Annotated in this window: 49 protein-coding genes and 2 tRNA genes (2 of these 51 running past the window's edge); 24 read left to right on the top strand and 27 right to left on the bottom strand. The window is 40.8% G+C overall.

The genetic code is table 11. The features are described from left to right. Together IPH84_02685 and IPH84_02680 are read left to right on the top strand one after the other, a co-directional pair. Positions 1–130 carry the 3' end of a glutamate--tRNA ligase gene (locus IPH84_02685; GenBank protein ID MBK7172146.1) on the top strand. 1394 nt of this gene lie to the left of the window's left edge, so 130 of the gene's 1524 nt are visible here — the last part of the coding sequence; its start codon lies beyond the left edge, outside the window; the stop codon is at positions 128–130. 126 nt (positions 131–256) lie between these two features. Beyond that, positions 257–682, top strand: coding sequence for a cytochrome c (locus tag IPH84_02680; protein ID MBK7172145.1), 426 nt, complete (start codon positions 257–259; stop codon positions 680–682). A 184-nt stretch (positions 683–866) separates the two neighbouring features. Here IPH84_02680 and IPH84_02675 read toward each other — a convergent pair whose 3' ends face one another. The 3 genes from IPH84_02675 to IPH84_02665 form a co-directional block, all read right to left on the bottom strand. Continuing rightward, on the bottom strand, positions 867–1997 hold the full coding sequence (locus IPH84_02675; protein MBK7172144.1) for a Fic family protein: 1131 nt from the start codon (positions 1995–1997) through the stop codon (positions 867–869). Positions 1998–2316: 319 nt separating this feature from the next. Next, a tRNA-Gln gene (locus IPH84_02670) sits at positions 2317–2389 on the bottom strand. Between the two features lie 48 nt (positions 2390–2437). Beyond that, positions 2438–4153, bottom strand: a complete 1716-nt coding sequence (locus IPH84_02665) for a glutamine--tRNA ligase/YqeY domain fusion protein (protein ID MBK7172143.1) — start codon at positions 4151–4153, stop codon at positions 2438–2440. Positions 4154–4348: 195 nt separating this feature from the next. Here IPH84_02665 and folB point away from each other — a divergent pair, with 195 nt between their 5' ends. The 5 genes from folB to xdhB all read left to right on the top strand — a co-directional run bounded on the left by folB (position 4349) and on the right by xdhB (position 9040). Continuing rightward, entirely contained in the window at positions 4349–4705 is a 357-nt protein-coding gene (gene folB / locus IPH84_02660) for a dihydroneopterin aldolase (protein MBK7172142.1), read from the top strand. Between the two features lie 81 nt (positions 4706–4786). Then, entirely contained in the window at positions 4787–4975 is a 189-nt protein-coding gene (locus tag IPH84_02655; protein MBK7172141.1) for a cysteine-rich CWC family protein, read from the top strand. Positions 4976–5024: 49 nt separating this feature from the next. Beyond that, positions 5025–5095: transfer RNA gene (locus IPH84_02650), tRNA-Cys, on the top strand. Positions 5096–5262: 167 nt separating this feature from the next. Then, positions 5263–6723, top strand: a complete 1461-nt coding sequence (gene xdhA, locus IPH84_02645) for a xanthine dehydrogenase small subunit (GenBank protein MBK7172140.1) — start codon at positions 5263–5265, stop codon at positions 6721–6723. Further along, a complete protein-coding gene (xdhB, locus tag IPH84_02640; protein MBK7172139.1) occupies positions 6716–9040 on the top strand; it encodes a xanthine dehydrogenase molybdopterin binding subunit in 2325 nt (774 codons plus the stop codon). Before xdhA ends, xdhB begins: the two co-directional genes overlap by 8 nt. Before the next feature lie 54 nt (positions 9041–9094). On the opposite strand, the gene IPH84_02635 is transcribed toward xdhB, so the two are convergent. The 6 genes from IPH84_02635 to IPH84_02610 form a co-directional block, all read right to left on the bottom strand. Next, complete coding sequence (locus IPH84_02635; GenBank protein MBK7172138.1) at positions 9095–10339, bottom strand: 3-ketoacyl-CoA thiolase; 1245 nt, start codon at positions 10337–10339, stop codon at positions 9095–9097. A gap of 38 nt (positions 10340–10377) precedes the next feature. Beyond that, positions 10378–11712 carry a 3-hydroxyacyl-CoA dehydrogenase family protein gene (locus tag IPH84_02630; protein MBK7172137.1) on the bottom strand — a complete coding sequence of 445 codons (1335 nt, stop codon included), beginning with the start codon at positions 11710–11712 and terminating at the stop codon, positions 10378–10380. Positions 11713–11787: 75 nt separating this feature from the next. Next, complete coding sequence (locus IPH84_02625) at positions 11788–12555, bottom strand: enoyl-CoA hydratase/isomerase family protein (protein ID MBK7172136.1); 768 nt, start codon at positions 12553–12555, stop codon at positions 11788–11790. Positions 12556–12708: 153 nt separating this feature from the next. Beyond that, the gene (gene tsaB / locus IPH84_02620; GenBank protein ID MBK7172135.1) at positions 12709–13413 is read right to left on the bottom strand and encodes a tRNA (adenosine(37)-N6)-threonylcarbamoyltransferase complex dimerization subunit type 1 TsaB; all 705 of its coding nucleotides are present in this window, start codon (positions 13411–13413) and stop codon (positions 12709–12711) included. A gap of 114 nt (positions 13414–13527) precedes the next feature. Further along, complete coding sequence (locus tag IPH84_02615; protein ID MBK7172134.1) at positions 13528–14907, bottom strand: efflux RND transporter periplasmic adaptor subunit; 1380 nt, start codon at positions 14905–14907, stop codon at positions 13528–13530. Between the two features lie 51 nt (positions 14908–14958). Further along, a complete protein-coding gene (locus IPH84_02610) occupies positions 14959–16410 on the bottom strand; it encodes a TolC family protein (GenBank protein ID MBK7172133.1) in 1452 nt (483 codons plus the stop codon). Between the two features lie 234 nt (positions 16411–16644). On the opposite strand from IPH84_02610, the gene IPH84_02605 reads away from it, so the two are divergent. From IPH84_02605 to IPH84_02595, 3 genes are all read left to right on the top strand, one after another. Then, positions 16645–18003 carry a M1 family metallopeptidase gene (locus tag IPH84_02605; protein MBK7172132.1) on the top strand — a complete coding sequence of 453 codons (1359 nt, stop codon included), beginning with the start codon at positions 16645–16647 and terminating at the stop codon, positions 18001–18003. Further along, positions 18000–18959, top strand: a complete 960-nt coding sequence (locus IPH84_02600; protein ID MBK7172131.1) for a T9SS type A sorting domain-containing protein — start codon at positions 18000–18002, stop codon at positions 18957–18959. Before IPH84_02605 ends, IPH84_02600 begins: the two co-directional genes overlap by 4 nt. A gap of 78 nt (positions 18960–19037) precedes the next feature. Further along, positions 19038–19706: a DNA alkylation repair protein gene (locus tag IPH84_02595; GenBank protein MBK7172130.1), complete on the top strand. Its 669-nt coding sequence runs from the start codon at positions 19038–19040 to the stop codon at positions 19704–19706. Between the two features lie 17 nt (positions 19707–19723). Here the strand turns inward: IPH84_02595 and IPH84_02590 are convergent, their stop codons facing one another. Next, positions 19724–20431, bottom strand: a complete 708-nt coding sequence (locus IPH84_02590; protein ID MBK7172129.1) for a response regulator transcription factor — start codon at positions 20429–20431, stop codon at positions 19724–19726. A gap of 58 nt (positions 20432–20489) precedes the next feature. Further along, a complete protein-coding gene (locus tag IPH84_02585; GenBank protein MBK7172128.1) occupies positions 20490–22058 on the bottom strand; it encodes a HAMP domain-containing histidine kinase in 1569 nt (522 codons plus the stop codon). A 435-nt stretch (positions 22059–22493) separates the two neighbouring features. On the opposite strand from IPH84_02585, the gene IPH84_02580 reads away from it, so the two are divergent. From IPH84_02580 to IPH84_02545, 8 genes are all read left to right on the top strand, one after another. Next, entirely contained in the window at positions 22494–23855 is a 1362-nt protein-coding gene (locus IPH84_02580) for a glucose-6-phosphate isomerase (protein MBK7172127.1), read from the top strand. Between the two features lie 58 nt (positions 23856–23913). After that, positions 23914–24615 (top strand): cytidylate kinase-like family protein, encoded by a 702-nt coding sequence (locus IPH84_02575; protein ID MBK7172126.1) that lies wholly within the window; start codon positions 23914–23916, stop codon positions 24613–24615. Positions 24616–24729: 114 nt separating this feature from the next. Beyond that, the gene (locus tag IPH84_02570; protein MBK7172125.1) at positions 24730–26460 is read left to right on the top strand and encodes an ABC transporter ATP-binding protein; all 1731 of its coding nucleotides are present in this window, start codon (positions 24730–24732) and stop codon (positions 26458–26460) included. Positions 26461–26534: 74 nt separating this feature from the next. Continuing rightward, a complete protein-coding gene (gene rnr / locus IPH84_02565; protein MBK7172124.1) occupies positions 26535–28661 on the top strand; it encodes a ribonuclease R in 2127 nt (708 codons plus the stop codon). 81 nt (positions 28662–28742) lie between these two features. Next, positions 28743–29249 (top strand): CD225/dispanin family protein, encoded by a 507-nt coding sequence (locus IPH84_02560; protein MBK7172123.1) that lies wholly within the window; start codon positions 28743–28745, stop codon positions 29247–29249. Continuing rightward, positions 29224–29619 carry a DUF2752 domain-containing protein gene (locus tag IPH84_02555; GenBank protein ID MBK7172122.1) on the top strand — a complete coding sequence of 132 codons (396 nt, stop codon included), beginning with the start codon at positions 29224–29226 and terminating at the stop codon, positions 29617–29619. The genes IPH84_02560 and IPH84_02555 overlap by 26 nt, the downstream gene beginning before the upstream one ends. A 10-nt stretch (positions 29620–29629) precedes the next feature. Then, positions 29630–30409, top strand: a complete 780-nt coding sequence (locus IPH84_02550; protein MBK7172121.1) for a YIP1 family protein — start codon at positions 29630–29632, stop codon at positions 30407–30409. A gap of 58 nt (positions 30410–30467) precedes the next feature. After that, positions 30468–31430: a zinc-ribbon domain-containing protein gene (locus IPH84_02545; GenBank protein MBK7172120.1), complete on the top strand. Its 963-nt coding sequence runs from the start codon at positions 30468–30470 to the stop codon at positions 31428–31430. A 132-nt stretch (positions 31431–31562) separates the two neighbouring features. On the opposite strand, the gene IPH84_02540 is transcribed toward IPH84_02545, so the two are convergent. Then, positions 31563–32582: a prenyltransferase gene (locus IPH84_02540; protein ID MBK7172119.1), complete on the bottom strand. Its 1020-nt coding sequence runs from the start codon at positions 32580–32582 to the stop codon at positions 31563–31565. A gap of 123 nt (positions 32583–32705) precedes the next feature. On the opposite strand from IPH84_02540, the gene IPH84_02535 reads away from it, so the two are divergent. Genes IPH84_02535 through IPH84_02525 form a run of 3 tightly spaced genes read left to right on the top strand, consistent with a single transcriptional unit; the run spans position 32706 to position 34821 of the window. Then, positions 32706–33164: a hypothetical protein gene (locus tag IPH84_02535; GenBank protein MBK7172118.1), complete on the top strand. Its 459-nt coding sequence runs from the start codon at positions 32706–32708 to the stop codon at positions 33162–33164. Further along, the gene (locus IPH84_02530; GenBank protein ID MBK7172117.1) at positions 33161–34636 is read left to right on the top strand and encodes a hypothetical protein; all 1476 of its coding nucleotides are present in this window, start codon (positions 33161–33163) and stop codon (positions 34634–34636) included. Before IPH84_02535 ends, IPH84_02530 begins: the two co-directional genes overlap by 4 nt. Further along, positions 34582–34821: a T9SS type A sorting domain-containing protein gene (locus tag IPH84_02525; GenBank protein ID MBK7172116.1), complete on the top strand. Its 240-nt coding sequence runs from the start codon at positions 34582–34584 to the stop codon at positions 34819–34821. The genes IPH84_02530 and IPH84_02525 overlap by 55 nt, the downstream gene beginning before the upstream one ends. Positions 34822–34841: 20 nt before the next feature. On the opposite strand, the gene IPH84_02520 is transcribed toward IPH84_02525, so the two are convergent. Continuing rightward, positions 34842–36329, bottom strand: a complete 1488-nt coding sequence (locus IPH84_02520; protein MBK7172115.1) for a toxin-antitoxin system YwqK family antitoxin — start codon at positions 36327–36329, stop codon at positions 34842–34844. Positions 36330–36420: 91 nt separating this feature from the next. Continuing rightward, the gene (gene nadA, locus IPH84_02515; GenBank protein ID MBK7172114.1) at positions 36421–37350 is read right to left on the bottom strand and encodes a quinolinate synthase NadA; all 930 of its coding nucleotides are present in this window, start codon (positions 37348–37350) and stop codon (positions 36421–36423) included. 545 nt (positions 37351–37895) lie between these two features. On the opposite strand from nadA, the gene rpiB reads away from it, so the two are divergent. From rpiB to IPH84_02500, 3 genes are read left to right on the top strand one after another with little or no spacing between them, the layout of a single operon-like run. Then, positions 37896–38345, top strand: coding sequence for a ribose 5-phosphate isomerase B (rpiB, locus tag IPH84_02510; GenBank protein ID MBK7172113.1), 450 nt, complete (start codon positions 37896–37898; stop codon positions 38343–38345). A gap of 28 nt (positions 38346–38373) precedes the next feature. Then, positions 38374–39768, top strand: coding sequence for an iron-sulfur cluster-binding protein (locus IPH84_02505; protein MBK7172112.1), 1395 nt, complete (start codon positions 38374–38376; stop codon positions 39766–39768). 26 nt (positions 39769–39794) lie between these two features. After that, entirely contained in the window at positions 39795–40607 is an 813-nt protein-coding gene (locus tag IPH84_02500) for a hypothetical protein (protein MBK7172111.1), read from the top strand. A 22-nt stretch (positions 40608–40629) separates the two neighbouring features. Here IPH84_02500 and IPH84_02495 read toward each other — a convergent pair whose 3' ends face one another. From IPH84_02495 to kdpB, 13 genes are all read right to left on the bottom strand, one after another. Then, positions 40630–41847 carry a DEAD/DEAH box helicase gene (locus IPH84_02495; GenBank protein MBK7172110.1) on the bottom strand — a complete coding sequence of 406 codons (1218 nt, stop codon included), beginning with the start codon at positions 41845–41847 and terminating at the stop codon, positions 40630–40632. 260 nt (positions 41848–42107) lie between these two features. Beyond that, positions 42108–42614 carry a glucosaminidase domain-containing protein gene (locus tag IPH84_02490; protein ID MBK7172109.1) on the bottom strand — a complete coding sequence of 169 codons (507 nt, stop codon included), beginning with the start codon at positions 42612–42614 and terminating at the stop codon, positions 42108–42110. 136 nt (positions 42615–42750) lie between these two features. Next, positions 42751–45048 carry a GH92 family glycosyl hydrolase gene (locus tag IPH84_02485; GenBank protein MBK7172108.1) on the bottom strand — a complete coding sequence of 766 codons (2298 nt, stop codon included), beginning with the start codon at positions 45046–45048 and terminating at the stop codon, positions 42751–42753. A gap of 57 nt (positions 45049–45105) precedes the next feature. Continuing rightward, on the bottom strand, positions 45106–46632 hold the full coding sequence (locus IPH84_02480; protein MBK7172107.1) for a PAS domain S-box protein: 1527 nt from the start codon (positions 46630–46632) through the stop codon (positions 45106–45108). After that, on the bottom strand, positions 46629–47150 hold the full coding sequence (locus IPH84_02475; protein MBK7172106.1) for a 4-vinyl reductase: 522 nt from the start codon (positions 47148–47150) through the stop codon (positions 46629–46631). The genes IPH84_02480 and IPH84_02475 overlap by 4 nt, the downstream gene beginning before the upstream one ends. Before the next feature lie 143 nt (positions 47151–47293). Beyond that, the gene (locus IPH84_02470; GenBank protein MBK7172105.1) at positions 47294–48736 is read right to left on the bottom strand and encodes a glycogen-binding domain-containing protein; all 1443 of its coding nucleotides are present in this window, start codon (positions 48734–48736) and stop codon (positions 47294–47296) included. After that, positions 48733–49761, bottom strand: coding sequence for an aspartyl protease family protein (locus IPH84_02465; protein MBK7172104.1), 1029 nt, complete (start codon positions 49759–49761; stop codon positions 48733–48735). The genes IPH84_02470 and IPH84_02465 overlap by 4 nt, the downstream gene beginning before the upstream one ends. Positions 49762–49838: 77 nt before the next feature. Continuing rightward, positions 49839–51692 carry a carboxylesterase family protein gene (locus IPH84_02460; GenBank protein ID MBK7172103.1) on the bottom strand — a complete coding sequence of 618 codons (1854 nt, stop codon included), beginning with the start codon at positions 51690–51692 and terminating at the stop codon, positions 49839–49841. A gap of 180 nt (positions 51693–51872) precedes the next feature. After that, positions 51873–52058, bottom strand: coding sequence for a hypothetical protein (locus IPH84_02455; GenBank protein ID MBK7172102.1), 186 nt, complete (start codon positions 52056–52058; stop codon positions 51873–51875). A gap of 274 nt (positions 52059–52332) precedes the next feature. Further along, on the bottom strand, positions 52333–53019 hold the full coding sequence (locus IPH84_02450; GenBank protein MBK7172101.1) for a response regulator transcription factor: 687 nt from the start codon (positions 53017–53019) through the stop codon (positions 52333–52335). A gap of 9 nt (positions 53020–53028) precedes the next feature. Next, positions 53029–55704 (bottom strand): sensor histidine kinase KdpD, encoded by a 2676-nt coding sequence (locus IPH84_02445; protein MBK7172100.1) that lies wholly within the window; start codon positions 55702–55704, stop codon positions 53029–53031. Next, positions 55704–56273, bottom strand: a complete 570-nt coding sequence (kdpC, locus tag IPH84_02440) for a potassium-transporting ATPase subunit KdpC (protein ID MBK7172099.1) — start codon at positions 56271–56273, stop codon at positions 55704–55706. The genes IPH84_02445 and kdpC overlap by 1 nt, the downstream gene beginning before the upstream one ends. A gap of 9 nt (positions 56274–56282) precedes the next feature. Next, positions 56283–57671, bottom strand: the 3' portion of a protein-coding gene (gene kdpB, locus IPH84_02435) for a potassium-transporting ATPase subunit KdpB (GenBank protein MBK7172098.1). Its footprint extends 690 nt past the window's final position; only the last 1389 of its 2079 coding nucleotides appear in the window; its start codon lies beyond the right edge, outside the window — the gene reads right to left on this strand; it ends in the stop codon at positions 56283–56285.

Genomic DNA, 57671 nt, shown 5'->3' with positions numbered 1-57671 from the left:
TATGAGTCCTTTCAGACTATGTGTGGTGGGTACAAGTGCCGGTCCGGGAATGTTCGAAATGGCTGAATTAATAGGCAAAAAAAGGATTATACAAAGAATCAGGCAAGGAATCAATCTTATTAACATTTGATTTACAGGGAAGTAAAAAAATGTAACTAAAAATTGTTCTACTTAACACATCTAACCTATCTATTTATTTATATATTTGTATATTCTTTACAATTAACCTTTTTAATGAATTAAAAAATTTACAACAATGAAAAGAGTTGGAATTATCTTGAAACTGCTCGTTCTCACTGCGATTGTGATGCTTTTTGTGAAAGTCAATCCAGTATCTGCTCAATCAAAGCCAAAACCATGGCCTGTGCCAGCTGCTGATAAAGCTAAAAAGCCTTCAGTAAAGCTTACTGATGCCACTGTGATTGCAACCGGTAAAGAGCTTTGGATGAAACATTGCAAATCATGTCATGGTTCAAAAGGCTTAGGTGATGGAGCAAAAGCTGCAACCCTTAAGACCCTTGCCGGTGATTTTTCGACAGCTGATTTCCAAAAGTCAACTGATGGTGAACTTTATTACCGTGTAGCCGTTGGACGAGATGAGATGCCAGCATACAATAAGAAAGTACCAGATGCTGATGATATGTGGTCATTGGTTGCCTTTATGAGGACTATGAAAAAATAATACATAATCAATTACTGATACCTTGCGCCCCGAAAACCAGCTTTTCGGGGCGTATTTTTTGCCATCACTGGTATTAACACCTGCCAGGTCTAAACAAACCAAGGCCCTTGCCAATAGAAATAATAAAGCCCGGTAAAAACCGGGCTTACTCAAGTTGTCCGACCAGGGCTTCCTTATGAGTTGTTTATTCAGGGTTGAAAACCTTGAAGTATTCATCGAAAATATAGATTCGGTTACGCCCGTTTCCTGTTATTTCATGCAGAATATTTTGATTCTCAAAGTCCTCAATCAGTTTATAGCTAGAAACCAGGGATAAGCCGGTTAATTCAGCTACCTGTGATGGCCGGATTACGGGGTCAATGAATAACCGCTGTAATAAGAGCTGGGCTTTTGCCATCTTTTTACCAAGTTTGGGTATTCGTATTGTTTCACACTCCTGTTTCAGAGCGATAATATTCTTCAATCCCTCAATCGCTTTTTGCGAAGTCTCAATAATCCCGACTGTAAAAAATTTTAACCAGGATCTAAAATCGTTTCGGGTACGCACTGCCATGAGGTTATCATAATATAAACTTCGATGCCGTTCGAAGAAGTCGGAAAGATACAACACAGGTTTTGTCATTATCCCAGCATTCATAAAATACAGCGTGATCATCAACCTCCCGATTCGTCCATTACCATCTAAAAACGGGTGGATGGTTTCAAACTGGTAGTGCGCTAATGCAATCTTTATGACATGGGGTAAGCCGGTATTTTCACTATGAATGAATTTCTCCAGGTCCCCCATTAGGGGTTCCACTTCCTGCCATACCGGAGGAATAAATGCAGCATCCTTAAGCGTGGCACCACCTATCCAATTCTGACTTGTGCGGAAGAGGCCCGGTAATTTGTGTTTTCCCCGAACCTTCTGAAGCAAGGTCTTATGAGCATTCTTCAATAGCCGGGAAGAAAGGGGTAGCGTTTCCATATTGGTAATTGCCTCGTTCATCGCCTGGATATAGTTATTCACCTCTCGCCAGTCGTTTCTCTTTTCAGGATGGATTTCTTCCTCATTCAGCAAAGCCTCTTCCCTATTGGTCTGTGTGCCTTCGATGCGGCTCGAGACCGTTGCTTCCTTTATAACATGAAGTCGTATGAAATGATCTGCATCCGGCACCAATTCCGAATAAGCCTTGAGTTCCCCTAATTTAAGATTGGCTAATTCTATCAACTGTGTTAATTCTGGTTCATCAAAATGGTAGTTCCTGTTGATAAACTCGGGCATAAAAGCTTTGTATCCAATACTTTGTATATACCTTCCGGGATTAAAGTCCATATCCATATAATTTTCAGTAAAGTTAAATAAAAAAAACGTTATTTAACTTTGAGGCTGCTAAACTTAAATAAAGAAGATCGCTATTTAACTTTCCTATGTTGCCAATACTTTACTAATAATCATTTCTTTTTTGATAAATATCTAATTCCTGCATTGACGAGAGGTACACTTCTCGCCCTGATTCTAAAATGAAAAGAGACGTGCAAAAGCACGTCTCTACAAGTTGTCCGACCAGGGCTTCCCGAAAAAATCGGGATAGACTTCTCGCCCTAGTCATTCGAAAATAATAAAGCCCGGTGAAAAACCGGGCTTATTCAAGTTGTCCGACTAGGGCTCGAACCTAGACTCTTCTGATCCAGAATCAGACGTGTTGCCAGTTACACCATCAGACAATGCGCGGCAAAATTAAGAAGGATTTTTAAGATATTTGCTACTCCGGCTTAATTATTTTCGTTCTTTTCGATTTTAGCCCAGGAATCCTTCAAGGCTACAGTCCGGTTGAAAACCAGTTTCCCTGGAACTGAATCAGAATCGACACAGAAATAACCGACCCTTTCGAACTGGAATCTATCTAAAGGCTTTGCTGTTGCAAGGCTTGGTTCAACATACCCGGTTATCTTTACTAATGAAGCAGGGTTGAGATTTGATTTGAAATCCACACCTTCGGGAACGTCATCGGGGTTCTCAACTGTAAACAGGCGGTCGTAAAGCCTTATTTCTGCTTCAATGGCCTTATCAGCTGATACCCAGTGTATGGTTCCTTTTACCTTTCTGCCATCAGGAGAATTCCCACCCCTGGTAGCAGGGTCATAGGTACAATGAAGCTCGGTTATTTCCCCATTTTCATCTTTAATAACATCGGTACAGGTAATGAAATAGCCATACCTAAGCCTGACCTCAGAACCAGGAGAAAGGCGGAAATACTTCTTAGAAGGGTTCTCCATAAAGTCATCCTTTTCAATATAAAGGTTTTTTGAAAAGGGTACCTTACGACTTCCGGCCGAAGGATCTTCCGGGTTATTGACACCATCCAGTTCTTCAACCTGGTCTTCCGGGTAGTTTGTGATTACAACTTTTAGCGGATTGAGAACTGACATCACTCTCAGGCTATGTTTATTCAGATCTTCACGAACACAGAACTCAAGGAAGGAGACATCAATTACCTGGTCTCGTTTGGCAACACCTATGATGTCAGCAAAATTCCGAAGTGACTCAGGAGTATATCCCCTGCGCCGTAAACCACAGATAGTAGGCATACGGGGGTCATCCCAGCCAAGAACAAATCCATCGTTCACCAATTGCAGCAGCTTCCGTTTGCTCATCACGGTATAGGTAAGATTCAGACGGGCAAATTCAATCTGCTGAGGCCGATAGCTACCTTCTGCTATTTGTTCCAGGTACCATTCATATAGCGGTCTGTGAATTTCAAATTCAAGAGTGCAGATGGAATGAGTAATGCCTTCAAGGTAGTCACTTTGTCCATGAGCATAATCATACATTGGATAAATGCACCACTTATTGCCTGTTCTGTGATGATCGGTATGTATAATCCTGTACATGATAGGATCGCGCATGAGCATATTGGGGTGAGCCATATCCAGTTTGGCTCTCAACACTTTGGAACCATCAGGAAATTCACCATTTTTCATCCTTATAAAAAGATCCAGGTTTTCCTCAACACCTCGGTTTCTGAAGGGGCTTTCTTTACCCGCCTTAGTCACTGTTCCCCTGTATTCACTGATTTCTTCTGCAGAAAGGTCGTCAACATAGGCATGTCCTTCACGAATCATCTTCAGTGCCCATTCATACAATTGATCAAAATAATCTGAAGCATAAAACAAACGGTCATCCCAGTCAAATCCCAGCCAACGGACATCTTCCATAATGCTGTCGACATATTCGGTATCTTCCTTAGTGGGGTTTGTATCATCAAATCTCAGGTTTGCCATTCCTTTATACCTGGAGGCGGTCCCGAAATTCAAACAGATCGATTTAGCGTGACCTATATGCAGATATCCGTTGGGTTCCGGTGGAAAACGGGTATGAACACGGCCATTATTTTTATTATTGCGTATATCTTCATCAATGATCTGGTGAATAAAGTTCGCCGGAGTTTTCACTTCGCCGGCAGCAGGATTGGTATTTTCTTCGTTCATAACAATTTATAATTGCTGGTAAGTAGTCGTTTACAGAGCTGCAAAAGTACGAGGTTCAACAGAATATCTTTGAAAGCAACTCATTTTTTAATATGCAACAAGGCTCATAACGCAATTTAATGCAATAAGATACTGATCAAAGAACACATTTGCATGGATTAAGAAAGTAATTTTGCAATATAAAAACAGATTGAAATGGGTCTGATACAAATAGAGGGCATGGAATTTTTTGCCTATCATGGGTGCTTCAAAGAAGAACGGGTTATTGGAACCCGGTTTCTCGTGGATATTGCTATTGAAGCAGATACAGAGGAGGCAGAAGTAACGGATGATCTTAAGAAAACCGTGAATTACCAATCGGTATACAAGATTATCAAGGCTGAAATGGCTGAAAAGTCACATTTACTGGAGCATGTGGGAAGAAGGATCATTCATTCAATTCATACCCATCATCCGGAAGCCCGACATATCAAGGTTAAAATCATGAAGCTCAATCCTGCTCTTGCAGAAGGAGGTAAAATAAAGCATGTAAGTGTTACCCTTGAAGGATAACTCCCATGGTTTTCTGCCAGGTTACCGGAACAAAGCATCATTGCAAGTGTTTTATCAATGAGATAGAATAAAAAGACCCATATGCCTAATAATCGATCAGAGGAAGAAAAAAAATGCCCTCGTTGTGGTAAGTTGTTCGTCTGTAGTGCCTCCGCCAGGTGTTGGTGCTACGAATTCGATATTCCCGTAGATCAGCTTGAAATTATTGAAAGAGACTACAACTCATGTGTTTGTCCTGATTGCCTGAAAAGCTTTGCAGAAAGGAGTTGACAATTAAGTTTTGAAATCCGGTAATATTTAATAATTTTGCATCCGATTCGGTATCATGGCCGAGTGGCTAGGCAGCGGTCTGCAAAACCGTGTACAGCGGTTCGACTCCGCTTGATACCTCAGGAAACTTCCCCACAAGGGAAGTTTTTTTTATTTCAGGTACTTTTCCAAAAGCATTCCTCTATTCCTTCTGTTATACCACAGCATCCAGATTTGTTGGATTCACAAAAGAAATAACGGTATAATTCTTAGTTTTACATGAAATTTCGATTTCAATCGATACATGTATGCCAGAAGAAAGCCATCAACTCAAATTCCTGCTGGGAAATCAGCCCATTGCACTGGAACTGGATCATCATCCTGAATATCATCCATCCACCACTGTTCTCAATTACCTGCGGTCTTTACCCGGCTTCAAAGGTGTTAAGGAAGGTTGTGCAGAGGGAGATTGCGGTGCATGCACCGTTGTAGTTGCTTCCCTAAATGAAATGGGACGATTGGAATACAATGCCATTAACTCATGTCTTGTTTTCCTTCCATGGCTACATGGTAAACAGCTGATAACGGTCGAACATCTTGCTAAAGGCAGGGAACTTCATCCTGTTCAGCAGAGCATTGTTGATTTATATGGAAGTCAGTGCGGCTTTTGTACCCCGGGAATTGTAATGTCGTTATTTGCCCTGCATAAAAGCAGCCTCACTCCTACCCGTGAAAATGCAATAAGTTCATTAAGTGGTAATCTTTGCCGGTGCACTGGTTACCAGCCTATCCTTGAAGCTGCTATGCTGGCACTTTCATCAGATGGATACGATCAATTCAGTAATGATGAAACTCTTGTTATTGACTATTTAAAGCCTTTACAGGGACAATCTTTGAAATTTCTTCACGGTCAACAGGAATATTTCCGACCGGTTCAATTAACAGAAGCCCTTGATTTCCATTTGCTTCATCCTGAATTCCTAATTTCTTCAGGGGCTACCGACCTGGCCTTAAAACAAAGCAAGAAGCACGAATTTTTGCCTAAGATCCTTGATATTTCTGCTATCCGGGAATTGAAAACCATTGAGGAAAAGAATGACTGCTGGATAATTGGTTCAGGGGTTAGTTTTCAACAACTTAATCAACCCATGGCAGCTGGAATCCCAATGATTCAGGAGGTGTGTAAGGTATTTGCTTCTCAACAGATCCGGAACCTGGCAACATTGGGTGGAAACATCGGTTCAGCCTCCCCTATTGGCGATAGCCTTCCTGTTTTGATAGCCCTTGAAGCGGATGTGGTGTTAATCAGTAAGGAAAAATCCCGACAGGTTTCTATGGAGCAATTTATTCTTGGTTATCGGAAAACAGATTTGTTACCAGGAGAGCTCATTGGTAAAATTATCATCAGAAAGCCTTCTCCTGATTCTAAATTTCGTTATTTCAAGGTATCGAAACGCCGTGAACTGGATATTTCAACTGTAAGCCTGGCAGCCCATTTGAATATCGACAATCAGGATCAAATCGTTCACGTGATACTGGCTTTCGGGGGAATGGCTGAAAAGCCTGTTAGAGCCCGTATAACAGAAGAATGGTTGTTGGGAAAGGCATGGACACCCGAAAACGCCGAAAAAGCTTCTGAGCTGCTTAAAACTGAATTATTCCCTATATCTGATGCACGTTCAGGGAAAGAAGGAAGAAATCTGATGGCAAGTAATCTGCTTTTAAAGCTTTTCATTGAAACCAAAGAAAATGGAGGGGAAAATGAATAAAGTCGCACCCAAATCCCTTTCACATGAAAGTGCAATTTCCCATGTAACTGGAGCAGCTGTATTTATTGATGATATAGCAGAACCTTCGGGCATGCTTTACGGGCAGGTAGTATTCAGTCCGGTTGCAAAAGGAAGGATCATCGACCTTGATATTTCTAAAGCCATACTTTTACCGGGCGTACATAAGATCATTGTTGCTGCTGACATTCCCGGAATTAACCAGATGGGACCAGTAATCCATGATGAGCCTTGCCTTGCATCAGGCAGCCTGGAATGCATTGGGCAAGCCATTTGCCTGATTGCTGCCGTGTCTCCTGAAATCGCAAGAGAAGCAGCAAAGCGCATTGTTGTCAATATTGAAACAGAAGAACCCATTCTGGATATAAAAACAGCGATTGAAAAGGGATCCTTTTTTGGTCCTGAAAGAAAAATTGCACGGGGAAATGCAGAAACATCATTGGCTGCAAGCACTTTTTTCATCGAAGGCGAGCTGGAAACAGGTGCCCAGGAGCATTGGTATCTTGAAACACATGCCTGTTTATGCATTCCGGGTGAAGACCGGGAAATGGTTGTTTACAGTTCCTCCCAGCATCCTTCTGAAACACAAGCAATCGTTGCAGAGGTTTTGGGTATTGGCCGGAATAAGGTAACAGTAGAAGTGAAGCGCATGGGTGGTGCGTTTGGTGGAAAAGAAACACAGGCCAATCACCTGGCTGCATGGACATCCTTACTGGCAGAAGCTACCAATAAACCTGTTAAAATCAGGTTTACCCGTGATGAAGATCAGCGATATACAGGCAAGAGGCATCCATTCCTGGGAAAGTATAAAGCCGGTTATGATGAGAATGGTCTGATAACGGCATTATCTGTTCAATTATACAGTAATGGCGGGTATGCAACTGATCTCAGCTGGGCAATCCTTGAGAGGGCTTTATTTCATATTGATAATGCGTATTTCATCCCTGATCTATTGGTAACAGGGCAGGTATGTAAAACCAATCAACCGTCAAATACTGCATTTCGTGGTTTTGGCGGTCCCCAGGGAATGGCAATAACAGAGCATGTACTGGATTCGATCGCCAGAAAACTTCATCTTGACCCCGCAATTGTGAGGTACAGGAACTTCTATACTTCAGGATCTTCTGCTTTCACCCATTACGGTAAAGAAGTTGAAAATAACAGGTTGCAAATGATGTATGACAGGATTGTCGTATCCTCTGATTATTTCAACAGGCGCAAGGAAATTGAATCCTTTAACCAGGCACATAAATACAAGAAAAGGGGGATAGCTCTTACCCCGGTTAAGTTTGGAATTTCATTTACAACGAGTTTCCTGAATCAGGCGGGAGCTTTGGTCAATATATACCAGGATGGAACTGTGAATATCAATCATGGTGGGACCGAAATGGGTCAGGGGTTGCATACGAAAATCCGCCAAATCGCTGCTTTTGAACTTGGGATATCACCGGAATTTATCCGCATTGAAGCAACAAATACCGGCAAAGTCCCAAATACTTCAGCAACGGCAGCATCATCTGGCAGCGATCTGAATGGAATGGCCGTAAAGCTTGCTTTAGATGAACTTAAGACACGTTTATCACAGCTTGCATCCACCATTTTCTCTGAACAATCCGGGCAGAAAATATCAGTCGATGAATTAAGATATGCCGGGAACAGGGTCACTGTGGAAAGCAATGTTGAACTATCCATCTCCTTCAATGATTTGATCAGTAAAGCCTATTTTTCCCAAATAAGCCTCAGCGCAACCGGCTATTACAAAACACCTGGTATATATTGGGACAAGGATAAAGGAAAGGGAAATCCATTCTATTATTTTGCTTTTGGTATGGCTGTTTCTGAAGTGGAATTGGACATCCTGACCGGTTATGTTCGTTTTCTGCGGACCGATATACTCAATGATGTGGGAAGTACATTGAATGCAGAGATTGACCTCGGACAGGTAAGAGGTGGGTTTATACAAGGGTTGGGATGGATAACGACAGAAGACATCAAATATGATGCAAAGGGGAATTTGTTGAATGCCTCTCCTGACACTTATAAGATCCCTGTAGTTGACGATATTCCCCTAATCTTCAATACAGAGTTGCTGGAATCCATTCCGAACCCGGGAACTATTCATGGTAGCAAGGCAGTGGGTGAACCCCCGTTTATGTTAGCACTTTCTGTTTGGATGGCTATCAGGGATGCTGTTTCAGCAACTTGTAACCACCAAAAGGAAATCATGTTAGGGATTCCATCTACCCATGAAAAAATCCTTCTTTGTATTGAAGAACTGAAAAGTAAACCACCCTTGTAAAAGCCTTGAAGGAATTCTACAAGATTTAGAGAAACTATTATTTCAGGATGTTTCTTATTCGGCTTTTTTATAGACAATAGCAACAACTGTTTTATCGTCACCTCCCATGTTGATGGTCATACCATAGGGCCGGTCGGGGTGAATTGTAACCTGGTTGGCTCCGGCTTTTCCCGTAAGTTGTTCCCAGATGGTAACAGCCATATGTACTCCTGTTGCACCCGTTGGATGACCCCAGCCAATGAGTCCCCCGGTGGTATTTACGGGTATTTTGCCTGTCCTTGAGGTGTGACCAAGGGAAACAAATTCCGCTCCTTTACCATGTTCGGCAAAACCCAGTGCTTCTATACCAAGAATTCCGGCAATGGTAAAACAGTCGTGTAGTTCAACAGTAGCAAGCTGATCTTTGGTAATACCGGCTGATTCAAAAGCCTGGCGGATGGCTTCACGAATGGTTGTGAGAATGGTTGGATCCTGGGGATCCTGGGTAATATCTTCCACAGCATGTCCAATACCCATCACTTCAATTGCATCTTCCTTCCTGATCCCACATTTTCTCAATCCTTCTTCTGAAAGAATAGCAATAGCCGAAGCTCCATCACTCACTTTAGAGCAATCGAAATAGTTCAAATGCTCTGTAAAGGCTTTGGGGTTAGGTTCTGTTAATCCGGCTTTATCAAGGTCCTGGGTAGTGTTATGAAATTCCTGGGCCGTTGGGCACAGACGTGCATTTTCAATGGCATTCCTGTACCAGCGGGCTAATCCTTTCCTGGCATATTCCCTTCCGAATTTTTCATAGTAGGCCCCTGCCCTATCGCTGAATTGTCCGGGGAAGAAATAGGCGTGTCCGTTTTTACGTTTCCGGAACCAGCCAGCACCGGCCAGGATATCGGCTCCATAAATAGCTTTAACTGTATTTTGAACTTCTACTCCAAGGCAAAGCACAGTATCAGCCGTTTCCGCCAGTACTGATTTGATCCCGGAAATAAGGGCCAATCCTCCTGATGCACAAGCACCTTCTACGCTTAGTGAGGGTTTAAACTGCAACCCTTTATCGATCATAGGAAGGAAGGCCCCCAGGTGGGCTTGTTTATTGAATCGTGCCGACATAAAATTCCCCACAACTCCTTCATCTATGTTTGAAGCACCTCCAACCATAGTTAAGGTTGCTTGTCCGGCTTCCTTGATATAATGTTCAAGACCGGGACGTTCAACCCTTGGATTGAACTCTTTTCGGCCGGTACCCAGGGAAATTGTGTTATAACCTGCGGCCAGATATATTTTTCGACGAAGCTTAGTCATGATGGATTCTATTTTTCAAAAGAAAAGCAATAGTTTGGTTATATAAAATTACTGATTGGTCCATAAGCATGGAAGAAACCTGTAAGGAGAACAGTATTCACATCAGTCTCATTATGGGCTACACCGTCGCTGATCAATTTCCGGGCTATCTCCCTGGACTTTTCAGCATATGAGATGGCAATTGCGGCACCCCGGGTATTCATCAGTCTGAGGGCCTTAAAATAGTCACCCAGCAGTCCTTCTTTATCAGGATGCTTTACAAGGTTTTTCCATGGCAGGACATTGGGGGGTAATTCACCCATCCAGTTATCACATTCAGCAGCGAACTCTTTAAGCTCAAGATACTGGAAGTTCTCTTTAGCAATAACCTCGACTGGTTTTCCTTTCACATACCTGAAGAATCCATCTTTTTGGCTGCCATCACTAAATTGCCCGCCTTTGATTCCCTTCATAACCAGTTCATCGAGCAGTTCTGAGTGAAGTTTTTCCCCATGCATATGCGGCTGCATTACCCTGAGGATAAATTGAACCACATCCAGCCCGACATAATCGATAAGCTGAAAAATGCCCATTGGGCGCATAAGGAAATCGCGGGTGATCCTATCCACAACATAAATAGCCTGATGAAGAGGCATTTCTTTGGAAAGGCTTTCGGCTACAGAGATTCCGTATAAAGCATCCCTCATGAAATGGCCATTACCAATAAAACCGGCAATGTCATTGGAAGGAACAATGATTTTCTTAAGGTTTTTCGCATAGGTCATTGCGAATGTCTTCATTTCATCAGAATTCTCAGCAATGGTGATTAATTCAACCAATTTCTGGATAGCAGGAGGATTATAGAAATGAAAACCCAATAATCGTCCTTCAAGGTTAGCATTCCGGTTTAACTCACCGATAGGTACAGAAGAAGTATTGGTAAAAAACCAGGGTTTTGATGGATTATTCTCATTTATCTGCCTGAAAATCTTCTCCTTTAATGTTTGGTTTTCGCTAACTGCTTCAAAAACCAGCGTTGAATCATAGGCAGATTCGAGGCGGGTTGAAGTTTTGATAAGGCTCATCACATCCAGGACGAATGCATCGATCACATCAGAATTCTCAATCAGGTCCGCCCTTTCACTATATGCCAGTCGTATTTGAACAACTTTCTTCTCTGCAGATTTCAGGACCTGTGACCGGATGTATTTCAGTAATCCTTTCAGACCTTCTTCGGAGGTATCAATGGCATTAAGAACAAATACCATGGAATTATTTCCTGGTTTCAACAATTGTTCTGCCATTTCCAGGGCGGTAAGCAATAAGATACCGCTTCCCATCTTTCCGGCAGCACCAAGAACAGATACTTTTTGCAATCGGTTTAAATAATCCATGTTTAAAAATATTTTCAGAATTGAGTTATTATGGTCTAATTCTATGCTTTTCAAATAGGAAGAAACCTGGTTGAATTACCAAACTGGTTTTCTTTTTTCGAGGAAAGCTTTCATCCCTTCAATTCCTTCATCCACGAACAAGGTCCCGAAAGTTTGGGCTTCGAGTTCACAGGCCAGGGGGAAAGGCATATGATATCCATTCCTGGTAACAGATTTTACGGTTTTTACCGCTTTAGGTCCCTTTAAAGCAATCTGGTTGGCTAGTCGCAGGGCTTCAGTTAAAAGCTGATCGGGCTCTGTTAATTTCTGAACGAGGCCCATCCTCAGAGCTTCTTCGGCTGTAACCATTTCACCGGTGGTAAGCATGTAAAGGGCTGTACCCATTCCAACCAACCTGGAAAGGCGTTGAGTGGCTGCATAACCGGGGATCAGTCCCAGGCTTACTTCAGGCTGCCCAAATTTGGCATTATTTACTGATATCCTGAAATCGCAGGACATGGCAAGTTCCAGTCCTCCACCCAGTGCAAATCCGTTGATAGCAGCAATGATGGGAACAGGATGGTTGACAATGGACATAAATGTTTTTTGTCCACGGCGGGAAAAATCTGAAGCTTCATCCGGTGACTTATTCACCATTTCGGCAATATCTGCACCGGCAACAAAGGCTTTCCCTGCACCTGTAAGGATCACGGCCCGAACATCAGGGTCAGATGCTTCAGCTGCCAAGAGATGATCTAATTCATTAAAAAATGCGGTATTAAGAGCATTCAGGCTTTCAGGTCTCGAAATGGTAACCAGAAGGACTGAACCCTCCAACCGGGGTTGTAGAATTTTGTATTCCATATAGAATTCCTGGATTATCCGAAGGACTGAGTAAACAATCCTGTAAACGGGTTGTAAAAGCAAATATAAACATATTTCAATATCTTATAACCAGATAATAGAAGAATTGTTCCGGCTTCTGCGTTTACCTAAAGATCCCGTTAAACAATAAGACTAATTATAAAGGCCTTTTACCTTTGGCTTTCCTGCAATAAAGTCTTTGAGATAAAATGGTTCAAAATAGGCTGTGTTTTCAAACAATTCCTGTTTAAAATTTTCAAGAGCCAGCATAGATATTGAAATAGCTGATGCCAGAACTTCACCTGGAAACAGGAATCTCTCATTTCCGGAAAAATGATCCCTGCATTTAGCGGCTCCGCTTCCGAATAATGCCATTTTCTGTCCATCATATTCATTAATTCCCTGAATATCTAATATGCGTGCTTCCACTGGAAGGAGTTCATTTAGTGAAGAATCATACATGGCCATATACACCTCCATCCTTCTTGCATCTATAAGTGGAGTAAGAATGATATTCTCACTTTTCAATTCAGGGAAATGGGTTAATGCCTGATGCGACAATGCTTTCAGGGTAGATATTGCGATTAAGGGTTTGTCGAGGGCATAACATAATCCCTTTGCAGTTGAAACCCCGATTCGAAGCCCGGTATAGGATCCGGGGCCCATACTTACAGCAAAGGCATCGATAGCAGAAAGAGGGTACCCGGCGTTTTTAGTGACTTCTTCAATAAATGAAGTCAATTGTGCCGAATGCTCATTCACACCCACAGTTTCTTTAACAGCAACAATATTTCCATCAAGGTTAAGTGCTACCGAACATACCTCTGTAGCTGTTTCCAGGGCAAGGATTAACGCCATTACATGAATTATTTGACACAAAAGTACGATTCAATAGGGTTCAGATGAGAATTAAGATGAGCAAAAAAAAACAGGCCTCCTGACGAAAGCCTGTTAAAATAAACGGAGTGATTGCTATTTCTCTGTATAAAGGTCTTTCTTATCAACCTTTTTGACAATATCACCTTCTTTCAGTTTTTTGGAGATAGCACTATATGGCGCTGTAATAACTTCATCCTTTTCTTTCAAGCCCTGAATAACCTGGATATAGGCATTATCCTGGATACCTGTCTTCACTTTAACCATTTTTGTTTTTCCATTTTCATAAACAAAAACAATTTCCTGGAAATCATTTACAACTTTCTTTGCTGCTGCTGCTTCCTCTTCAGTTTCTTTGCCGGAATCACGTTTCTCCTTGTCAGCAATTTCTTTTTCCTTCACTTTTGCGCTATCCACGCGGGTTGTGACAGCCTGAATTGGTACAGTCAATACATTGCTTACTGATTCGGTTTGAATATCTACGGTTGCTGACATACCCGGCCGGAATGGAGAGATATTGGGTTTATCGGCTGATACAAGGTCTTTATAGGATTCAGGAAGGATCCTGATTTTAACTTCGAAATTGGTCACCTGGTCGGCACTCACCCCTGTGGTATTAGCGGAGGTGCTGATTTCAGTAACAATTCCCTTGAATTTCCGATTTTGATAGGCATCAACTTCAACCAGGGCAGTGTCATTTTGATTCACTCTTACGATGTCATTTTCATTTACATCGACCTTGACTTCCATTGTTTGCAGGTTAGCGATCCTCAGAATTTCTGTTCCGGAGGAGAATTGAGATGCTCCGGCAACCCTTTCACCTTTTTCGATATTAAGTTTCGAAATGGTACCCCCAACAGGTGCAAAAATGGTTGTTTTGGAAAGGTTTTCTTTGGCTTCCTTTACTCCCGCTTCGGCGCTCTTAACGTTAAAGGCGGCGGCCCTGATACTTTCTTCCGCTGCATCTACCTCAGCCTGGGCAACTTCATAAGCTGATTTAGAAGATTCGAATTCTGCATCTGAAATGGCTTTTTCATTATGCAGCTTCTGATTTCTTTCAAATGAATTCTTCCCATTAACAAACTGAGATTTCACCTGTGCTAAGCGCGCTTTTGCATTTGCAAGGTTTGCCTGCTGGGTATTAAGCGCAGCTACAGTCCGATCATAGGTAGAAATATAAATTTCAGGGTTGATTTTAGCCAGGAGTTGTCCGGGTTTTACCTGCTCTCCCTCAATGATATAGAGTTCAATAATTTCACCTGATACATCCGGTGATAGTTTTACTTCAACTTCAGGTGCAATTTTACCGTTTGCTGAAACAGTTTCAACGATAGTGCGCTTCTGTACTAATTCAGTAGCCACTTTGATTTCATCAGGTTTCCCGATCCAACCCTTCTTTTTGGCAATCGCAAAGACAATCAGAATGACTACTGCCAGTCCAATAAGGATTCGGATAAGGTTTTTTTTCTTAAACATCTTACAGTGGTTTTGTATTGTTTGTTTATAATTGAATACTTTTTATTCCTGCTATTTTCTTTTCAAGGAGATAGGTTTTCCCATGTAGAAATCAAGGACAGTTGTCTTGAATATAAATTCATATTTTGCCCTGAGTAATTCAGATTCGGCCTTTTCGAAGTCCTTTTTTGAATTATTATAATCCACCGAGTTCATCACACCTACATTGAATTTTTGCTCTGCATACCTGTAGGATTCTTTGGCAGCTTCGACCCCGGAAAGCGAGGATTCATATTTATTTAAAGCAGCTTTAGAATCGGCATAAGCCTGTTCAATGGTTTTCCGTAAGTCGAGTTTACTTAATTCCAGGTTATACCTGGTATTTTCAAGGTTCATTTTAGCTTTGCTGATTGATGTCCGGGTAACCCAGCCATTAAAAATGGGGACATTCAGGTTCAGGGAGATCGATTGGTTGATATTATCGTTGAATTGATCTTTAAAGGCTTTGGTTTTATATTCCGGTGATGCGCCAAGGTTCCAGACATACTGCTGTGGTTGGCCATCAGGTCCGGGAATAAACGAAGTCGGCAGGGTTTGGGTAACGTCCGGAATAAAAGTAGTATAAGAGTCCACTATCTGGGCAGCACCTGAATAACCTGTCCCGACAGAACCCTGCATAGTCAGGGTGGGTGATTGCCCCCCTTTGGCAATAAGCAGGCTATATTCTGAACTTTTAACCCTTGATTCTGCACTTTTGATTGAAGGTTGAGTCTCCAGTGCATAATCGAATACCTGTTCAGGTTTCATCAGTATTCCAGGCTGAGCGCCCAGTTCCAGGTTTGGGGATTCAATTTCAAATTGAGTATTGCGGGGCAGATCAAGCATTTGTGTAAGGGTGAGGTATGCAAGATCAAGGTTGTTACTGGCTTCAACAACTGCAGAGTTTTCAGCTGCCCTCTGTGCTTCAATGGTGTATAGGTCACCTTGTGCCAAAGCGCCGGCATTCACCAGTTTTCTGAGGCGGGCTACTTGCAAATCAGTAGCATTTAACTGATTTTCAGCAGTTCTTGTTAATTCCTTGTAATACAGAATCTGGAGATATGCGGTAGCAATTCCGAGGGAAATATCATCCATAAATTTATCCAGGTCGTAATGACCTGCTTCAAGATTAGATTGGCTTAATCTCAACTGATTTAATTTCTGGAAGCCATCAAAGAGGCTAATGGAAGAGGACAAATAAAAGTTATTTGAACGCACCCGTTCAGATGCAAAGGTATTGGTAAATCGGTCGACGGTTTTACCATAGTTATAACCATGGCTGGCAAAGCCATTTAGTGATGGCAGCATGGTTAATTTATTTTGCAAAACATCTGCCTGGGTTGCATCTACCTGCAGCTTTTGCTGTTTTATCTGGATATTGTTTGAAAGTGCGTATTCTATGCACTTCTCAAGTGTCCATATTTCCTGCGATTGTGCTGAAATGAAGATGAACAAAGACAAGAATAAAAGAATTGTTTTTTTCATAAAAGAATTGGGAATTATCAGATCACCTGAAAAAGGCTGAAGAGGGATTTTAAATTACCTTTATACCGTTGTAATTTCATTTTGCCAATAATAGTTTACTGAATGCAACGGCATAAGTGAATCTGAAATGATACCGCTTCACAATATCATTGCGATTCAGTATACAAAGTTATGTGATACCTATATCAAACAACTATGAACAACCTTAAGTTTGTTATTTTTTTAACATTTTTTTTGTCGCTGCTACTTATTAAACCACTTTTCTCTCAAAATAATTGTCAATCAGCAACAGAAATAATTTATAGTGACTCGATAGATGCCTTGCATTATGACATTCATCTCACCGAAATCGATTTGACGACAAAGATTATTAAAGGTTACACTAAAGTACAGCTAAAGCCTGGGGTAGATGGGCTCACAGAGATAAAACTCGAGTTAACTTCACTAAACATTGATTCCATTTTTGTCGGGAATACCCCTGTTTCCATTTTTTCGTACTCTGATCCTATCTTATCTATCCCACTTGAATCACCCATCATGTCTTCTGATACCCTTGAAATCAGGGTATACTATCAAGGCTCTCCTTTTGTTGATCCGTCAGGATGGGGTGGTTTTCATTTTTCGGGAAATTATGCTTTTAACCTTGGAGTAGGTTTTGATGCCATTCCACATAACCTGGGTAAAGCCTGGTTTCCTTGCATAGATGATTTCAGGGATCGTGCGTTGTATGATGTATATCTTACTATACCTTCTCAAATGTCAGCTATTTCGGGAGGATTGCTGAGTGAAATTACAGATCATGGCAATAATACCTCCACCTGGCATTGGAAAACACAATATTCCCTTCCCACCTACCTGATTTCGGCTTCAATCGGAACTTATTCCCTTGTTTCTGACCAGTTCCAGGGAATTAGCAAAGAGGTCCCCATTACCTATTATTGCCGCCCATCAGATACCTTAAAAGTTGCCGGAACCTTCGTTCATATGAAGGATATCCTGCAGGCCTATGAAACTCACTTTGGCCCTTATCCTTTTGAGCGGGTTGGATATACAGCAACAGCAGAAGGTGCAATGGAACATGCAGCCAATATATCCTATCCCTATTCCGGGTGGAATGGTAATACTTCAAATGAGTGGTGGTATGCCCACGAACTCTCACATATGTGGTTCGGGGATATGGTAACCTGTGCCTCAGCCGAAGATATGTGGCTGAATGAGGGATGGGCGGTTTGGTGCGAATCCCTGTATATGGAAGAATTGTATGGAGAAGAGGTCTCAAGGGAATACCTTCGTCTGAAATTGAAAAATGTAATTCTACAATCCCATATCAAGGATGGGGGTTATTTTGCGGTTTATGGAATTCCTCAGACTATCACTTATGGAAACACCGTGTATGAAAAGGGATGCCAGGTAACCCATACCTTAAGGCATTACCTTGGAGATGAGTTATTTTTCAGCGGAATAAAGGCTTATTTACAGCATTATGCATATAAACCAGCCTCCACTTGTGATTTGCGCGATTTTCTGAGTTCTTATACCGGGGTTGATCTGAATGACTTTTTCAATGCATGGGTTTTTCCCCGGGATTCATGAATTTTTCTATAGGGCATATGAAGGTTCAGGAGGTTTCGAATGGGTTTGATGTTAATGTATCTGTGAGACAGCGATTAAAGGAGGCAACGGAATATGCAAATTCCAACCATCTTGAGCTAACCTTCATCGGGGCAAACTGGCAGGAATTTACTGATACTTTTATTTTCTCCGGAGCTATTGGTGAAAAAACTTTTCATCTTCCTTTTGAGCCTATTGAAGTGATCCCAGACATGAACGAGAAAATTTCGGATGCGGCACTCTCCTTTAGAAGTGTAATCAAATCACCCGGTGAGATTGATTTTACGGATACCTATGCCAGGTTAATCACCGCCTCCGTTACCGATTCAGCATGGGTGAGAATTACCCATAACTGGGCTGCCCCAGATGACTTCAATACAGCAGTACCGGGTGTTAGTATCTCAAATGCCCGTTTCTGGAAAGTTGAAGGGAACTTTCCAGCAGGATTCAATGCCAGGGGTAAATTTTTCTATAATAAATCCAATCTTGACAATACCCTTATTACAAGCTCCAATGATTCGGTTATTATCCTTTACCGGAAAGATGATCAAAATGACTGGAGTCGGCCGGCTTTTTCAAGGATCGGAACAAATAATATTGGTTTCCTTACAGTTGATACATTATTCAGGGGAGAATATACTGTAGCTGTGATCGATAAAACTTATGGACTGAATGAACCCGGAAAAAATCCAGGTTTCGGGATGAATATTTATCCAAATCCTACTCAGGGGGAATGTACAGTTCAGGTATCCATTCCGGAAACAGTATTATTATGCGTGTTTGACACCCTGGGAAAGAAAGTTGATGAATTCCCATTAACGGCTGGTCATTACACAAGAAACTGGAGCAAGAGAAACCAGGAAGCAGGCATCTATTTCTTCAGGATGTTTTCTACATCCGGTACAGAGATAATGGCCAGAAAAGTGATTTTTAACTAAACAGGAAATGAAAACATTATTTTTACAGACCAAATGACAGGTTCCTGATTTACCTGAGAGTCATCATAAACCTGAAATATGCAGTATTTCTTACCCCTTCAAATCGCATTTGAGAATAATGCGGATCCTTTAAGGGCTGTGTCTGTCAGATCTTACATGAAGGATATCGCTGAATTTTACGGTATGCCGGCTCCGATCCGCCAATCAATATCACGGGAGTTTTTCAGAAACAACGGGTATCCTCAAAAGCAACATCTTGAGGCAATCGTAAATTATACCTGGGAGAAGCCGGAGAGGGAATGGCAATATATAGCAATGGATATTATTGAATATTATGCAAAGAAAGGGGAAGAAGTGGTACTTCCGTTGGCCGCTTATATGATAACCCACAAATCATGGTGGGATACGGTGGATTTTATAGCATCAAATATTGTTGGAACCCTATTGAAAAAACGACCCGAGTTAATCACTTCACAAATTGAGGAATGGATGAAATCCGGGAACCTGTGGCTTCAAAGGACCTGCTTGTTATTCCAACTGAAATACAGAAAAGAAACAGATGAAGAGCTTTTGTTTGGATTATGTGAAAGGTTATCCCAACACAAGGATTTTTTTATCCGTAAGGCAATTGGTTGGTCCCTTAGAGAATACTCGAAACATAATTCACAAGCTGTCCTTGAATTTGTTCAAACACATGAATTGTCTCCCTTAAGCAGTAAAGAGGCTATCCGATGGATGGCAAAATAAAGGGATTTATATAGCAGTTAGCTGGGAGTATTGGTAACCAGTTTGAAGCCAATACCATGAACATTGATCAGTTCAACGGAAGGGTCTTCTTTTAGGTATTTCCTCAGTTTAGCCACATACACATCCATACTCCTGGCATTGAAATAGCTGTCATTTTGCCAGATCCTGTTCAGGGCAAAGCTTCTATCAACAACATTATTTACGTGCTCACCAAGTAGTTTCAGAAGGTCGGCTTCTTTAGAGGTAAGTTTTTGCTCTACCCCTTTGATGGTCAATAGCTGGTGATTATAATCAAAAACAAAATTTCCGATTTCCAGTATTCCCTTATTCCCCGATGCAGATGTTTTTGTAACCGTCCGACGAAGTATAGCCTCCATCCTGGCTAATAATTCCTCCATGCTGAAGGGTTTAGTGAGGTAGTCGTCACCACCGGACTGAAAACCCTTTAGTTTATCTTCTTCGAGGGATTTAGCTGTGAGGAATAAAATCGGGATTTGTGAATCTACTTTCCTGATATCTTTTGCCAGGGTAAAACCATCTTTAATCGGCATCATTACATCCACAATACAAAAATCGAAAGGCTCTTTGGAGAAGGCATCACTGGCTTCCTGTCCATTCACGAATAACCGTGTAGAATATCCTTTTGCTTCCAGGTAGGTCCGCAGGATATTGCCGAGATTGCGGTCATCTTCGGCAAGCAGTACTTTGGTTTTTTCGTTTTCCATATATCGATGTATTAATACAATTTTGAACAATGATAATTTTACAGTCCTGCATTATTTTTCAGGTTGCAACCTGGTTAATGGGCAGGAATACTGAAAAGGTACTTCCTTTATTGATTTCACTTTCTACTGTTATGTTACCCCCATGTTTTTCTACTACAAATTTAACATAACTCAGCCCCAGACCAAATCCTTTTACATTGTGAACGTCTCCGGTAGGCACACGGTATAATTTTTCAAAGATTTTTTTCTGATTTACTTTATTGATTCCGATTCCATTGTCTTTGATCCTGATCAATATTCCATTTTCCGAATCGCTGGTTGATACGAGGATCTGTGGTTTCCTGGGTGAATATTTATTGGCATTATCCAGCAGGTTATAGATCATGTTAGAAATATGCATTCTATCGATCTTCAATACAGTACTTCTTGCCTGGAAATCAGTTGAAATAGATCCATCTCTAATTTCAACCTGGATAGCAATATTTTTTATTACATCTGAAATCAGCACGTGCAGATCAATGTTTTCGATGCGGAGGTTTAATTTGCCCTTTTCCAGGATGGCTGTTTGAAGGATTTTCTCTGCCATTACTCCTAACCGCCTGTTTTCATCTTCAATAATATGAATATAACTATCATACATTTCTTCCGACCGGGGAAAGTCTTTATCCGTTAATGCCTGGCAGGCAAGGGATACGGTTGAAATCGGAGTTTTAAATTCATGAGTCATGTTATTGATAAAATCATTCTTCAATTCCGAAAGTTTCCGCTGGCGAACAATGGTAAACATTGAATAGGTAAAAGCAGAAATGATTATAACAACAAGCAATAAGGATACGATCAGCATTCCCCATAGGTTCAGGAAGCTATTCTTTGATTTTTCAGGAAAGTAAACCAGCAGGAAGTCGGAGGAAGAGATTCCACTCCCCGGCATCATTGGGAAAGAATAACCTTTCTGGAGCAATAGGTCATGATATTTCCCGGTTTTTTCAAGGACAATGACATTCCTGGCCGGATTAAATACTCCGAATTCATAGGACATAGTAATTCCCTTTGTAATGAATTCTTCCCGAAGCAAGGTATCAATTAATCCAATGGTAACCCTTTGTTCGATATCCTTATTGGATCCCCATCCCAGGACCTGGTTCATGATACGGTTCATCAGCATATTCTGGCGACGGATTCCATCGGGACCCGGTTGGTGGTTTTCACCCCCATCTTGAAAAAATGAAGGAGGAGGTGGCCTCATCTCTGGTTTTCCGGGCGTGTTTCTATTGTTTAAATTAAGTAAATCAGGGCTGGTTCCCGGTTGTTCAATTCCCGAATCAATTCTTTTTATTAAGGAATCTTCAATCGCTTGCATTGCATTTTTGTCATGCATCTGAGGAAGATTGGCAGAAGAAAATCCAGAGAGATAATGCTGTAATGAATCAAAGGAACCCATTCTTTTGGCAAATTCCAGGGTTTCCAATTTGGCAAGCGCCATATTAACTGATTCATCAACACTTCTCCTGAAATTAGCCTCCCTCAGTTGAAAGGAATTCCGTATCCAATACACCTGGATTCCAATCAGGATGGCCATGGATAAAGAGGTCAGGACAATAATGATAATAAATACCTTTTTCTTCATTGAACGCAAATTTAAACGGCCTCAGAATCAAATCGTGGAGAGCTTAACAAATTTTAACGGTTTTTAAATTTCATTAACACCCTTTTAGATGAATGAAGCTTAATTTTGACTTTAGTTAGTTGAGTCATTAATCTCAATAGCTGATTTGGTGGTTTAATAAGTTTCATTGAGTGATGAAGAAAAAGTAGAAAGCTCTAAGACTAACTGGTTTTGTTGTTTGTTTAGAAAGTGCGGCATTGATAGCCGCACTTTTTATTTCTGGTTAAAACCTGAATAACCATTGATAAAATTACGAAGCAAGGGTGTTTTGAACAATGGAGTTTGATAGCAGAATCCGGTTTAAAGACACGGTAATGGTATAATTCTCTTTTTGATTTTGTAATTTTATATAGTATTTGCGTATTTTGTCCAATAATTTAACTTAAAAAATTACATATGATTTCTCTTAAATTCAGTCATGAGCATGCAAATGGGTTTTTAACGGAAGATGAATTGCTCATCATGCAGGATGAAGTATCTGTTAGCCATGATATGTTGATCAATAAAACCGGAAAGGGGAGTGAATTCCTTGGATGGGTTGACCTGCCTGAACAAATTGATGAAGTACTGCTATCCGGAATAGAAGAAGATGCCCGCCGTATCAGGGAAATGGCAGAGGTATTTGTGGTTATCGGTATTGGCGGATCTTACCTTGGAGCAAGAGCTGTTATTGAAGCATTGAATCATCCTTTTTCCGGCTTTATGAAGAAAGGAGCCGGTAAGGGACCGATCATTGTATATGCTGGAAATAGTATCAGCCAGGATTATCACTCAGCATTACTGGAATTACTTGATGAAAAAGATTATGCCCTGGCAGTGATTTCAAAGTCAGGAACAACCACTGAGCCTGCTGTTGCTTTCCGTATCCTGAAGGCTCACCTTGAATCAAAATATGGCAAACAACAGGCGTGTGAAAGGATTTTCTCTATTACTGATCAATCACGTGGAGCGTTGAAAAAACTTTCCAATGATGAGGGTTATAAAACCTATGTGATTCCTGATGATGTTGGTGGCCGCTTTTCGGTTTTAACACCTGTAGGATTATTGCCGATAGCGGTAGCCGGTTATGACATCAGGCAAATGGTTGAAGGAGCCCGTGAAATGCGCAAAGTGTGTATGGAAACTCCATCCATTATTGATAACCCTGCAGCCAGGTATGCAGCCATAAGGAATTCCTTTTACAGGATGGGTAAACAGGTGGAGATTCTTGTGAATTATGAACCTTCTCTCATGTATATTACTGAATGGTGGAAACAGCTTTATGGTGAAAGTGAAGGAAAGGATGGGGAGGGAATTTTTCCTGCCGGAGTTGGCTTTACAACTGATCTGCATTCTATGGGCCAATATATACAGGATGGACAACGAATGATCTTTGAAACTGTTATTACCGTGGATCAACCTGCACGATTGCTGAAAGTTCCGCACGATCCTTCCGATCTTGATGGAATGAATTTCATTGCAGGCAAAACAATGAATGAAGTAAACCAGATGGCCGCACTTGGTACGGTTCTGGCTCATATTGATGGTGAAGTGCCCAATCTTTCGCTTTCTATACCAAAACTGAATGAATCTTCAATAGGTGAATTGCTCTATTTCTTCGAATTTGCCTGCGGATTAAGTGGATACCTTTTGGGGGTTAATCCATTTGATCAACCGGGAGTGGAAGCCTACAAGAAAAATATGTTTGCACTTTTAGGTAAACCCGGATATGAAAAGGAGACAGAGGCGATTCGCTCCAGGATTTCTTTAGGAGAATAGTGATATATTGCCGAAAGGAAACGTGAATGATAACATATTAGAATTAAAACCAAAAGCCATGGAAAACCTACTTTACGAATACATGAGCAAGCGATTTGCTCACAGTCAGGAGGTAAACGGATTACCAAAGGATTTGGGACCTGTTATCACCCTTTCCCGTCAGGCAGGTTGTGGAGCCAGTAAACTGGCCCATGACTTATGTACTCAATTGAATGAGATCGCTGTAAAATCAGGGAAAGCCCCAGTTTGGCATTTTATTAATCATGAAATCCTGGAAAAATCGGCTGAAAAGCTAAACCTAGACCCTGGAAAATTGAATCAGGTTATTACTGATAAGGAAAGAGGGATCATGGATCAGATTATTGAAGCCCTTTCCTCGCACACCCATAAAAGTGATCAGAAAATCATGAAAACCATGTATGAAGTAATCCGGCAGATTGCTGAACAGGGAAATGTGATCATTGTGGGCAGGGGAGGAGCGACAGTAAGTCAGCACATACCCCATTCACTGCATATAAAGCTTGAAGCACCTATTCAGTGGAGATGTTCAGAGGTCATGAAAAAGCTGGAGTATAGCCGTGAATATAGCATGGAATATATCCGGAAAATGGATGAACAAAGGCAGATGTATGTTCAGCGTATGATCCAGGGAAGCGAACATTCATTTGGATATGATGTAATACTCAATCCCAGCAGGTTCAATCATCAGCAGATGGTTCAAATGATCATTTCAATGGCTGGTTTAAAAGGGATCCATTGATTGTTCAGAAATTCAGAAAATGACTAAAACCCTGTCGCGGCATTCCTGCCAGGCAGGGTTTTTTCCTTATCCCGCTGACTTTTCATACCTTTGAGGGAAAAGTACTGCACCGAGATGGCGCAAAACAAAACACATTCGCATACACAATTAACTGTTACCGGGTTAAGTGTTGAATTCGTCCACGAAGGAGGAATATATAAAGCTGTAGATGATATTTCATTTACACTTAAACGGGGTTCCTCACTTGGCATTGTCGGTGAATCAGGGTCAGGGAAATCAGTAACTTCTCTTAGCATTATGCGCCTTGTACAACAACCACAGGGCAGAATAAGCAGTGGGACCATAACCTTCAATGATCAGAAGGGTGATGCTGTCAATTTGCTTGACCTAACTGAAAAAGAGATGCGATCATGGAGGGGAAAACGTATTGCCATGATTTTCCAGGAACCCATGACTTCATTGAATCCATCGATCAGATGCGGCAAACAACTGATTGAGATGCTTTTACAGCATGAAAAGATCAGCAGGAAAAAAGCCCGCGAAAGAACCCTGGAACTTTTTAAAGAGGTACTCTTGCCCCGGCCGGAAGAGGCATATCGTTCCTATCCTCATCAGCTTTCAGGAGGACAAAAACAAAGAGTTATGATTGCAATGGCTATTGCCTGCAACCCGGAAATCCTCATTGCTGATGAACCCACCACTGCACTGGATGTAACAGTGCAGAAAACCATCCTGAAATTGCTCAAATCCCTGCAAAAAAAATATGGGATGAGTCTCATTTTCATTTCTCATGACCTTGGTGTTATTGCAGAAATAGCAGATGAAGTGCTGGTAATGCTGAAAGGAAAAATTGTTGAAAAAGGCCCTATCTCATCAATATTCAATGCTCCTCAACATCCTTATACAAAAGGCTTGCTTGCCTGCAGGCCTCCTTTGGGAGAGCGGCCACGACGCTTAACTGTAATATCAGATTTCTTATCCGGGCAACCCATAGTTGAAGATTTTGTGAGTCAGGCTGAGCGTGACCTGCAGCATACTAAACTGTATGCAAAAAGGCCACTTTTAAAAGCAGTAAGAATAAGTACCCATTTCAAAAGCAGTAGAAGTTTATTTGGTAAAAAACCCGATATAGTGAAGGCTGTTGATGAAGTTTCTTTTGAAGTTTACCAGGGAGAAACACTGGGTTTGGTGGGAGAATCAGGTTGTGGCAAAACAACTTTGGGGAGGACCTTGTTACGGTTAATTGAACCGACAAAAGGATTAATCTATTACGGGAACCAGGAATTAAACGGATTGAAGTCTTCCGAAATGAGAAAGATGAGAAAGAAACTTCAGATCATCTTCCAGGATCCTTATTCATCTCTTAATCCCAGGCTGACAGCTGGACATGCCATCATGGAACCCATGCAGGTTCATGGTTTACATGGGAAGGACCCAGTCAGAAAGTCGATGACCCTGGAATTACTGAAAAAGGTAGGATTGGAAGAATCCCATTTCTACCGCTATCCACATGAGTTTTCCGGGGGACAACGCCAGAGGATTTGTATTGCACGGGCTCTTGCCGTTGAGCCTGAGTTTATTATCTGTGATGAATCGGTTTCAGCCTTAGATGTGTCTGTGCAGGCACAGGTACTGAATCTCTTGAATGACCTGAAAAAGGAGTATGATTTCACTTATGTATTCATTTCACACGATCTTTCGGTAGTCAGGTATATGAGCGACAGGCTTATGGTGATGCAAAACGGGAAAATCCAGGAAATCGGTGACTCCGATACCCTGTTCTCCGCTCCGACATCAGAATATACCCGTCTGCTGATTGATGCCATACCGAAAGGTATTAAATAATTATTCAAATTCAGACAATGACAAAACGAAATAAAACCCCAAACTCAGATGTTTCAAGGAATGCTTTTGTAAACATGGTTTTCAACTTTTTTACAGAGCGTCCAACCTCTTTATTTAATTATCGTCAGACCGCTTCCCAACTGGGAATCACTGATAAGAGGGAGAAAGAACAGATCCGAAGAGCGCTTGAAGAACTCTCCACCCAGGGATCGCTGATTGAATCGAACAGGGGGAAATATAAATTAAACCCCCAGTTGATTGCAGCGGTTACAAAGGCCAATACTATTGCCGGAGTAGTAGACATGAAATCTTCCGGTAAAGCTTATGTGATAACACCCGATCTTCCTGAAGATGTATTTATTTCAGCAGGGAATACTCATCATGCCTTGAATGGAGATAAAGTTAAGGTTCATCTTTTCCCAAAGCGGAAAGACCGGAAACCGGAAGGTATGATTGTTGAAATCACAGAACGGGCCAAAAAACAGTTTGTTGGTATCGTTCATGTATCCCAGCGTTTTGCATTCCTGGTTCCTGATAGTGCAAGCATTCCTGTGGATATTTATATACCGCTCAATAGTCTGAAAGGGGCCAAACATGGGCAGAAAGTAGTTGCGAAAATAACTGAATGGCCCGAGCAAGCAACCAATCCAATTGGAGAGATCATTCATGTATTGGGAGAACCAGGGGAAAATAATGTGGAGATGAATTCGATCCTTGCAGAATTCGATTTCCCTCTTCAATTCCCTAAAGCAGCTGAAACAGAAGCATCAAAGATCAGGAATGAGGTATCTGAAGCAGAAGCAAAGAAAAGGCGTGATTTCAGAAATGTCTGGACCTGTACCATCGACCCGGTAGATGCCAAAGACTTTGATGATGCCCTTTCACTTAAGAAATTACCGGATGGCAATTGGGAGGTCGGTGTACATATTGCTGATGTTTCTCATTTCGTGCGTCCCGGCTCTGCTATTGATAAAGAGGCTTTTGAAAGGGGAACCTCAATATACCTGGTCGACAGGACCATTCCTATGTTACCTGAACAATTGTCGAACCTGGTTTGCTCCTTACGCCCCGGCGAGGATAAATTATGTTTTTCGGCCGTTTTTAAACTGAATGAAAAAGCTGAAATCCTGGATGAGTGGTATGGTAAAACTGTTATCAACTCCAACAGGCGGTATGCTTATGAAGAGGTTCAGGTGATGATTGAGGGTGCGGAAGGTGAATTCAAGGATGAGTTGATGGTACTGCATAAATTGTCGTCCAGGTTAAGGGAAGATCGCTTCAGGAAAGGAGCCATAGCTTTTAAATCGCAGGAGGTGAAATTTAAGCTCGATGAGAAGGGAAAACCCCTGGGAGTAATGATCAAGGAACAAAAAGAAGCTAACTGGCTGATCGAAGATTTCATGCTCCTGGCAAACCGGAAGGTAGCACAGCGAATTGGTGATAAGAAAGGGGAGGGGGAAGCAAAAACTTTTGTCTATCGTATTCATGATGAACCCAATCCCGACAAACTGGCTAATTTTTCAGAGTTCCTGAAGAAGTTAGGATATAAATTCCTAACCACCAGCCGAAAGAGTATCTCTACTTCATTTAATCAGCTTTTTGAGAGGATCATCGGAAAAGGGGAGGAGAATATGATTGAGTCTATCGCTATCCGGACCATGATGAGGGCTGAATATTCAACCCATAATATTGGACATTATGGATTAGCCTTTAATTTTTATACCCATTTTACTTCCCCTATCAGGCGATATCCTGACCTTATGGTTCATCGCTTGCTCCAGCATTACCTGGAAGGAAAACCCAGTGTAAATAAGGAAGAATACGAAGGTTATTGTGTTCACTCTTCGGAGATGGAGAGAAAGGCAATGGAGGCAGAAAGGGCCAGTACTAAATATAAACAAGCAGAGTATATGCTTGATAAAATAGGGCAGGAGTTCGATGGACTGATTTCAGGAGTAAGTAAATGGGGCATTTATGTGGAATTGGTAGAGAGTAAATGTGAAGGAATGATCCCGTTAAGAAATATGAATGATGATTTCTATTACCTTGATGATGAAAATTACAGGATCATTGGTCAGCGTTCCGGAAAGGTATACAGGCTGGGAGATTCAATCAGAATCAAAGTAAAGAAGATTGATTTGCAGAAAAAACAAATGGATTTCGAGCAAGTCAGGGATTTGGTTGCCAAAAAGAAGTGGTAATTCAAATTCATTATATTTGATAGGTAAAAAGCAAGAATTCTGCCTTCCAAATAATACAATATATAACAAACATTTATAGCAATGGAATACTATTATACTGATGGTGTAACAAATTTTGGTCCTTATACCCTGGACCAGTTAAAGGAGAAAAACCTGTCGCCTTCTACCCGGATATGGTATAGTGGATTGAGTGGTTGGACAGCTGCTTCAGAATTACCTGAATTAACAGGTCTGTTTTCTGCAATGAATGCGGAGAATGCTACTCCACCCCCTGCCCCTGCAATTTCATCACGAACTTACGGTACTATACCGGGAGGTGTTCCTAAATCCTGGTTCATTGAAGCCATACTTGTTACACTTTTTTGTTGCCAACCCTTTGGTGTTGTAGCGATAGTATATGCAGCGCTGGTTGAATCGGCTATTTCTGCCGGTAATTTAACCGAGGCAAACAGAGTCTCCAAACTTGCCGCAAAATGGGTTAAGATCGGTTTTATCTGCGGACTGGTATTTTTCGTACTCTTTGCTATTTTTTATGGACTCATCCTTGCTACAGCATTAAAAAATGTACCCAATCTCCAGGACATATAAATGGCCATTGATTGCATTGATATTGTTTATCCTGATCCTGATTTATTATTCACTGGATCCGGCTGACTATAACTTTTTTCCGAAGTGTCCCTTTTATTGGATTACTGGTTATAAATGCCCGGGTTGCGGGTCGCAACGAGCGGTGCATCATTTACTGAACCTCGACTTTAAGCATGCATTTTTATCAAATCCTTTACTGGTAACTGCAATTCCGTATATCCTCCTGGGATTTGCCTTTGACTACACCCGGTTAAGAGAACGATACCCACGGCTCAGAAAAATCCTTTTTGGAAAAATTGCCATTATTTCAATGTTTGTGATTGTAATAGCCTACTGGATACTCAGAAACTTACCCATATTTCATCAATAATCAGAAAATTATGAAATCATGTACTCGTTGTGGAGCAGAACTCATAGAAGGAGCAAACTTTTGTTCTTCATGTGGTTTCAATGTCGTACAATTTGAGATCGTTTCCCCTCTGCCTAAAGTTTCAGATCAGGCAACAAATGAAGTATTCGGGGAAAAATCAGAAGATCCAATAGATGAAACACCCGGGAATTTTACCGAACCGGCAACTGCCGGCAAGAGTTTGCTGAACAGGGTTAAAGGAATTATGTTAAAACCAAAGGATGAATGGTATATCATTGATAAAGAGCCTGCAGATAAAAAGAAATTACTTTTAGGCTATGTTTTGATTTTAGCCTGCATCCCGGCTATAGCCTATGTGGTTCTGTATGGAGTGATCGGTATAACCTCCTGGGGGGTCACCAGCAGGAGTTTAGAGACCGGGATAGTAAAAGCTATGGTTCAGTTATTAGGTGCTCTTACAGGGGTTTATTGCTATGCCTGGGTGATAGACCGGCTTGCTCCCAGTTTCGAATCAGAAACAAATCCGGGAAAATCATTTCAGTTGGCTTCCTATTCCATCACCCCGGTATGGATACTAGGAATTTTCAACCTGGTAAATTTCCTCTCTTCCATAGTCTTTTTCCTCGGAGTCTTTTACTCTATTTATATACTAAAGCAGGGAATTCCCGTTTTAAAGAATACTCCTGAAGATAAAGTAACCGGGTACCTGGTGATTTCCATCATCAGTTATGTGATCATCTATTTCGCTTTAAATCTTATCCTGGGAGGCATCTTTAAACTGATCTTTTAATACTTCAAAGACAAACAGCTGAAAGAATTCAAGAATTCAGAAGTCAAGAATCAAGAATATGAAATTTTGCCCTCAATGTGGAAATAATTTGTCTCAGGGTGATCGTTTCTGCGCTCAATGTGGCTATTCCATTCCGGCTGAAGAAGTCCATCATGAAATATCAAACCCTGAAATACCGGAAACTAATACTTCCGGTATAACTGAATCGGAACCGGTAACCCCAGCACTTGATGTCCACAACCCTGAAGAAAACAAGAAAAAGAAATTTCCTGCATTTCTGAGGATTTCTATCATCCTGCTACTCCTGGGAATAGTTGTGATGATTGGATACAACCTTATTTCCTATCAACCTTTGGAAGAGAACAGCTCCATTGATTCCACGCTTATGATAGATGAAAGTACTTCAGGGGACACAGTTGCAGCAGCTTTGCAGGATAATACCGGCACTGATAGTGTTTCTGAAGCTATTGAAATTACGGAAGTCAAAAAAGAGAAAGAAAAGCCCATTCAACCTGCTATTAAATCAAACAAAACCATAAATGCGGGGAAGAACAAACCCGTTCAGAATCAAAAGAAAGAAAGCGATAAAGAACAGCAGAATACCCCGAAAGCCCAGGAACAGATAGTAAAACCTGCTCCAATTGAAGGAAAAGAGAAGAAGATCGTTTATTCGTCGATTAATAAGGAGTTTCCAAAATACAAGAATCCCAAAAACCCTGCCCGTTTTTCTGTGACTCAAAAAATGATTATCACCAGAATCATTACGGATCATTACAATGATAACCAGGGTACCTCATCAGCGGGTACCATTACCATCAGTTCAAAAAACGGGACTGTTTTAGGTGTTTACAAGGCCACAGGCAAAAATGGAAGCAATGGAACTACAAATGGCAAATGGATTATTGAACCAAAAATTGTACTAGAGCCAGGAACCTATTTTATACAGGATTCAGATCCGGCAACCTGGTCAAAAAGTTTGATGGGAATTGCTTTTGTGGAAGTGCAGGGATATGAACTTTAATTTGCCAACGAAAATTTCAGTGTTAGTATAAAGAAGAAGATCTCAAACCTCAAAAACCTCAACTACAATAATTTCAGCAGTTTAAAAGTTGATGAACAGGTTTGAGACCTTCTTATTGGTTTATTTCAGAAATTAGAATATCTGCAAGATTCCCAACTTAAAGAAAGTTACATCCAGAATTAGTCCTAAAAGGAAAAGCAAACCAAATCTGCGGTTGTAAATAAATGCATGAGATACCAGGTAAAGAGGCCAGCCTTCTCCTTCCGGTCCTTCCGGTTTAGCTAGAGGACGAGGTTTTACATATATCCTGATCGTTGAAATGAGCATGGGGATTGCAAACACAACCAAAAGCATGGGGATGCCCAATTTTCCGGAAAATACCAGGGCGGCTACAAATATGTATTGTAAAAACCACAATACAATAGTGCTATACCTGGCCAACTTCTGACCCAAAATTACAGGAAGTGTATAAATACCCTTTGCTTTATCTTCTTTGAGTTTATCGGTATGTTTTCCAAAAAGGACAGTGGTGGGTCCCAGGGCATACACCAGACTTACCAGTACTACCCAGTTATCCCATTGTCCACCCGATACGACAAAATAAGTGCCTCCTACCATAAGAGGCCCCCAAACCAGGATTACTGAAGGTTCCCCCAGGCCATAATATTTAAGGGGCCAGGTATAGAACAATAAGAATAACGCACCAACTACAAAAAGCAGGAGTGCAGTAGTCCCGGTGACAAGGATGAGGTAAACACCGATAAGTGTAGCAATGAGTCCGGTTACAATGATATAACCCATGAATTTGGATTTAGAAAGAAGTCCGTGTTCCAGGGGTTGTGGGCCATACTGTGAGCGGAAATAATTATTCTTATCCACCCCCTTTGCATGGTCAACATAGTCATTTAGCAGGTTATTGGTAGCATGGGCCAGAATTATTCCGAGAACTGACAGGGCAAATAAATGCCATGAGAAGTTCCCGTTGCGATAGGCAAGAAGCCCGCCAATGGCACCGGCGAGGGCAGTCATAATGAAAACGGCAGCACGACTGGCGATCAGCCATCTTGAAATAATGTCGAGGCCATTCCATTCTTCTTTGGTAATTTGTGGGATGACTTTAAGAGCCTTTGCCCACATGGATGTATTTATCATGTATTAAATTTTTAGTCCACATAATCAACAATAATATTTCACTTAAGTTTGATTAGAAAGCTATTCATTATAAGCCTAAATTTATATGTTGAATTACTAGATTCAAGAATTTGTAATCAGGTTATGAAAAAGCTCATTTTAGTGTTCCCGCTTTGCTTTCTTGCAGTCTTTACATTTGCCCAGCTTCATTGGAAAGATATTTCCGATACAAGAATGCCCCGAAAAATCTTGCCTGATGGAGATAAGATATGGTTTTGCGGAAGGGGAGGTTTGACCTGCATCAACAAACTGACAGAAGACACGGTTTATTACAACCACGCCAATTCTGCCATACCTTTCACAAGAATTATTGATATGTGCCTTGATCATTCAGGCAGACTCTGGATTGTTTCTGACAGCAGGGGCATTGCCTGCCTTGAGGGTGAAAACTGGAGTTGGTATCATACCGGAAATACCCCCCTCCCAATGATATTGCCGTATCAGTTGCAGTCGATTCACAAAACAATATTTGGTTTGGTTTCGAACACTTCCTGGTTAAGTATGATGGTGCCAGCTGGCAGTCGATTTCGCTGGAACCAATGAGTACCATCCTTTTCCTGCCCTATGATATTGCAATAGATGCAAATGACCGAGTCCTGATCCATGCAGAAGGGCTCTGGGCCTATGATGGAACCAACTTTATCCAATACAGCGGTAGTAATTCTCCAATGCTTAGCAATTATATTTCAACCATCAAGGTATTGCCCGATGGTAGGGTGTGGATCGCCCATTCCTTGTTTGGAATTACTGTAACTGATTTTACAGACTGGGAGGTCTATGACACACTGGTTCCCGGGAAAAGGCTTAATTATGTTTCTTCATTTGATGAAACCTCCACCGGCCATTACTGGCTTTCAACAACCGCGGGTGACCTGTATTATTATGATGGTATGAACTGGAACTTGCAGGATGTGCTGTCGCCGGTTGATACTCTTTACCAGGTGAAATACCTTGCTGTTGACGAGTCGGATGAATTATATATCTCTGCCATGGAATCTGCCAGGTTTGACGGTTCGGACTGGCACTTGCTCGATATTGAAGAAACAGGGTTCAAAGGTTATAACGTGAATGATATTCTGCATCAGGAAGATGGATCCACCTGGATAGCAACATCCTACTCAGGTATTCAGAAGTTCTTTAATAATGAATGGAGTGCATTTACAATGGATGATGTTTCTTACCTGTATTCCAATTGTGTTACAGCAGATCTAACAGGAAAAGTGATAGCCGGATTGAATCATGCTGTATCCAGCTATGAAGACGGTTCCTGGCATCGGAAGAATCTTCCACCGGATCCTTATTTCCATTCTGAAATCACAGCCATGATCACAGACCCGCAAAACACCCTATGGGCAGCAGAATACCCCGGCTTAGTCAGTATGAATGCCTCAGACACTGTTTTTTATTCCGCATATCATGGGAATTTCCCATCAATGACGGTTGAATGCCTCGACATTGACAATGAAGGACACTTACTGGCTGGAAGCCCCGCTGCTTTTAATATTTGGAATGGTTCTTCCTGGACCTCATACACAAGTAATAATTCCCCATTGCCTTCGGCCCACATCAATGACATGGCAGTAAGTGAGGATGTGATATGGCTGGCAACCGGGGAGGGACTGGTCCGCTTCCAGAATAACAACTGGGAAATCTATACCCCTGATAATTCACCTTTGCCAGATGCCCGTATTCAAGCAGTTGACAAGGATTCAAACGGTGTATTATGGATAATAAGTGGATTTGATAACCTGGTCAGGTTTGACGGACAAACCTGGGAAGTGATGGATTATGAGCATTCCGGTATTCTCGATGGCTTGATGCTTGATCTGAAGGTAGACCTGGCCAATAATGTATGGATTGGAGGTACTGATTGCGGGATTTCCATATACAACGAAAACGGGGTGATCCTCGGAGAAGAAGAATTTCAACAAAAAACTTCCTCTGAAAAGATTGGTTCACTGTGTATCCTAATCCTTGCACAGCATCTTTCAGGATTAAAAGTCAGTTTCCTCTAGACGGCGATAGATACCAGCTGACGATTTCAGATATGTGCGGAAAGGTCCTGGCAGACTATCCTTTGACAATCCAGGATCAGTTGTTTCAAATGGATGGCCCCATTGAAGCAAAGGGTATTTACCTTGTTTCAGTGCTGAATAAGCAAGGAATGATAATAGAATCAAGGATTCTGATTTCAAGATAAGCAAATAAATAACAGGAATATTACTCTTCGAAAGAAGGTTTAATCACAATGCCGTCATACCTCTTTTCAGCATCGTTCTGATATCCAATAACTATTGAGGGAGTTCCATCTTCATTCAGGAAAGTCCAGTCACCTTGCCGACTGCCATTAAGGTAATTTCCAGTTTCCCTAATTTTTCCGTTAGGCCAGTACCAGGCTACTTTACCGTTCATATTATCATCAATAAATTCACCTTCGAAACGTAAAACTCCATCAGGGTAATAGGATTTCCAGTTTCCATATCGCATTCCACTCCTGTAGGCTCCGGTTTCCTTATACTGGCCAAAATCAAACACCCATTCCCCTTCTTCCAGGCCTTCAACATATTGACCTTTAACCATCAGTTTGCCGGTTTCATTATATTCCAGGTATTCTCCATCTTCCAGGCCTGCAATAAAAGACTGCTCTCTTTGAATGGAACCATCCTCGAAGTACCAGGTCCATTGACCGTCGAATTTTCCTTTTTTACTATACTTTCCCTGTTGTTCCAGTTTTCCGTTTGAATAATAAAACTTCCAGTCTCCAATTCTGATACCCTGATCATAAGTTCCTACAGAACGAAGGGTTCCATCTTCATAGAATTCTTTCCAGGGACCATGGCGGTTGCCTTCTTCATCCACGATTCCTTCTCCGATCATATTTCCTTTACGAAATATATATGCAGAAGTAATTTTTCCTTCTTCACTGTATTCCCTTCTCACGCCTTCAGGGACTTCTCCATTATAACTGGCTACAGTTTTAATTTTTCCTGACGGGTAATAATCTGTTTTCACTGCAAGGCTTGTCAGTTCAGGGGCCTCTTTTTCCTCGTTGTCATTAATAAATTTCTTAACAGTCAGCAGCAATCCTTTTTCATCATACTCCTTGAAGTAGCCGTTTTTCTTATCATCCTTATACACACCATCCAACTTCACCAATCCATTTTCATAGAAAAATTTCCATCTTCCCTGCTTCCATCCGTTACGGTCCTTTCGGTTAATCCGTTCACGGCTCACCATGAAGCCTTTTTTATATTCTACATAGGTAATAACAGTGCCATCTTTTGCAAATTCCTTTGAAATACCTTCTTCGAGGCCATCGATGAATGGAATATACATTCGTAATTTTCCGTCAGGATAGAGATAATTTGTATTTCCCTGCCTGGTGTCGTCCACATAATTTTCTTCTATAATTTCATCAGGATTATAAGTGGTTTTCAAACCATTTTTACGTCCGTTTCTATAATCTATTGTGACTTTAAGTTGAGCGGAATCATCATAGAACTTCCAGGTACTATCCAATTCAAAATTTCTACGGTTACCTTCTGATTTAATATTTCCTGATTCATAATATGTTTTCCAATAGCCGTCAGGTTTACCGGACCGCATAAACCCCTCACTCGATTTTTGTCCACCCGGATAATAGAAAACAATATATCCATCTTTCAAAACGCTGTCCTGCTGAATTTGAGAAAAAACCAATTCGGGCATCAAGCCTGAAATCAATATAAATCCGGCGAGTAATAATTTGTATATCAACTTAGTATGACAAGGTTTTGACATTATAATCAGCAATAATTTTTTACTTTGAAAGTTCAAGCATTCTCATAATTGGCTTTCTGGCTTTCTCTATTAATGCATCAGAAAGTAAGATTTCAGGTTTTTCATGTTCCATACAAAGATACAGTTTCTCCATCGTATTAAGTTTCATATATGGACAATCGTTGCAAGAACAGGTTTCATCTGCAGGTACTACAAGGAATTCCTTATCAGGTGATAATTTTTGCATTTGATGAATAATCCCTGTTTCTGTAGCAACGATGAATTTACGGGCTGAACTGGTTTGGGTAAATTTAAGCATGGCGGCTGTAGAACCAACGAAGTCGGCAAGAATGAGGACCGGGGCTTTACATTCGGGATGAGCAATCAGTATTGCATCCGGGTTTTCCATTTTCAGTTTAATGATTCTTTCAGTTGAAATAGTTTCATGAACTTCACAGGCACCTTCCCACAGCAACATATTTCTACCTGTCTGGCCATTGATATAAGCGCCAAGATTTTTATCAGGAGCGAAGATCAACTTCTGATCTAGAGGGAATGAATTCACAATTTTCATAGCATTGCTGGATGTAACAATTACATCAGATAAAGCTTTCACTTCGGCTGAGCAATTGATATAGGAAATGACCTTATGATCAGCATGTGCTTTCACAAACTCTTCAAATTTATCGGCAGGAGCGCTGCTTGCCAGTGAACAGCCTGCTTCCAGATCTGGAAGTAATACTTTTTTGGAAGGGGAGAGTATTTTTGCAGTTTCAGCCATAAAATGAACACCTGCAAAAACAATTATATCAGCATTGGTAGCAGCAGCCTGTTGTGATAATTGCAAACTATCGCCAATATAATCTGCGATATCCTGTATTTCGGGTACCTGGTAATAGTGAGCAAGGATTACTGCGTTTTTCCTAACTTTGATTTCCTGTATTTTTTTTTCTAAATCTGAAGCAGTCATTTTCTATTCTTCCCTATTTAACCTATTAATGTATATTTTTTTTAATTTAAAGAATATGTTATAGATATATAGCTGTTGATAGTGTTCAAAAATAAGTGAACATTTATTTTGAAAACAATCAATGAGCCATTTCTACACATCTTATTAACAATAAATTAATGCAGCAGTTTTTGATTTTGAGGTTTTTAGCTATTTATTAACACTCGGTTCATAACCTTTTCACCTGATAAATGGTCAGGATTTTTAATCCAAAATCCTGTTGATAATGATACCCAAATCCACTGAAAAAAGAGGATATCTTCTCTGACCAAGCCCAAAATTGGCCTGTTTACGCCATTTTGTTAATAACCTTCAACTTTTATCCCCATTTAAGTAACAAAAGTACTCACTTATTAACAGTTTACGTTTAAAAACTCTTTGTGGTTGTAAATGAATATCATAGTAAATGGCGCTATTTTTACCATCTAAGCTAAATGCCTAATTAGAAAGGAAATCAAAAACCATGGGGCTTTAATTAGTAATTTTGCAGTATTAATTTATTAACAATGTTTGAAAAATCGAAAACACTTGCTCTGGGTTGTGACCATGCTGGATATGATCTCAAGGAATACTTGAAGATCAAACTTGCTGAAAATGGATATTCAATCAGGGATTTTGGGACATATAGTCTTGATAGCATGGATTATCCGGATGTAGCACATCCGGTAGCATCATCAGTTGATCAGGGGCAATATAGTGCAGCTATCCTAATTTGTGGAAGCGGAAATGGAATGTGTATCACAGCCAATAAGTATAATGGAGTCCGTGCTGCTTTATGCTGGAATTCGGAACTGGCCCGTTTAGCCCGGGCTCATAATGATGCTAACCTACTATGCTTACCTTCAAGGTTTATCAGTATGGAAGAGGCTTTTAATGCATGCATGATGTTTCTCACTGCTGATTTTGAAGGTGGACGGCATTTGGGCAGAGTCAATAAAATAGCGGGTCTTCTTTAATCAATTATTCTGGAAGCAAAGGAAAAAGATGAGTGAAATCTACCATAAATTCATGAAGGATGCTGCAAAAAAGGCATTTGATAAGGATCACAGGAAAAAGATCCAGTTCAATATGTCGAGATATGATGCAGCAGTAGCGAATGGAAAATTGCAATATGACAACCTTGAATTGGCAAAACAGAGGGCTGCTCATCTTAAAAACAAGGTAATCATTGATTTACCAAAATATCTTCTTGACTTTGAATCAAATTTCCAGTCAAGGGGAGGTAAGGTGATCTGGGCTGTTGATGCTGATGAGGCAGTTAAGGAGATCATAAAGATTCTTAAGAAACATAATGCGACTCATGTAGTGAAGTCGAAAACCATGGTTACGGAAGAAATCGAGCTTAATGAGCATCTTTCGAAGCAGGGTATTGAATCTCTTGAAACGGATCTTGGAGAATACATTGTTCAGCTTGCCGGGGAGCATCCTTATCATATTGTTACTCCGGCAATGCATATGTCGAAGGAGGATGTTGCCGCTTTATTTCACGATAAATTTGATCTGGACCCCAATAGCAGTCCACAGGAGATCACGGCATTTGTCAGGCAAAAGCTCCGTGACAAATTCTATAATGCTGAGGTAGGAATAACCGGAGCCAATTTCCTGTTGGCTGACACAGGTTCTGTTTGTCTTACAGAAAATGAAGGCAATGGAATGATGAGTATATCTTTCCCTAAGGTGCATATTGTAGTTGCAGGGATTGAAAAGCTGATTCCAAGGATGGCAGACCTGGATTTATTCTGGCCATTACTTGCCACCCATGGTACCGGTCAGAAAATTACAGTTTACAATTCTATTATTTCTGGGCCTAGGCAGGAAGATGAAACTGATGGTCCTGAAGAGATGTATGTAGTCCTCCTTGATAATTACCGAACAGAAATCCTGGGAAAGAAGAACCAGCGTCGGGCATTGGGCTGTATCCGTTGCGGAGCCTGCCTCAATGCTTGTCCCATTTACCGGAATATCGGAGGACATGCTTATGGAACTACTTATAGTGGCCCCATAGGCGCTGTTATTACTCCCTGGTTAAAAGGAATGAAGGATTATAAACACCTGAGTTTTGCCTCTTCACTTTGTGGATCCTGTACTGAAGTATGCCCTGTAAAAATCAATTTGCATGAGCTTTTGCTTTATAATCGCAGTGATTCGGTCAAAGATGGCTATACCCGGAGAATTGACAGGATTATTTTCAAAGGATATAAAACGGCTATGTTGCATCGGAATTTACTGGATATGACCAGTGGAAAAACCAAGAACAAACTAATGAAGCGATTTTTAGCCAAAGCCTGGGGAGAAAGAAGAGCATTACCTGAAATGGCAGAAAAGAGTTTCAAGCAATTATGGGAAGAACGCCGTGAAGGCAAGATTGAGAAAAAATAATTTTTGAGATATTCAATCAAAACAGGATGAAAACATACAGGATAACTTTTTTTGTCACATTACTTCTGACCGGCTTATTGGTTCAATTGAAAGGTCAGGATACAAAAGCGATCAGTATTACAGATCCGGGTGAGTTGTATTCATCGTATATCTTTACAGCATCAGACCAGGAAACCTTAGTGAAAGCACTGGGCCAGGAAAAGTTTACCATTATTAAAGGTGCCAGTCATGAATCCCAGTGGCCATCAGGTATTGCCACCCTGGACTCTCGCACGCAAAAGAGGGATCAGATTATGCTGTACCATGTGAATATTGTGGCTACTTTGGGTGAAAAAAGTGTTATAGAAATTAATCCGGCCAATAATAAACATATGCCGGCTGAAATGATTTCAGATCGTTCTTTCTATTTCGTTATTGGAAATTCGGGGATTGGAAATCCGGGCGCAGGTGATGAAACAGTGACTTCAAATGCAGAGGAACTTCTTGAGGATATTTTTCCACAGGTATCTATTGATGATCCCGGGCAAATTCTGTCAAACTACAAATTCCAGGAGAGTGAAATAAAGGATATCAAGAACCAGGTAGGAGAAGAAGGGTTTGATTATATCAATGCGAACTGCAGGGAAGCCAGTTTCCCGAAATCTATCAATACATTAACAGGCAGGCTTGAGTCGAGAGATGAGATAAAGAAATTTAATGCTTTCCTGGTAGCAGAAAGCAGTGATTTCAGTATCCTTGAAATCACTCCCGAGGAGAATACACATATGCCTGAAGGATTTGTTCCGGAAAATACATTTTACCTGGTAATCAAATCAGCAGGCCTATCTTTCCTGGAATAACAATCTCTGGTTCACCGGTAAATTACCGATTCCTGGCTTGATTCCTGTTGCCTGAATTTTCTTTGCCCTGACTGCTTTTCTTCCTGCCGAAATTTCTCTTTTTATTATTCCTTTGATTTTTGGCCAGAGGATTGTAAAGTGGTGAAGCCCCCAGGAATTCCGGCAATAAGTTTTTATCTATATGTTTTTCTATCAGGTCTTCAATAGCTTTGAACCGTTGCTGGTCCCTCTCATTGATTAAAGTGATCGCTTCACCTTCGGATGCTGCTCTTGCGGTACGGCCCACCCTGTGAATATAGTCTTCAGCATCAACCGGAACATCAAAATTGATTACCAGGTCAATATCTTCAATATCGATTCCGCGGGAAAGAATATCTGTTGCAATGAGAATATTTAATTCCCTGCTTTTAAAGCGGTTTAACACATTTTCCCTGCTCGATTGATCTATATCTGAATGAATCTGGTCGGCAGAAAAATGAAGCTTCTTCAACTCATGGGTTAATAATTTAGCTTTCTCTTTGGTAGAGCAGAATACGAGTATACTTCTGAAATCTTTTTCTTTGAGGATATGCTGTACGAGTGGTATTTTCTGCATATCATAAACTACATAAGCTTCCTGTTTTACTCTTTCAGCTGGTTTAGAAGTAGCGATATTGATTTCAAAAGGGTTTTGCAAAATATGCCTGGCCAGGTTTCGGATACCGGAAGGCATTGTGGCAGAAAAAAGCAGGTTTTGTCTTTCTTTGGGCAGAAAGGATATGATTTTCATGATATCATCAAAAAAGCCCATATCCAACATCCTGTCAGCTTCATCAAGCACCAGGTATGATAAACCAGTGATCTGAACATATCCCATATTCAGATGCGACAGCATTCTTCCGGGAGTACAGATTACTATATCTGCACCATCTTTCAAGGCTTTTTGCTCATTTGAGTAGGTTGCTCCATCAGTTCCCCCATAAACCGGGATTGAACTTACCGGGGTAAAATAGGCTAGTCCCTGGAGATGCTGGTCAATTTGTGTGGCCAGCTCACGGGTTGGTACTACGATGAGACATTTGATATGTTCATCATGTTTTGTAGTAATGATGCGATGGATGATAGGAAGCAGGAAGGAAGCTGTTTTACCGGTTCCTGTCTGGGCACATGCTACCATATCACGGCCTTCCAGGATAACCGGAATGGCTTGTTCCTGTATAGGTGTAGGGGTTTCATACCCAATAGCTTCGACACCCTCCATCAGGCGGTTATCGAAGAGAAATTCATTAAAATTCAAAGTATTGTTTATTTATTTGTGATTATTCCGGATTCTGGTTACAAATTATACTGAATTTTGACAGTTTGCAAAGCAAAACTGATTTGATTCAGTTACCGGCAGAAAGTTACATATTATTTGTCAACCTGCAGATGATTCATCCAGGGCTAAAGTCATGCAGGATAGGGCAGGATTTGAGACAAGAAGAAAAGATAGCAATGATTAATTTTGCAAAGGTAGTCAAATTAAACCAGCAATTTCTCAATCATTTTTGCCACTGACTTAAGCAAAGGCGCATAATCAGGAGCAGTAGCATAGCCTGCACGGGCAATTTCATCGATAAACTGATATGGGTCTGATCTTACTTCTAAGGCTGCAGCATACCGGCTATTCTGGAAAAAGAACTTAGTATGGTCGGTAAAACATTCTTCCGGAGTTTCATATTTTCTGAAATAATCTTTCACCCTATACTTAAAATATTTCTGTCCATTCCGGATAACTGGTTCAATACTGATAATTTCAGGAAATTTAAGATCTGATTTTCTGCTATATTCAGTGGTAACCAATAACTGCTCATTTCCATTCACCCCGTCAGTGTCTTTCACACCGAAAAACATATTACCCGGGGCTGATTTTCCCCATCCACTTTCAAGGGCAGCCTGAGCCAGGATGGCAATAGCACTGATTCCTGTTTTTTCCTGGGTCTGTTTTGCAAACGGACCATAAGCAGCAACAAATTCAGAAGGTTTCATAGGCTTGTATGTAAATAGGATTAATAAATAGGGCGGGAATTATCAATTATATGCGATCGGAATAACGAAAGCATCATCAATTGGAATTTATGTATCCAATTAACAAAGAATGTTCAACAAAGTTTTCAGTAGTAATCTAGGGGATAGAATTCAATTCCCGGAAGTCGATTGTTTTGCCCCATTTCTTATTGGGTTTAGGGCCCATATAAAAAATGATTTCACCACCATTTTTAATATCATCATACATAAAATAGGGTTTATTCCAGTTTTTTCCATTCAGTAATACTTTCTGGATATAAACATTCGTTTCTGACAGATTTTCGGCTCTCATATTGAATTTTTTGTCACCGGCCAGGGTTATACTGGCCTTACTGATCACCGGGCTTCCGATAGCATAATAATTAGTCCCCGGGCAAACAGGATAAAATCCCATGACATTAAAAAGGTACCAGGCTGACATCTGACCGCAATCATCATTCCCGGTTAATGAATGAGGTTTGTTACCATATTGTGTCCTGATGATTTTATGTACCAGTTCCTGTGTTTTCCATGGTTCTCCGGCAAAATCATAGAGGTAGATGATATGATGGCTGGGTTCATTCCCATGCCAGTATTCCCCTAAACGACCCTGGATATCGTCCACATTTTCACTCGAATTATCGGTAAATGTAAACAGAGAATCCAGCTTTTGAAGAAATGGTTTATTCCCACCGAAAAGGTTGATTAATCCTGAAATATCATGGGGTACATACCAGCTATACTGCCAGCTGGTGCCTTCAGTAAAATCACCACCCTGCACATATTCATGGGAATTGAAAGGGGTTCTCCAGTTTCCTTCATCATCGCGGCCCCTCATCAGCATTATCCTGCTGTCGAAAAGGTTTTTATAGGCCATCGCTCTTTTAAGGAAGTATTGATAATCCTCTTCTTTTCCCAGCGATTTTGCCATTTGAGCAATACAAAAATCGTCATGAGCATATTCCAAAGTTTTTGAAACAGATTCATTTTCCCTGTTGAAAGGAACCCAGCCCAGTTTGGCATAGGTTGCCACATTGTCATAATCAGGATTCATGGCGGTTGTTTTGATGGCTTCATAGGCCCTTTCAGCATCGAATCCTTTTACACCTTTCAAATAGGCATCAACAATAACCGGCACCGAATGATAGCCAATCATGCACCATGTTTCATTGCTGCAAAGCGACCAGACAGGAAGGAGGTGATCCACACTTTGGTCATAATGTGCCAGCATCGATTGGATCATATTCGCATTTCTCTCAGGTTGCACCAGGCAGAACAGGGGATGGGTGGCCCTATAGGTATCCCAAAGGGAGAATATGGCATGATTCGTAAAATCCTTACTTTTATGGATATTATTATCAAAACCCCGGTATTGCCCATTTTTATCCTGGTATAGAATAGGAGTGAGGAATGCATGGTATAATGCCGTATAAAAAGTTTCCTTTTCTTCCTGGGTTCCTTCGATAGTAATTTTATCCAATTCTTTATCCCATTTTGAAAGGGTAGATGCCAGAACCTGGTCGAAACTCCAGTTTGGAATTTCATTCGTAAGATTATCGATGGCATTTTGTGTACTCACGGCTGATACTGCGACTTTGACGGATATTTTTTCATCTGTCCCTGTTCTGTAATGAGCAAGGAATTGCAGGTTTTTACCTGAGCATTCTGATGAACTCCTGAACCGGTATCCATTATAATAAACTCTCTTGCCATCGCTCATGATATTGCAGGAATCGAAAGGACGGGAGAAGGTAGCTGTGAAGAAAACATACCGTTCTTTTGCCCAGCCATTCACCATATGATACCCGGTGATGGTTGAATCATTTAGTACGCGTATATTCGACCAGATTACATTCCAGCGGAGATTTTTACTCAAATCGACCAGGATCGATGAACTATCTGATTTTGGGAAGGTGAAACGCAGTATACCTGCTCTTTCGCCGGCAGTACATTCAACGCGGATCTTTTGATCCCGGAGCCACACAGAATAATATCCCGCGCCAGCCATTTCATCAGAATGTGAAAACCTTGAGCGATAGCCTGAATCCGGATTTGATTTAGGGCCTTGTACAAGCCAGGGTTTACCCAATTGTGGTATAAACCGGATATCTCCTAAATCCGGAATACCGGTACCGCTGAAATGAGTGAGGCTAAAGGCAATGATAGAGCTATCGGCATATTCATAACCTGATGCTGTTTCCCAAAGGTCATCTTCTGTATCCGGAGAAATCTGGATCATTCCAAAAGGTGCCACGGCTCCCGGGTAGGTATTGCCCTCACCATGAGTACCAATAAGTGGTCGCACGTATAAGGAATTGGCAATTTTTTTCTGGCCCATCACTATTGGAGCCATGCAGGCCACCAGGATAACAGTTAGAGACATTGACCGGACCAGTAATGTGACACTTTTTCTCATTTCTCGATTATTTACGGAAATGACAAAACTAGACTAAAAACGAAATGGAAGAGGAAATTAATAGGGAAAAAGTAGATGAAATCTGCTGCCTGAGCCCGGTGTACTTTCAACCCATATTTTACCCTGGTGCATGGAAATAAATTCACTGCAAAGAAGCAAACCGAGTCCGGATCCTTTTTCCTGTTTTGTGCCGGGTTTGGATGTTGAAGTTTGCAATTTGAACAGGTTTTCTATTTCATCCTGGGTCATCCCTATTCCGCTGTCACTGATGGTTATAATACATTCAGTTATGGAACCGGTTGCATCAATGGTAATTTTTCCTCCTTCGAATGAGTATTTCAATGCGTTATTAATGAGGTTCCTGAGAATAGTCTTGAGCATAAACCGATCTGCTTTAACGATCAGTGAATCCTGAAATAAGACATCGACGGATACTTTTTTCTGAAGGGCGATATTTTCAAGCGTACTGATTTCATCCTTTAACAATGGGAGTAGTAATTCATTAGTAGGATTACATTTGACACCACCCTGCTGCATGGATGACCACTCAAGCAGGTTTTGCAGCAGGTTGTATGTATTTTGCGCACTATCCCTTAGCAAGTTAGCCATTGCTATTGCGCGTGCTTTTTCATCGTTTTCAATGTACTCCACAACAAATTCGGTGAGATTAAGAAGGGCATTGAAGGGATTTCGAAGATCATGGGCAATAATGGAGAAAAACTTGTCTTTCGTAGCATTGGATTCCTTGAGTTCCCGTGCATAATTTTTGAGTACTTTTTCTGCTTCTTTTCTTTTCTCGATATTTCTTGAAACACCCAGTAATTCACATACTTTTGATTGGCCATCCAATAATAAGCTGATTACTGATTCAACCCATATGACATGGCCATTCTTACAATTTTCCTGTAATTCGATGGTAAAAGTTTGAGCGGATTCATCTCCAGATTCCAGGTCTAAGATTTTCCTGTGCAGCACTGAAATAAACTCAAGGTATGATTCGGAAGTGAATATGGAATCAAAACTTAACTGAGTGGCCTCTTCAACACTATAGCCCAGTAATTTAATTACAGAAGGGCTGACATATTCAAAATGCTGATTCAGAAAATTGAATTTCCATATTACATCGGACACATTTTGTGCCAGCATCCGGTATTTCTCTTCATTCAGTGCCAATTCCCTTTCAAGAACCTGCTTTTCCCTTAATGATAAGATCAGGTAATTGTAGGATTTTGAAAAATCACCCAGGAAATCAATTCGTTGATTATAGTCCCCTTCGGCAATGCGATGTGTTTGCCATACCAGGTGGCGAAGATTAGATTGTAATTCCTTAAATGGAGAAATTAGTTGATTGGATTTCGGGACTTCTGTATCAAGATTTCCTTTCGATAGGTTCAGGATGAATGAATCTGCATCATGGAATTTCTCAATAAGACTATTAATGCTCTGGTTTAGCTTCCTTAGTTCAGCATCATGCGTTTTATCTGATAAATTCTCCGGAAATCCTTTTTGTTTGACCCGATAATCTCCGGTCAACAGATCTAGAATGGATTGATTGAGTTGTTTGAGGAAATCGGCTTCTGTCATTGACGTAAAGATACCTCAAATCGGCATACGCGGTCACCCTTCGACCAACAATCTGTTTCGGTGACATCGAATTCTTTGCTGGAATAGACCTGGAAAATGCCTGATAAAAATCCTTCATCAAAATCACAAACCGTTTCCTCGGTAATGGGTAAACCTGAACAATCCAGGTCTTCTGCAACCACAATAGTGAAGTTCATTTTTTCCAAATCTGTTTTTTCAACGCGGAGGATACCCATTTTCAATTCCTGCAGGCAAGACTGTAAATGGGAGATGAAACTATAAAAATCAAGGTTCCTGTTAAGAACATTCAAACAAAACTCGGAACCTGCCAATTTCCCGGCATCAAAGAATAACTGACTGGCAACATCTGCGCCCAGGCTATTATTCATTACACTTCGTAAACTGTATTGCATCATCCGATAGGTGGTTACATAAGTAAGACTCCCGAGATTTGGGCGGCCTTCATCGATATCACCAAGGTCTTTCCATTTGAAGATATAATCAGTTGTGGTTATCATGGTTTTTTAGTTTTAGGAGTATTACAAGAAACGCATGAATGGTTCTTTTTGATATGTCACTGATCACAAAAAGCAGTATTCACAGGTCAATATATATTAATCCATATTTATTGAAATGGACATATCTATAAACGGAAATATTTTCATTCAATCCATAATAAAGAATTATGGGTATTATACTCGTTTTCTTCCCATAATTCATTGAATGGGTCCAGGATCCATTGTCCGTCGACAATAAATTTATAAGTATGTTTTCCAGGTTTAAGGTACAAAGGAAATATCCATTTACCCTCTTTCCTGATCATTCTGTAATTGTCAGGATTCCAGTTATTGAAGCTCCCGGCAACAACTACCTTTTTAGCATCAGGGAATGAGTCCAACTGAAAAACATAGTTTGGCTTAAAACTAAATATGGAGTTTCCATCCTGGTTATATCCTCCAACAAATGGATTGGCAGGATCCTGAATCCAATTACCATCAACAATGAATTTATATTCATAATTTCCTTTTGCGAGTACATAGGGTAAATTCCACCCGGTACTATCCCTGAACATCAGTAATTCTCCCGGATTCCAGTTGTTGAAACTACCTGCAAGCTTTACCTCTTTAGCCTGGAGAAACCCATTCAGATAAAATATCATTGTGTCACCAATAGCCATACAAGAGTTGAGGTTTCCTTTTCCATCAGGCCGAATATGTGGATTATCCGGATCATTTATCCACGTCTTGTCAACAATAAACTTATAAGTATAAGTTCCTTCTCTCAGGAAAAGCGGTAGCTCCCATCCCTCAGCTACAGGTTTCATTTGCAATTCATTTTCTTTCCAATTATTGAAGCTGCCACTAAGAATTACTTTCCTTGCATTATTATAACCTGTGAGCCGAAAAAGATGATTGTAAACAAAAACAATGGAATTATATCCTCCCTGGGTGTCATCTTCCTTCAGGCGGTTGTTAGGGTCCTGTTTCCATTTACCATCTATGATATACTTATAAGTGTATTTACCTGGCTTTAGCCATATTTTAAAAATCCAGCCTGAATCCGTTTTTATCATTGGTGATTGCATCGTACTCCAGTTATTAAAACTGCCACTGATGAACACTTTCTTATTTTCAGTGAATCCGGGAAGGAAGAACACTGCATGCTGATCTGAAAAACGGAAAGCATTATTCTTTGTAAAAGCATTGACTCCATAAGCTTCAACGTCGTTTTCAACTTCATTCCATTTTGAAGGCCATTGAATACCGACATGAAAAACATCGTTCATATTTGTTATCGGCACGGGGGGTGGAGAAAGCATTTTGGAAGCTTCTACGATCTTTGAAGTTATTATTGAAATCTGCCAGGTAATACTATCCACAGAAATAATGGGTACTCCTTCAAATGCTTTCACAAAGAGTACACTGTCGAGGTCGAATAGCTGCAAGACTTCTTTCTTTTGGGCATCTGTCCAATCACTGTTCAACTGAAAAATTAGCCTGTTATCCTCCAGCCGGCATATTTTTGATGGATCAAATTGTGCCTTTAACGTGGTATTCAACAATACCAGCAGTAAAAGAAATAAGTATATGGTTTTAGTTTTCATAATTCTTTAGGTTTGAAAAAACTCATCCCAAACTGTTTTTTCGCCAGGTTAATAGTAATAACGCCTTTTTCCAGGAAGCTAAATCCCAGCATCCCGTCAATACGCAATTCATAAACTTCGCAGAGGGCATCAAGATTAACGATGATCGTCTCCATATTCTTCATAACCTTATTGTCAAGGCAAAAATCATTCATGATCCCATACAGGACTTCATTGGAGGCTTGTCCGACGCCACGTAGATTTGAACGCCGTAGTATGCTTACGGTACTTAAAACATTTTTTGATGAATGACTATTGATGGCATTGGTTTCTGCGCCTGTGTCGAAACAGAAGTTCAGGGATTTCCCGGCTATTTTGCCTTTCAAAATTAATACCGGGCGCCATGGATCGATTTTTTGAACATAATCAAAAGGTAGTTCAATGTCGGGTTTCTGAATTCTATCCCCTTTTTTGTCAATTTTATGTAGCTGAAGTTCATTTAAAGAAACATCAATAACGACTTCAAAAGATTTAATCATCTTATATCCAAACAAGCCGATTATTTTAATATTTCTTTGGTTTTCAAGATGTCCAAGATCTGCGATATCTACTCTTGTTTTTTCAAAGGATAGCTCTGAGATTACAATTTTTTCAATTAAAGCTTGTTCAACTTCACCTGTTGAGCCGGTAATTCCATTGGAGGTGGTGCTACCCAATAAAGAGTGTTTCCTGAAATAAGTTTTGTTTAACACCATTCCGGTGGCACCAGTATCAAAGACCAGGTTTCCCTGCACCCCATCAATGTCGGCTTCAATCAGTAATAATCGTCCGGCGCGTTTGAGAGGAATCGAGAGTGAAGTGAAATCTCCCAAAGGTTCAGGATCACCGGCAGAGATTGTTTTATTATTGGAATTCAATCCTTCTGACTGACCGGGGATGCCCTCATTTTCCGCCAGAACAATTTGAGGTAATATACCCGAAAAGAGCCCACTGCTTATCAAAGCAATAATAATGACAACAAAAAATCTGATGGCAATTGGTTTCATCATCTGATATTTAGGCTAAGGTACAATATGATCTGAAATGAATGAAATCCGTACACATGGTGCTACTTTTTCTGTCATTAATTTTTAATGAATTTGGAGGTTATTAAAATTTCCCCTGCATGAACTGTGACGAAGTACATTCCCGGCTTCAGACTTACAACTTCCATCGACTTACAATTCCTATATTCCTTAAGGATCCGACCATTGATATCTCTGATTGAAACATATTCCGGAGTAATATCCTCCGGAAGCTGAATAAATATTGTATGGTTAGCCGGGTTTGGAAAAAGCAGGAACTCTTTGGGCTCTTCCATAAACAACCCCAGGCTGCTACTACAATTTTCGTATCCGATAACTTCATCCCAAAGATCACTTTGTCCAGTCCGCAATCCGCATTGTGTTCCATCAGGATTTGCTTTAATTTCAAGATAGCAATCTTCTGAAGATTGATATACCGGCCATATTTCTGCTTGAGCATTATTGGGATCACCGGTGGTCGCAAATTGAACCCAATATGAGAGCATGATTTTCTGGATGCTGTCGTCCTGATCGGTAAACCAGGGTCCAATGGCATAATTGGTATTTTCATAATTATTGAAAACATAGAATAATTCGAGTCCGTGGTAGGATCCATAAATTTCAAGGGGTCCGGACTGTTGATGTGAAAATAAATACCTGTAAACATTGGCTGATTGATTCAGGCTAACGCAACGGGCTGTTCTTCGGGTTGTGGCTGTAAATTGTGAATCTGTCAAAAGCTGAACATAGGATTCCCGGGCTTCTGTAGTGTTGTTTCCGGGAGGGTACAAAGCCAGGGCCTGGGCTTGTAAATCGGGGGGGAAGATACTATTGATCAGTGCAGTTACCATTAATGGATATACGATAAGTGGAGCGGAAGCACTCATTTCATCTGCATTTGAACCTATCATTAAAGGAACCTGGTTATAATCTGAACTTTGGAAGATTGTTTCCGGATCATCAAAAAAAATCTGATCATCTACCACAGGTTTCCATTTTGGTTGCACGATGCCCCCGGGCACAGGATTCTCCATCCTGATAGAAATACTATCAGCAGATAATGACCTCATAAAAGCTATTTTTACTGAATCATTTCCCTGGTTTGTAAATTGATCGACAAAATCGATTCCTACATTTCGGGCATCATCATAATTACCCAATGAAGGAATGGCTGACTGAATGCAAGCCCTTTGAAACAGTCCGGCAGCGATTGGGGTTGTTAAAAGGTTACCGGTATTCAGACCTCCGGCACTTTCTCCGAAAATCATAATTTTTGAAGTATCCCCGCCAAAAGCTGAAATATTGGATTTAATCCATTGTAAGGCGAGTATTTGATCCATTACTCCATAATTCCCTGATGTATTTTCCGCATTTTCGGTCTCAAGTCCGGGATGCACCAGGTAACCTAATGCACCAAGCCTGTACTGGAGGGTGACCACCACCACATTTCCGCGTGCAGCAAGGTTTTTCCCATCATATAACACAGTTCCCATGCTTAATTGTCCGGCAGACCCTTGTTGATTGCCACCTCCATGAATAAAGACCATTACAGCATGGTCAGCAATAATAGTATCAGGTGTCCAGATGTTCAGGTAAAGGCAATCTTCATCACCCAGTAATGTATAGGTAGTATCACCCTGCTCGTACAGTTTTTGAGGACAGGCAGGTTTAAAGGATTGAGTTAATAGCGGGGAATTCCAGGTTTCCGGGTTTATCGGGGGCTTCCATCTTGCTTCACCAACCGGGGGACTTGCGAAGGGAATTCCCAGGAATTCATAACCATTACTAAATAAATTACCTTTTACTGCACCGAAGGAAGTCATCACTATTGCCTCCTGACTGAAAGTGACGGCATAGTTAAGGAGCAGCATCAATACTGTAATACTGGCAAATCGTACTTCCAGGGATTTCATAGGTTCAGCATATGATATACAATACACTTATTCTCATGAGAGGATTACTTCTCAAAAGTAATAAGTAGTGAACCTTTAACAAAATTTACATTGATTACCTGCCTTGAAATGGAGCAAAAAAATTTAAGCCTGCAGGTAAATGCGGGTATTCTTTAAAGAAATATCAATCTCAGAGGAGAATCAATGAGAGAATTCAATTTTGTCAATGAGATAGATATCAACAGGAAGCCATTTTTCATTATCATATTCCTTAAGAAAAATTTCAGATCTTCCTCGCTGGGGGAACATAATTGAAGAAGCCAATAAGGTTTTATTATTGGTAAGGGTTACCTGTATTTTCGGGAATGCATATTCAGAGGTTGACATGATTATTTATTTCAGTAGTGGGTTAGAGTAAATGATAGAAATACAATATTTGCCAAGGATAAAAGGGAAAGCCATTAATTGTAGCAAAATATCGATTACCTGGAAATAAGGAAGACAGAACACCGGTTAATGAGAGGGATGAAAACCGGAGTTAGAATTACTGCAAATTTACTCATAAAAAGGCAGCATTTGCAAACATCTTATAAATATATAGCCTCTTTTAGAACTAGGAGTGAGGTTTTCTTAAGCTGGAATTAATAATTATACCGAATAATTACTCCTGAAATCTGTATCCTATCCCTGATTCAGTAATGATGTATATGGGCTGAGAAGGGTTATCTTCAATTTTTTTCCTTAATTGCGCGATATAAACACGCAGATATTGGGTTTGCTCAAGGTAACCATATCCCCAGACTTCTTTAAGGATAAACTGATGTGTCAAAACTTTTCCGGAATTTTTCGCCAACAGGGTTAGCAAAGCGTATTCAGTAGAAGTTAGCTTCAGAATTTCATTATTTTTTTTGATGATATGTGCATTCATATCAAAATTCAGATCCCTAATTGTGAGTATTGCACCTGAATCCTCATGATCATTTAACATCCGGAAGGCGGAACGTATCCGGGCAAGCAATTCTCCGGTTCGAAACGGTTTGGACAAATAGTCAATGGCTCCATTATCTAATGCCTGAACAATATCTGCTTCTGAGTTTCTTACTGAGAGAATAATAATTGGGTTCTTAAACCATTCTTTAAGCCTTATAAGCACAGATTGGCCATCTTCATCGGGAAGCCCCAGGTCGAGTAAGATCAAGGATGGATTATAGGTGGCTGCTGCAACCATCCCTTCTTTTCCATTAGTGGCTACAATAATATTATAGTGGTTTGCAGAAAGAGTAATATCTAAAAGTCTCCTGATTTGGATTTCATCATCAATAACCAATATCGTATTTTCATGGTTCATCACTCAAAATTATTCAATAAATCCCAGGTTAGGTGTATCAGTAGGAATTTTAACAGTGATCCTGGCTCCGCCATTTGCTCTGTTTTCAACTTTGACAGTACCATCCATTGCTTCAACAAATCCTTTTACGATGGATAAACCCAGTCCGGTACCACCGGGGATAGTACCTTCAGCCCTGTAGAATTTATTAAACACATAGGGTATGGCATCTTTCGGAAATCCTGGTCCCCGATCCATCACTTCGAGGTAGAAGAATCCGGAATCGTAATGCATTTTAATCCTGATCGTTGTTTTAACCGGTGCGTATTGAGTTGCATTGATTAAAAGGTTATATAATACCTGCTCCATTAATCCGAAATCAATTTTTACCAGGGGCATATTGGTAGGAATGATGATCTCTGTATTAAAATTGAGTAATTCATTATGCAGTGATTTTACGACCTTATTTGCCAGGTCGGTAACATCGTGCCAGTCAGAATGTGCTTTGATTCGATCTGATTCCAAACGCGACATATTCAGTAGATTTTCGATCAATCGGTTCAGCCGTTCAGAAGCTGTAAATATCTCAGTACAAAGTTGTTGATATGATTTTTTATCAAGATCCAGGGATAGTAAAGTATCGGATGCACCCATAATGGTTGCCACCGGAATCCGTAATTCATGGGATATTGAATTAAACAGTGTTTTGTAGAGTTTTTCTGATTCATTCAGGATAGAGGCTTTGCGGGCAAGTTCATTGAGAAATTCTCGTTCAAGTGCATTGGAAACCTGTGTCTTGTAAGCCATCCAGAATAAATCTTCATCCCCGGTCAAGGCTCGTTCCAGTTTTAGTGCGATTACCCCGGGTCTTAGTTTATTGCCTTTCAGAGCATAAAAGGTATATGGAGAGGAGGGTAGAGTATCGGTATATTTTCCAGCCTTTCCTGAATGGAAAAATACCCAAGAAGCAATACTCCAGTCGGAGTCGTTAAGTTGAAGACTCGTTTCATGAGTAACTTCTTTTTTGAGGTCATTGTTTGTCCCGGGTAAGAGGATAGCACTTTCCATTTTGAATGCTTTCCTGATGCCGTCAATAGAAACTTTGAGAACCTCCTCAATCCCCGAAGCTAAGGATAGCTCCTTTGTTAATCGATATAATGCATTGGTTCTTTCTTCCCTTTCCCTGCTAAGACGCTCCTGTTTGCGCACCCGGGTTGTGAGAACGCCATTCAGTAAGGCTATGATAAAAAACATTCCAAGCATCAGAACATCCTCGGCTTTACTGATATGTAATGTAAATTCCGGTGGAATAAATAAATAGTTCCATAGGACTGCACAAAAAAATGCTGAAAGCAGAATGGGACCAATTCCATAGAAGATAGCCAGTGCAGAGATCATGAAGAGCATAGCAAATGAAACTACCTGGTAACCAATAAACTCCTTAAATGGATAAAAAACCAGGGCCGTTGAAATGGTTATGATCCCTGAAAGCAGGTATTGGGCAACTCCGGAGGAGAATGAAGGTAAAGAGCTGTAATTATGATGTTTCTGATCATTCGAAATGTTTGATCCCATTACATACACATCAATATTTCCGCTATGTTGTATCAACTGGTTCACATAATTACCCAGTCGGAACATGGATAATATATTTGTCCTGCGAGGTTTTGCAATAATGATATGCGAGATATTTTCTTTACGTGCTATATTGAGCACTGCTTTTACATAGTCTAACCCGGAAGTGGTTACTATTTCTGCCGTCAATTGCTTGGCCAGGGTGATATTCCTTGATAATTTGTCCTGTTGATCTTTTGATAGTTTATGGGCAGGTTGTACATATAATGCCAGGAGACTTGCCCCCATAGTAGTAGATAGATTCTTTGCCCATCGGAGTAAGTTGGCCGATTGACTGGTATGATCAACAATTGCAAGCAGACGAAGGCCCGATTTCCAGGGACCGGAAATTCGTTTTTGCTGCATATATTGCCTTAATTGAAGATCGACACGATCAGCCACGATTCTGAGCGCCATCTCCCTTAAAGCAGTAATATTTCCTTTTCTAAAGAAATTACGGATGGCTTCACGGGATTGTTCAGGAGCATATACTTTCCCTTCGTGCAGACGTTGAAGAATTTCATCAGGTGTTAAATCAACCAGTTCAATATCATCTGCATTCTCTAATATTTCATCCGGAATGGTTTCCCTTACAATGATTCCTGTGATCTGAGCGACAGTATCAGAGCGGCTTTCAAGATGCTGGACGTTTAGAGTAGTATAGACATCAATCCCATTATCAAGGATGTCCAGTACATCCATGTAACGTTTCAAATGACGGCTGCCAGGGGCATTGGTATGAGCCAGTTCATCCAGAAGAACAATCCTCGGATTTCTTTTAATGATGGCATCAATATCTGGTTCAGGTAACGTGGTTCCCTTGTATTCAACCCGGAGCCGGGGTATCTCTTCTAAACCAAGCGTGAGATCAGAGGTTTCCTTTCGTTGATGTGTTTCAATATACCCGATGATAATATCTGTTCCTTTGGATTTTTCCACCTGTGCTGCTTTAAGCATGGAATAGGTCTTACCTGCCCCGGCACACATACCGAAAAATACTTTTAATTTCCCTCTCTTGCTTCGCTCTTCTTCAAGCCTGATGGAAGCAAGAAGTTCATCAGGGTCCGGTCTCATTCCTTCGGGCACAATCATCAGAGTTTATCAAGTTCTAAATTTAATATTAATACATTGATCCTTTCCGAATCTGACAGGATAAATTGTGGACCTTCCACCAGTGAATCGATTAATTTCAATAGTTGCTCAGTCTTTTGCGGATCAAATGAACGCGCTTTTGTAATTCTTCCTGCTTGTAAAAATGCCGATTCCTTTGAAATGTGCGGATCAAGCCCGCTAGCTGAAGCAAACAGCATTTCTGAGGGCAATGATGTTTCTTCTTTTAAATGATTCAATGAAATAAATGCCTGTTTTCTTTCTTCCCTGAGTTTTGCAAGTTGAACACTGGTTGGGCTTAAGTTGGAAGCACCCGAAGGAAGGGTGCCGTAATTTGTTGCTGATGGCCTGGAATGAAAGTAAATGGAATCATTGAATGCCTGTCCGATTAACCGGGATCCGATTACTTTGCCATGACTGCTTACAAGGCTGCCGTTGGCTTTCCCCGGGAATATCCATTGTGCTACAGCAGTAATAAAGAGGGGGTAAATGAGTCCCGTCAGGACTGTGAAAAGGGTTAGTATCTTAAGTGCTGTTATTAGATTTTTCATGGCAGAAAACTAAATCAGGTTAATAATCAGGTCAATCATTTTTATTCCGATAAATGGGGCTAACAAACCTCCCAGGCCATAGATAAAAAGGTTTCTTGTGAGAATTGATTTTGCCGGCAAAGCCCGGTATTTTACTCCTTTTATAGCAAGTGGAATTAATAGGATGATAATTAAAGCATTGAATATTACCGCACTCAGGATGGCTGATTCAGGAGAATTCAATTGCATGATGTTTAGTGCAGAGAGAGGTCCCTGGCCAGTCCGTCCAGCATAAAGGGTTACCGCAATAGCCGGAATAATTGCGAAATACTTGGCAATATCATTTGCTATACTGAAGGTTGTCAGGGCTCCGCGGGTCATCAGGAGTTGTTTTCCTGTTTCTACTACTTCAATAAGTTTCGTTGGATTACTATCCAGATCAACCATGTTTCCTGCTTCCCGTGCGGCTTGTGTCCCTGAATTCATAGCTATTCCGACATCAGCCTGGGCCAGGGCAGGGGCATCATTTGTTCCGTCTCCAATCATTCCTACCAGATGGCCTTTTGATTGTTCCAATCGGATCCGTGTTAATTTATCTTCCGGCCGTGCTTCTGCAAGAAAATCATCCACCCCTGCTTCAGCGGCAATTGCTGCTGCCGTCAATGGATTATCACCTGTGATCATAATAGTTCTGATTCCCATTGTACGGAGTTGAGCAAATCGCTGTCGGATTCCACCTTTTACTATATCCTTCAGATGAATTACACCAAGTACTCTATTGTTTTCAGCGACAACTAAAGGTGTTGCTCCTTTTTTTGAAAGATCATTAATAGTTTCCCCTGATTTCTCAGGGAAATATCCATTCCTGTCTTCTACAAATTTTCTTATACTTTCAGCTGCTCCCTTACGAATGGAGCGAACCTGCCCGTTTTCATCTTTAATATCTACACCACTCATTCGGGTTTGTGCGGCAAATGGAATAAATTCCATTAATTGATCATGTATATCCCTCCCTCTCAGGTTAAACATTTCTTTTGCCAGTACTACAATTGACCGTCCCTCGGGTGTTTCATCAGCCAGGGAGGCTAATTGAGCTGCATCGGCAAGTTCTTCAATACTTATTCCTTCAGCAGGAATAAAGTCTGTTGCCATTCGATTACCCAGAGTGATGGTACCGGTTTTATCCAGTAACAATACATCTACATCACCTGCAGCCTCAATGGCTTTGCCACTCGTTGCAATCACATTTTTTTTCAACAGGCGGTCCATTCCACTAATGCCGATGGCACTTAAAAGCCCACCAATGGTCGTAGGGATGAGGCAAACCAATAAAGAGATTAAAATAGGCAAAGACAGGTTCTTTCCTGATGGATCACCGGAAGCATCAAGGCTGTATTGAAAATACATGGGCAAAGTAAC

It is taken from the genome of Bacteroidales bacterium, assembly GCA_016707785.1.
Taxonomy (GTDB): Bacteria; Bacteroidota; Bacteroidia; order Bacteroidales; family UBA4417; genus UBA4417.
The sequence above is the reverse complement of the archived record's forward strand: the minus strand, read 5'-3'. Positions and strand labels throughout refer to the sequence as shown.

Bases quoted from the DNA above. Each gene is read 5' to 3' on its own strand.
- IPH84_02680 (MBK7172145.1), top strand. From the start codon at position 257: ATGAAAAGAGTTGGAATTATCTTGAAACTGCTCGTTCTCACTGCGATT.
- IPH84_02675 (MBK7172144.1), bottom strand. From the start codon at position 1,997: ATGGACTTTAATCCCGGAAGGTATATACAAAGTATTGGATACAAAGCT.
- IPH84_02665 (MBK7172143.1), bottom strand. From the start codon at position 4,153: ATGAACGAAGAAAATACCAATCCTGCTGCCGGCGAAGTGAAAACTCCG.
- folB (MBK7172142.1), top strand. From the start codon at position 4,349: ATGGGTCTGATACAAATAGAGGGCATGGAATTTTTTGCCTATCATGGG.
- IPH84_02655 (MBK7172141.1), top strand. From the start codon at position 4,787: ATGCCTAATAATCGATCAGAGGAAGAAAAAAAATGCCCTCGTTGTGGT.
- xdhA (MBK7172140.1), top strand. From the start codon at position 5,263: ATGCCAGAAGAAAGCCATCAACTCAAATTCCTGCTGGGAAATCAGCCC.
- xdhB (MBK7172139.1), top strand. From the start codon at position 6,716: ATGAATAAAGTCGCACCCAAATCCCTTTCACATGAAAGTGCAATTTCC.
- IPH84_02635 (MBK7172138.1), bottom strand. From the start codon at position 10,339: ATGACTAAGCTTCGTCGAAAAATATATCTGGCCGCAGGTTATAACACA.
- IPH84_02630 (MBK7172137.1), bottom strand. From the start codon at position 11,712: ATGGATTATTTAAACCGATTGCAAAAAGTATCTGTTCTTGGTGCTGCC.
- IPH84_02625 (MBK7172136.1), bottom strand. From the start codon at position 12,555: ATGGAATACAAAATTCTACAACCCCGGTTGGAGGGTTCAGTCCTTCTG.
- tsaB (MBK7172135.1), bottom strand. From the start codon at position 13,413: ATGGCGTTAATCCTTGCCCTGGAAACAGCTACAGAGGTATGTTCGGTA.
- IPH84_02615 (MBK7172134.1), bottom strand. From the start codon at position 14,907: ATGTTTAAGAAAAAAAACCTTATCCGAATCCTTATTGGACTGGCAGTA.
- IPH84_02610 (MBK7172133.1), bottom strand. From the start codon at position 16,410: ATGAAAAAAACAATTCTTTTATTCTTGTCTTTGTTCATCTTCATTTCA.
- IPH84_02600 (MBK7172131.1), top strand. From the start codon at position 18,000: ATGAATTTTTCTATAGGGCATATGAAGGTTCAGGAGGTTTCGAATGGG.
- IPH84_02595 (MBK7172130.1), top strand. From the start codon at position 19,038: ATGCAGTATTTCTTACCCCTTCAAATCGCATTTGAGAATAATGCGGAT.
- IPH84_02590 (MBK7172129.1), bottom strand. From the start codon at position 20,431: ATGGAAAACGAAAAAACCAAAGTACTGCTTGCCGAAGATGACCGCAAT.
- IPH84_02585 (MBK7172128.1), bottom strand. From the start codon at position 22,058: ATGAAGAAAAAGGTATTTATTATCATTATTGTCCTGACCTCTTTATCC.
- IPH84_02580 (MBK7172127.1), top strand. From the start codon at position 22,494: ATGATTTCTCTTAAATTCAGTCATGAGCATGCAAATGGGTTTTTAACG.
- IPH84_02575 (MBK7172126.1), top strand. From the start codon at position 23,914: ATGGAAAACCTACTTTACGAATACATGAGCAAGCGATTTGCTCACAGT.
- IPH84_02570 (MBK7172125.1), top strand. From the start codon at position 24,730: ATGGCGCAAAACAAAACACATTCGCATACACAATTAACTGTTACCGGG.
- rnr (MBK7172124.1), top strand. From the start codon at position 26,535: ATGGTTTTCAACTTTTTTACAGAGCGTCCAACCTCTTTATTTAATTAT.
- IPH84_02560 (MBK7172123.1), top strand. From the start codon at position 28,743: ATGGAATACTATTATACTGATGGTGTAACAAATTTTGGTCCTTATACC.
- IPH84_02555 (MBK7172122.1), top strand. From the start codon at position 29,224: ATGTACCCAATCTCCAGGACATATAAATGGCCATTGATTGCATTGATA.
- IPH84_02550 (MBK7172121.1), top strand. From the start codon at position 29,630: ATGAAATCATGTACTCGTTGTGGAGCAGAACTCATAGAAGGAGCAAAC.
- IPH84_02545 (MBK7172120.1), top strand. From the start codon at position 30,468: ATGAAATTTTGCCCTCAATGTGGAAATAATTTGTCTCAGGGTGATCGT.
- IPH84_02540 (MBK7172119.1), bottom strand. From the start codon at position 32,582: ATGATAAATACATCCATGTGGGCAAAGGCTCTTAAAGTCATCCCACAA.
- IPH84_02535 (MBK7172118.1), top strand. From the start codon at position 32,706: ATGAAAAAGCTCATTTTAGTGTTCCCGCTTTGCTTTCTTGCAGTCTTT.
- IPH84_02530 (MBK7172117.1), top strand. From the start codon at position 33,161: ATGAGTACCATCCTTTTCCTGCCCTATGATATTGCAATAGATGCAAAT.
- IPH84_02520 (MBK7172115.1), bottom strand. From the start codon at position 36,329: ATGCCCGAATTGGTTTTTTCTCAAATTCAGCAGGACAGCGTTTTGAAA.
- nadA (MBK7172114.1), bottom strand. From the start codon at position 37,350: ATGACTGCTTCAGATTTAGAAAAAAAAATACAGGAAATCAAAGTTAGG.
- rpiB (MBK7172113.1), top strand. From the start codon at position 37,896: ATGTTTGAAAAATCGAAAACACTTGCTCTGGGTTGTGACCATGCTGGA.
- IPH84_02505 (MBK7172112.1), top strand. From the start codon at position 38,374: ATGAGTGAAATCTACCATAAATTCATGAAGGATGCTGCAAAAAAGGCA.
- IPH84_02500 (MBK7172111.1), top strand. From the start codon at position 39,795: ATGAAAACATACAGGATAACTTTTTTTGTCACATTACTTCTGACCGGC.
- IPH84_02495 (MBK7172110.1), bottom strand. From the start codon at position 41,847: ATGGAGGGTGTCGAAGCTATTGGGTATGAAACCCCTACACCTATACAG.
- IPH84_02490 (MBK7172109.1), bottom strand. From the start codon at position 42,614: ATGAAACCTTCTGAATTTGTTGCTGCTTATGGTCCGTTTGCAAAACAG.
- IPH84_02485 (MBK7172108.1), bottom strand. From the start codon at position 45,048: ATGAGAAAAAGTGTCACATTACTGGTCCGGTCAATGTCTCTAACTGTT.
- IPH84_02480 (MBK7172107.1), bottom strand. From the start codon at position 46,632: ATGACAGAAGCCGATTTCCTCAAACAACTCAATCAATCCATTCTAGAT.
- IPH84_02475 (MBK7172106.1), bottom strand. From the start codon at position 47,150: ATGATAACCACAACTGATTATATCTTCAAATGGAAAGACCTTGGTGAT.
- IPH84_02470 (MBK7172105.1), bottom strand. From the start codon at position 48,736: ATGAAAACTAAAACCATATACTTATTTCTTTTACTGCTGGTATTGTTG.
- IPH84_02465 (MBK7172104.1), bottom strand. From the start codon at position 49,761: ATGAAACCAATTGCCATCAGATTTTTTGTTGTCATTATTATTGCTTTG.
- IPH84_02460 (MBK7172103.1), bottom strand. From the start codon at position 51,692: ATGAAATCCCTGGAAGTACGATTTGCCAGTATTACAGTATTGATGCTG.
- IPH84_02455 (MBK7172102.1), bottom strand. From the start codon at position 52,058: ATGTCAACCTCTGAATATGCATTCCCGAAAATACAGGTAACCCTTACC.
- IPH84_02450 (MBK7172101.1), bottom strand. From the start codon at position 53,019: ATGAACCATGAAAATACGATATTGGTTATTGATGATGAAATCCAAATC.
- IPH84_02445 (MBK7172100.1), bottom strand. From the start codon at position 55,704: ATGATTGTGCCCGAAGGAATGAGACCGGACCCTGATGAACTTCTTGCT.
- kdpC (MBK7172099.1), bottom strand. From the start codon at position 56,273: ATGAAAAATCTAATAACAGCACTTAAGATACTAACCCTTTTCACAGTC.